Consider the following 57,357-nt stretch of genomic DNA (forward strand, 5'->3'; position numbering starts at 1 on the left):
GACATCGAGAAAGAGCAGCACCTTCACCGCGTTGTGCCGTTCCGGCCGGGTCTTGACGTCAAGATAACCGTGCTCTGCGGTCGCGCGGATCGTGCCCGCGAGGTCCAGCTCCTCCGCCGCGCCGGTGCGTGCCCAGCGGCGGAGCCGTTTCAGCGCCACCTTGATGTTGCGGGTGCCAAGCTCGACCGTGTCGTCGAGGTTCCTGAAATCGCGCCGGTCCCAGACCTTCACCGCGCGCTGGTGGCGGCTTTCCTTCTGGCCGATCCGGACGCCCTCGGGGTTGTAGCCATAGGCGCCGAAGGGCGAGGTTCCGGCGGTCCCGATCCACTTGGAGCCGCCCTGATGGCGGCCCTTCTGCTCGGCGAGCCGCTGCCGCAGCGTCTCCATCAGCTTGTCGAACCCTCCGAGGGCTTCGATATGCGCCTTCTCCTCCGCGCTCAAAGTCTTCTCGGCGAGTTTTTTCAGCCACTCCGTCGGCAGGTCGATCGCCTCCAGAACCGCTTCGGCCGGGATCGCCTCAAGACCCTTGAAGGCTTCCGAAAAGGCGCGGTCGAAGCGGTCGAGATGGCGCTCGTCCTTCACCATCGCGGTGCGGGCGAGGTAGTAGAAGCCCTCGATGTCGTAGGTGACGAGGCCCGAGGCCATGCCTTCGAGAAAGCCGAGATACTCGCGCAAGGTGACCGGGATGCCGGTCTTGCGGAGTGTCTCGAAGAAGCGAAGGAACATCGGTCTCAGGACATGCGGTGGACGGCGATGGTGACGAAGAGCCCGGCGATGGCGAAGAGGATCGCGTGAACCGCGGCATATTGCAGCTTGTCGAGCCGGTCGCCGCCGCGGCGCGACGCGCGCAGCCAGCCGACGAGTGCGCCGATAAGGGTGGCGGCGAAGAAGATCATGGGTGTCTCGCTCTCTGGACCGGGGAGAGTGCGGCGATGTTCATCAGTCGCCCCCAGACCTCGGTATCGGAAGCGAAGCCATAGCGTGCCCAGCCGAGGCTGTCGAGCCTGACCTGCCGCGCCTCGGCGCTGCGACCGAGCATGTCGAGCGCCTCCGCCTTGACCATCAGGAAATGCGCGAGAAGGGCTGCGTTCTCGGCCGACGCGACCACGGGAATGGAGGCGTCGGCGAGCGCAATGGTCGCGTTCGCCCGGCCCTGCGAGAGGGCAAAGGCGGCGAGCTGCATGTCGGCATGGGCGGCGTGCAGCGCAAGGCCCGGCTGGCTGTGATAGATCGCCGCCGACTGTCGGAACGCGAACTCAGCGACTTCCGCGTCGTAACCGAGCGACAGCCGCCCGAGCGCGAGCCAGGTGAAGCCGGCGCGCGCGTCTTGCCAGCCATTCGCGCGGGCAATGTTCAGTGCCGTGACTGCGGCCGCGCGCCGGCGCGACTCGGAGGTGCCGGGGCCGAGCGCGGTCTCGATCGCTTCGACATAGGCGCGCGGGGTGATTTCGGGGTGCCGCGGCCGCACGCCTTCGCCGCGCGGGTTGAGCCGGACGAGGAGCGCGGGCAGCCGCGCGGCCACCTCCCCGGCGGTCATTCCGTTGCGCAGTTCGGGTGCATAGTAGGCGCGCAGCATGAGCATGTCGAAGCCGGTCAGCACGGTGTGGATATTGTCGTCGTTAAAGACGGAATCCGGCAGCCGGTAGAGGTCGTTCAGCGGACCGAGCGCCTGGGCGAGTTCCTCGTGCAGGCAGTCGCGAACCTCTTGCGGGGCGGTGTCGCTGGGGATGAAGATCGCCACGCGTTCGCGCGAAGTCAGGGTGTACCAGTCGATCGTGCCGCGCCGGGCACGGCGGTATTCACGCGACGAGCCGACACGGGGTGCCACGAAACATGCGGCCTGGGGAACCATGCGTTGCATCGTGCGCATCGGCAGGAACTCGATCGAGATTTCGCTGCCGGGATCGGCCGATGCGGCGATGTCGATCCCGGCCTCGTTCCGCAGCCGGTTGATGAGCCGGCGCAGGTCTTCCGGGGCGCTTGGCGGAACCGCGCCGATCATCCGCACGCGCACCGGGCCTTCGAAACGCGTGAATACGGATAGTTGGCGCCCGCTTTCGAGCCGGAAGGTCAGGTCCATGAAATCCTGCGCCATGTCCGCATTGGCACGGCGCGGCGGCGTCACGGCGGGACCGGCAAAGCGTTGCATCGGCGGCAGATCGGGCAGCACCATGCGAGCCGTCACCGGAGCCGGCGGGACAGGAGTGCAGGCGGCTGCGGCGAGAAGCATGGCGCAAAGCAGCAGGCGCAACGCTCAGGCCCGTCTGTCTGGAGCGAGCGGGTTCGGGCCGCGGCGCGCCGACACGTCGCCGGCCATGATCGGCCGGATCGTCAGGTTGTCGGGCATGGTCACTCGCTCCTTCCGCTTCTCACCCGAAGGTTAGCCGAGCAAACGGTGCAGCGCGAGAGGGCACGGCAACTTTTCGGATCGGGTCCCGCAGCGGAACGCGGGCAACGGTTCAGCTGCGGCTGCGTGCCATGAAGGCCAGGCGCTCGAAGAGCTGCACGTCCTGCTCGTTTTTCAGGAGCGCGCCGTGGAGCTTCGGCAGGAGACTCGCGGGATCGCGCTTCAGATCCTCGGGCGAGAGATCTTCGGCCAGGATCAGTTTCAGCCAGTCGAGCACCTCGGAGGTGGATGGCTTCTTCTTCAGCCCCGGCGTCTCGCGGATCTCGTAGAACTGCGTCAGCGCGGTCGCGAGCAGGCGCTCCTTGATGCCTGGATAGTGGACCTCGACGATCTGCTTCAGCGTGACGGCCTCGGGGAAGCGGATATAGTGGAAGAAGCAGCGCCGGAGGAACGCGTCGGGCAATTCCTTCTCGTTGTTCGAGGTGATGATGATGACCGGGCGGTGCTTCGCGCGGATCGTCTCGCCGGTCTCGTAGACATGGAACTCCATCCGGTCGAGTTCCTGCAGCAGATCGTTCGGAAACTCGATGTCCGCCTTGTCGATCTCGTCGATCAGGAGCACGACCTTGGTCTCGGCCTCGAAGGCCTGCCAGAGCTTGCCCTTGCGGATGTAGTTGCGCACGTCATGGACGCGTTCGTCGCCGAGCTGGCTGTCGCGGAGCCGGCTTACCGCGTCGTATTCGTAAAGTCCCTGGGCGGCCTTGGTCGTCGACTTGACGTGCCATTCGACGATCGGCAGCCCAAGCGATAGCGCGACCTGGCGGGCAAGCTCGGTCTTGCCGGTGCCGGGCTCTCCCTTCACGAGAAGCGGGCGCTCCAGCGTCACCGAGGCGTTGACGGCGATCGTCAGGTCGGCGGTTGCGACATATTGGTCTGTGCCGGCGAATTTCACTTGATTTCCGTCAGTTTGCAGCGGGACTGGCCCGAATTTTTTCGCCACTTCGCGGTAGGTGTGGCCTTGGAGTCTTAGCGGCGCCATCAATTTGCCGCAAGGCCGGGTTAGGGCTAGTGACAACCCCCGCCGGTTGCGCTATGGGAGCGCCCGAGGAGAGCCGGATGCACATGAACAAGCCGAATTCAGATTCCGGCCGGCAGAAGGGAACAGAGATGAAACCTGAGGTCTTTCTTCCCAACGATTACCGTCCGGCCGAAGACGAACCCTTTATGAACGAGCGCCAGCTCGAATATTTCCGCCGGAAACTGCAGACCTGGAAGGAAGAGCTTCTGGAGCAGTCGGCCGAGACGCTCGAAGGTCTTCAGGACAGCGCCCGTAACGTCCCGGACATCGCCGACCGCGCCAGCGAGGAGACCGACCGGGCGCTTGAACTCAGGACCCGCGACCGCCAGCGCAAGCTCGTCACCAAGATTGATTCGGCGCTGCGGCGCATCGACAACGGCGAGTATGGCTATTGCGAGATGAGCGGAGAGCCGATCTCATTAAGGCGCCTTGATGCGCGGCCGATCGCAACGATGACGCTCGAGGCGCAGGAGAAGCACGAGCGGCGCGAGCGTGTGCATCGCGACAACTGAGCCGCTGCGCGCAGGGGCAGGGATGTCCGGCACCGTGGTCGAAAGGCTCCGGTGCCGTTCTTTTTCGGGGGTACGGTCATGCTGAAGGGTCGGAAAGTCACGGTGCTCGGGGCCGGTGTGGCCGGCCTGTCCGTCGCTCGCGCCCTGGCGCTTCGCGGGGCGGAGGTGACGGTTCTCGAACAGGCGCCGGAAATCCGCGAGGTCGGGGCGGGTCTCCAGATTTCCCCGAATGGCGCGCGGGTCATGTCTGCGCTCGGCCTGGGTTCGGCGCTCGGGCGCGAGGGGCTGCGCGCGGAGGCTGTCGAGCTTCGCGATGGCGAGAGCGGCGCGGTCGTGCTGCGGATGGACCTTGCCCGCACCGGCGGCGACTTCCTGTTCCTGCACCGGGCCGACCTGATCGACGTCCTTCTCGAGGGCGCGCGGGAGGCGGGCGCGACGATCCGGCTCCTTAAGCAGGTCGATGAGGTCCGCCTGGGCGCGCATCCGCCGCGTCTCGTGACCGCGCTCGGCGAGGAGTTGGAGGCCGAGATCCTGATCGGCGCGGACGGGTTGCATTCGAAGGTGCGGACGGCGCTCAACGGAACGGTGGCACCCTTCTTCACCCATCAGGTGGCGTGGCGCGCGACCCTGCCTGCCGAGCCCGGCATCGCGCCGGTCGCGCAGGTCTTCATGGGCCCCGGCCGGCATCTCGTGACCTATCCGCTGCGGGGCGGGCGGCTCCGGAACATCGTCGCGGTCGAGGAGCGCCGCCGCTGGGCCGAGGAGAGCTGGTCGCTGACCGACGATCCGCTGGCGCTGCGCATCGCCTTCGAGGATTTCGTGCCCGAGGTCCGGCGCTGGCTCGACCGGATCGAGCGGCCCAATCTCTGGGGATTGTTCCGCCATCCGGTGGCGCCGCGCTGGCACGGGCACGGCGCGGCGATCCTCGGCGATGCCGCGCATCCGACGCTGCCGTTCCTCGCGCAGGGCGCGAACATGGCGCTGGAGGATGCGTGGGTTCTGGCCGAAGCGCTGGACGCTGGCGCCGAGGTCGACTCGGCATTCGCGGCCTATCAGCGGTCGCGCGAGGTACGATGCCGCCGCATCGTCGATGCGGCCAATTCCAATGCGCGCAACTATCACCTTTCGGGTCTGAGGCGCGATGTCGCGCATCTGGGATTGAGGGCGCTCGGCAAGTTCGCTCCGGACCGTGTTCTCGGCAGGTTCGAATGGCTCTACGGACACGACGTGGTCGGCGGCGCAGGGAAGTGAGCGCGCGCGGCGCGTGGTAAACCTCGGTCGCCGCGCATGAAAGCGTTCGGCAGCTATGAACCTCGAAAAGCTTCGGGACGGCGTCGCTTGGACACCAAGCGAAGGTGGATCTGCGGTGCGGACGTGAGGTGGCGGGCGGAAAACTGATGCGCTGATGCAACCGCGCTACAGGGCGTTCTGAACCTGCAGTTGAACTTGTCTGGCAAGACATTCTGCCTCAAACTGCCCCAGAGACGAGCAGTAAAAAAATATGTTATCGAAAGGATAGCAAATGGCAGGCAAGCCCATGCGGGACGCTTCTTGCGTTGCGTCGGTTGCAGTGGCGTATTTGTTGTTGGCGGGTTGTTCAGTCGAGACGCCCTATCAGGCTCCAAAGTTTTTCTTTGCGTCGAACTATTCCGGGCAGGCGGATTCAGCGCCTGTACTCCTGGACAATGTCGCATGGTGGGAGGGGCTAAAGGATCCGGTCCTCAACTCGCTCGTCCAGCGCGCCTTGTCCGATAACCTCAGCCTCGCCATTGCCACCGAAAGAGTCCGGGAGGCGCAGGCCGACCTGGCGGCCGTGCCGACCCAGGTCACCGCGAATAGCAGCGTCTCGGTGGGCCGGGAGAAGGAAGTCGCCAACACCCCGGAGACCCGGAGCGAAGGAACACTCGGCCTGAACTGGCTTCTCGATCCCTTTGGCGAGCAGCGGCTGCGCAAGGAAGCCAGCCGTGCCCGCGTCGAGGTCGCCGATGCCGAGGTGGATGCGGCGCGGCTTCTGCTGGTGTTCAATCTCGCCAATTCCTATCTTGATCTTCGGTTCAACCAGCGAGCGCTTGTCGTTCGGCAGCAGGAAGTCTCCTCGCGCCTTGAGACGCTCGAGCTGACGGAGTCCCTTCTCGACAAGGATGCCGCCACCAGGCTCGATCTGGTCCGGGCCCAGGCGCGCCTCGCCGAAGCGCGCGCAACGGTCCCGGGGATACGCGCCCGCGTCCAGGTGCAGAAGAACCAGATCGCGACCTTGCTCGGTACGACGCCCGGCAGGCTCGGCATCGATCTTGAGTCCGGCGCCCGCCAGCCGATGCCGCGGATGTCGACCGGGGTCGGCATTCCGGCTGATCTGGTGCGCAACCGCCCCGATATCCGGATCGCCGAGCGTCTCTACTACGCGGCGGTGGCCGAAACCGGCGTCGCGCGCGCCGATCTCTATCCCAAGCTGTCGCTCGGCGGGGCGATCAGCCTTGCGCGGGTCGGCAGCAACACTGGGCCGGAGTACTTCTTTGGCCCCGCTATCGCGCTTCCGACCCTACCGGTGAAGACCGGGCGCGCCCGGGTCGCAGCGCAGGAATCGCGGGCACGGCAGGCGCATACCAACTGGACCTCGACGGTGATCAATGCGATCCGAGAAGTCGAGGATGCGTTGTCAGAATACGCCCAGAGCCGTTCCGCGACCGAACAGGCGCGGAGCGCCGTCGAGCTCTATGGCGAGTCCGTGGACCTCACGCGCGACATGATCGCGCTCAACGGAGCGACGCTCAATGAACTGCTCGACGCCGAGGAGAACCTTACCGACGCGGAGCTCGCGCTTGCGGCGAACCTGCGCGCGCAGGCCATAGCCTTCGTCGCGCTCAATTCCAGCCTGGGGGCAACCGTCAAGGGCAGCTCGTCAACCGTCGTCGCCGACGCGCAGTAGGTGCCTGTCTGGAAGCCCGGCGCCAACCGGAATCCGGCAGCAGGGTCGGCCAACATGCTCAGGTGCCCGGCCGGCCCGGCCGGCCTGGGAGGTCGGGACCGGATTGGTGAGGCCTATTGCTCGCGGAACGCGCGGCTCATCGAGTCGACGATGGGTTTCACGAGGTATTGGAAGAAGGTCCGCTCGGCGGTCTCGATCATGATCTCTGCGGGCATACCCGGAGTCGGCGTGAAACCGTGGACGCGCTCCAGCTCCGAGGCGGGCAGGTTCACCCGCGCCAGATAGACTTCGCGCAGGTTGTTGCTGGCGTCGACCGGCAGCGAGTCCGCAGAGACATAGTAGACCTCGCCCTTGAGGACGGGCGTCGTGCGCTGGTTCAGCGAGACGAGCCGCACGGTTGCCGTCTGGCCAAGGCGCACGTCGTCGATATCGTTGCGCGGCACCTGCGCCTCGATGATGAGCGGGGCATTCTTGGGCAGGATCTCGGCGATCGCCTTGCCGCCCTCGATGACGCCGCCGGACGTGAAATAATGCATCCGCACGACGGTTCCCGAGACCGGCGCGCTGATCACCGATCGGCGCAGCACGTCCACGGCGTTGTAGGACTGCTCGCGGACGCTGTCGAGCTCGGCCTGGATCGCCTGCATCTCGTCCAGCGCGGCCTGGCGATATTCGTTGTAGGTCACGTCGATCTGCTGCTGGTACTTCTCTTTCAGGGACAGGGTTTCGGCCAGATCGGCCGAGAGCCGGCCGAGCTGGCCCTCGGCATCGATCATCGCGCGCTCGATCGAGTTGACTTCTGTCTTTCGGATCAGCCCCTGCTCCAGAAGGCCGGATTTCGCGAGGAAGTCCTCTTCGAGGAGAACGTGTTGCCGCCGGAGCGCGTCCTCGTGCGTCGCGTAGCCGATGACTCGGCTGTCCAGCGCCGAGATGTTGGTCTTGAGCAGTATGACGTCGCTTTCAAGCTTGGTGCGCGATGTCTCGAAATTGAGGCGCTGGTTGTCCATGATCTCGATGATCTCGGGATCCTGACCCTTGTCCACCAGGAAGGAGGGGAAGGTGATCCGCTCGGCGCCGTTGAATTCGGACATCAACCGCGCATTGACCGCCTCGAGCCGGGCGCGGCGCAGCATCAGCTCGCGCTGGTTGGCAAGCGCGGCGGTCTGTTCGAGATGTATCAGGGGCTGCCCCTTGACCACGGTGTCGCCTTCGGCGACGAGGATTTCCTCGATGATCCCGCCTTCTAGATGCTGGATGATCTTGTTGTGTCCCGTCGCCACGAAACTTCCCTGCGCGATCACCGCAGCCGCGAGTGGCGCGGTGAGCGCCCAGATGCCGAAGCCGCCGATCGCGACGACCATCAGGACAATTCCGATGATCGTGTGTCGGGAGACCGAGCGCGGGACGTCGGAGTACCATTCCTCGGCGTGATAATTGGGGTTTTGCGGAACAACGAGCTGGGTGCCCATGGCCGTTGGGACTCCTTATTGGCGTTTCTGCGCGATCGTGGGGGTCGCGGGCTTGGCGTTCCGGCGCGCGGAGATCGCCTGCATGACTTCCTCGCGCGTGCCGAAGAGGTTCACGCGCCCTTCGGTCAGAAGCATCACCTTGTCCACGGACTGCAGAAGCGCGGGTTTCTGCGTCACGACCACCACGGTGATGTTGTTGCGCCGCGCATGGTCCATCGCCCGCGCCAGCGCCTTGTCGCCGGCGTTGTCGAGGTTGGAGTTGGGCTCGTCGAGAACGACGAGGCGCGGGTTGCCGAAGAACGCGCGGGCAAGCGCGATCCGCTGCTTCTGGCCGCCCGAGAGCGGAGAGCCGTCGGATGCGACGACTGTCTCGTAGCCCTGCGGGAAGGTGGCGATCATGTCATGCACATCGGCGAGCACGGCGGCCTCGTAAATCTGTTCGTCCGTCGCGTCCGAGCGCATCCGCGCGATGTTGTTCTTGATCGTGCCGGGGAAGAGCTGCACATCCTGCGGCAGGTAGCCGATGCTCTCGCCGAACTGGCGCTGGTCCCAGTTTCGCAGATCCATCAGGTCGAGCCGGACGCTGCCGGAGGTGGGCAGGATCGACCCCACCAGCATCTTGCCGAGCGTGGTCTTGCCGGCGCCCGAATTGCCTATGATCGCGAGCGAGGCGCCGGGATCGAGCGAGAAGCTGATCGAGTTCAGCACGACCCGCTTGGTGCCGCCGGGAACGTAGAGCAGCCGCTCGACATCGAGCCGGCCCTCGGGATTCGGCAGAAGCAGCCGGTCGACGTTCAGCGGCGAGGACTTGAGCAGGGCGGTGATCCGGTCGAATGCGGCGCGCGAGAGGAGGAAGCTGTTCCAGCCCTCGATCGCGCCCTCGATCGGCGCCAGAGCCCGGCCGGCGATGATCGAGGCGGCGATCACCATGCCGCCGGTGATGTGGCCCTGGATCGCGAGATAGGCGCCCCAGCCGAGCATTCCGACCTGGGTCAGCAACCGCACCGCCCGCGACATCGAGGCGGTGATGACGTTGCGGTCCTGGGCACGGACCTGCGCGGAGAGCGAGGCGGCGGTGTCCTTGCCCCAGATTTCGACCGCCTCGGGGATCATGGCAAGCGCGTTGATGATCTGCGAGTTCCGCGACATCGAGTCGAGATGCTGGTTCGCCTTGCTCTGCGCGACATTCGCCTCGGCGAAGGGGCGCGAGGTCAGGCGCTGGTTGATCAGGGCGATCACCAAGAGCACCAGCGCGGTTGTCACCACGATCGCGCCGAGATGCGGATGCACGAGAAAGATTGCAAGAATGAAGAGCGGCGCGAAGGGAATGTCGAGAAACGACAGGAGCGTGCCGGACACCAGGAAGCCGCGCAATTGCTGGAGATCGCCCAGCGTCTGGTACTCGCGCCCGGTCCCGTGCAGCGAGGCGCGGGCCGCAGCCGCCAAGATCGGCGAGCCGAGCCGCACCGCGACCTCGACGGCGGTGCGCATCAGGATGAAGCGGCGAACGGCGTCGAACACGGCCTGAAGGACGACGGCGCCGACAATGACCGCCGTCAGCATGATCAGCGTGTCGACCGAGCGGCTGGTGAGCACCCTGTCGGAGATCTGGAACAGGTAGACCGGGATCGCGAGGATCAGGAGATTGGTCATGCAGGTGAACAGCATCACCGCCGCGAGATTCCGGCGGACGGCCCATTTTCCGGCCGCGAGGCTCTTGGAGAAATCGGTCGGGCCGAGGCGCTTGTGGAACCTGTTTCCGTTCTTCCCGCCACCGCCACCGGCGTAGGTCGCCGGCTGCCCGGTGCCGTTGACCGCGCTTCCCGAACGGTCGCCACCCGCCTTGCCTTCGATTGTAGCGCCGAGACCTGACCGGCGGCTCTGGAAGTTCGGGACGTGGCCCGTGCTCTCGTCGTCCTCGCCGGGACCGTTTGGAATGTCTTTCACAATCAGATCCTTCGAAAATGACGTCAGGCTAGCATCGTCTGCATGACGTCGGCCGAGCCGGAGTCATGACCCAGGCCGTGGGAGTCGGACTTATGCAAGTCGCCGTCGTCTTGCTTGTTGTCTTCGATCATGCCATCGGCCAGGAATACGACAGCCTCGCTCGCAAGTTCGGAGTCGCCCGACATCGGGTCATCGAGCGAGATCAGTTCCGCCTGATAGAGCAGGGCGTCGGAGTAATGCTCGCCCCCGACATGGACGGTTGAATCGGTTCCGTAATCCTCTATCGACGCGAGGTTGAGCAGCGCGTTCGATCCGGTTGTCACCGTCACGCCATCTTCCCCGGCCGCGGCGAGCAAGTCGCCGGCGAGCATTTCGACCTGGTCGGCGTCGCCGAGCACGTTGGTCTGCTCGATGCTCTGGGAGTTGATCAGGTTGCCGTCGATGTAGAGCACGCTGAGCATCGAGTCGCCATTGAAGGCCTCGTTCTTCAACAGCCAGCCCGGGACACCGTTGCTTCCCTCGTCGAGCATCTTGATGAAGTGCTTCTGTTTCGGGTCCAGCGGTTCGATGGTGTCGGTACCAAGTTCGTAGATCGCCGCCTCGTTCCACAGCAGGTTGCCGCCGCTTCCGACGATGCCCCCGTGGTTGTCGAGCGTGACGGCGTCGGCGTCGAGCAGAACGTTTATCTGGTTGATCATCGCCAGGTTGATCAGATGGCCGCCGACCACGATCAGGTCATACTGGAAGCCGAGTTCCTGGAGCGACACGCTGTTGGTCGCCTGGTTGCCGCCAAATATGAAGTTCGACTCCGACCCCGCGAAGGTCATCGCGGTCACGTCGTTGTCGACGACGAAGTTGAACTGCTTGATCCAGTTCACGTTGATCACGTCGCCCTCGATCCGGGTGATCGCCCAGTGCTCCGGGAACTTCGATTCGATCGGATCGACGCTTTTCTCGCTGGGCGCGGACTCGCGCAAGATGCTGGCGACGTTCCACGCGGTCGTGAGCGCGCTGTCGCCGGCCTCGTCGGCGTTCGCCGAGAAAGAGACGTGATCATCGTTCCAAACGTTGATCTGGCTGATCATGTGAAGCGAGATGCTGTCGCCGCCGACCAGCATCACCGGCGCGTAGAGCCAGCTCGCAGACAGTGCGACCTCGTTGACGAGCAGGTTGCCGCCATGCACCGCGACATGCGTCGGGCCTTCGTCCTCGTCTTCGGCCGGGCCCGTTACCGGCGTGGTTCCTTCCGCGCTCACCGCCGGGTTGTCGTCGAGGCCCTCCTCGGCGCTCGCCTCCATGCTTTCGTCGGTGCGCTCCGCTTTCGGCGGGGCGAGATAGGCGGGCATGTAATCCTGCCAGTTGGGAAGCTCGCTCACTTCCTCGCCGTTCACATGCAGTCCGGCGGCGCTTTCGCCCTTCAGGAGCGTGATCTTTGCGCCATCAACCTTGGGCGCCTCGACCTCGTCGATGAACTTGACCAGCGAATGGGCCATGTCGGAATAGCTCACCTCGCCGTCGGGCACCACGGCCGGGCCGAGGATCGACAAAGACTTGCCTGCCGCGACCAGGGTCTCCAGCGCTGCCTCAAGGACCTCCTGGCTGACGATCGGCCCCTGGAAGGAGTCCATGTTCCACTGGTCGCTGTCGTGAAGGACGTTCGACTGTTGGACCACGACAGCGACCGAACTCGGCGCCGGAATCTTGAAGATGACCTCCAGGCTGCCGGATCCGCCGCCGCCGCCGCGACCGCCGCCGCCGCTGATGCTGACGGTTTGGCTTGATCCCGCGGGCATCGGGGGCTCGTAACCCGAGGCCGGAGGCGAGAGCCGGCCCGGCTCGAAGAACCCGGGTTCGAGGTCGGCATGGGGCATCGAGGCCCCGGTTTCCGGCGCATCCTCGCCTTTGGGCTTGTAGCGGATTCTGCCGCTGAACTCGTCAGGTTCGAAGTCGTCGACGATCTTGGGATTGATGACAGGGAGGTCTCCGGGGCCGTCATGCAGGCTCTTCAGGGCCCGGAAATCGTCGTACTCGGCCCGGAGCCGGGCTTCCTCAACGCTCAAATGAAACAAACCAATGAAATGAGAAATGATTTCGGTCGCATTGTCTGAATAGCGCATCGTCCTGGACCTCGTCTGGCGTGGTTTCCGGTCGTCGCGTTGACCTAATGTCGTGGGGCGGGCCTGCGCGGCGTAATCCGCGCAGGCCCAGGTCTGTCACACGGACGGGTCAGCCGACGTCGTCGTCGCCGATGAACGTCGAGGACAGGTTGCCACCGACCACGGTCATGTCGATCGAGTTACCCATGATGTTGGCGCCCTGGACGATGTCCATGTTGAACGCCGCGGTGTCGATGGTGGCATCGGCCGAGGCGGCCGAGGTTCCGTTGACGTAACCGTCGTCACCGTTGTTGGAACCCCACATGCCGGCATTCGCGGCGCCGCCATTGCCATTCGTGGCATAGCCGCCCATGCCGCCGTCGCCGCCATTGGCCACGGAATTGCCGACCGTCGCGGTGCCGCCACCGCCGCCGCCGCCGCCGGAGCCTTCTGCCTCTCCGTAAGCCGCCCCGAGGCCGCCTGCGAAGCCGCCCATGCCACCGTCGGCATCCGCTGCGCTCCAAGCCTCGGCCAGACCATCGGCGATCCCGCCGTCTCCGCCTTCGCCTTCGCCGTTACCGGCGCCGAGGCCAGCGCCCGAGCCGTCGCCCGCGTTGCCGCCGTCGCCGTCGGCAAACCCGAGACCGAGACCGGCGCCATCGGAGCTACCACCGTCGCCGGCTTCGCCGCTGCCCGCGCCAAGGCCCATGCCGAGCCCGTTCGCATCGCCGGTATCGCCGGACGCGCCGTCGCCGCTGCCGAGGCCCATGCCGAGCCCGTTAGCATCACCGGAATCGCCGGACGCGCCGTCGCCGCTGCCAAGGCCCATGCCGAGCCCGTTTGCATCACCGGAATCGCCGCCCGTGCCCGTTCCGGTACCCATTCCGGCGCCAAGGCCCGCGCCGTCACCGGCATCGCCGCCTTCACCGACACCCTCGGCTTCGGCGTCTTCGACCTCGCCTTCGCCGCCGGAGGCTTCGATCTCGCCTTCGCCGTCGCCGGCACCGCCGTCACCGCCGGTTCCGGTGCCCTGACCGGCACCGAGGCCCAGTCCGGCCGCGTCGCCACCCTCGGTGTTGCCGCCGAGACCGCCGCCGAGCCCGGCACCAAGGCCGGCCGCATTGCTGTCACCGGTATCGCCGCCTTCGCCGCCGCCAAGGCCGACACCAAGACCAGCTGCATTGCTGTCGCCGGTATCGCCGCCTTCGCCGCCGCCAAGGCCGAGACCCAGGCCGGTCGCATCGCCGCCGCTCGCATCGCCGCCTTCACCTTCGGCCACGACGGAGTTGTCGGCATCGCCGGTACCACCGTCACCACCGAGACCCGCGCCGAAGCCAAGACCAACGCCGAGGCCGGTACCGGCCGCGCCGTTCGCGTCACCGCCTTCGGCTTCGGCTTCGACGTCGTTGTTGGCATTCGCGTTGCCGCCGTCAGCCTGGCCGCCAGCGCCTGCAGCGAAGGAGGCGTTGCTGCCTTCGCCTTCACCGCCGTTGCCACCATTGGACTCGGCTTCACCGCCGGCCGAGAAGGCGTGGCCGCCTCCAGCGCCGTCGGCCTGCGCATTGCCGCCGCCCGCGCCGCCTTGCGGTTCGGTGCTGATGCCGTCACCAGACGAGGCGTAGCCGCCAAGCGCCATGCCGCCGGCATAGAACTCGCCTTCGTTCGAGACCTCGGCGTTGTCGAGTTCGTCGTTGTCGGTCATGTTATTCGACTGAACGAAGACGTTGGCAGAGTCATTGCCCGGGCCGCCGAGCGCACCGTTGAGGAAATGGTGGAGGGAGATGTCGCCATTGAAGGCGGCGACATCGTCGATCTCGACGGTCCCACCTTCGTTCGAGTCGGCGGAGATGTCGATCACGTCGTCATCGCTCTGTTCCCAGTCGATGGCGATATCGACGTTGTTGTCGATATCGGTCATGACGTCGGTGTCGTTCGTTGCGGCGTTGCTGGCGTAGTTGTCGCTTTTGGCTTCAGCCTCGGCGCTGTTCTGCGCGCCGGCTTCCGCAGCGGATTCTGCCTCGGCCTGGCCTTCGTTCGAAGCCTCGGCCTCGCCTTCGCCTTCTTCCTCGCCGCCTTCGGCGACGGCTTCGACCTCACCTTCGACCTCACCCTCGGCCGAGGTTTCGGCCTGCGCGTCGGCCATGTTCTCGTTTTCCGCGTCGGCCCTGGAGTCGAGATAGGATTCGTTCTCGGACTCGGAATCGACCGAGTTGTCGACGTTGTTTTCAAGCTCGAAGCCGAAAGGCCACCAGTTTCTGTTGCTCATGGCTGTATCTCCGGTTGGTGTCCGGATCACCGCCGTTCATCTATCAAGCGGTATGGTCCGGCACGGGTTCTGCTTTGGATTTTGCTCACAGGGGAACGCCACGACCGATGGTCTCGAGTTCTCCTTTCCACAATGGTCGGCTCAAATAACGTTCCTGCGAAAGATCGACCCCGGTAAGACGTTTGCCTTCCCGGGACCGGCATGCATCGGCGAAAAGTGCCGAATAATGCCCGATAATGGTCACGCGAAAACCACTTTTGGGGTAGCTGGCAAATCGGTCTAGCGGTGCCGGGATTGACGGAATGGGCGCGTTTCTAACGACTTGCGGAGCCGAGTGCGGTACCCGTCATGCAACCGGAGGTATCGAATCACCGCGCGGCCTAATGCTTGTGACGCCTGACGGTCAGGGGGGCGGTGCTGCGCAGCCCTATTGTACTATCCGGCCGAAGAGCAAAGATCGCGGCAGCCGGCAGGTACGGCCTGTAATGCGTTGAGATAAAAGGAGACGCCCAGCAGTGTGGACATATATCCTTGGAGCCAGACACATATAACGATGGTTAAGGTTTAATTCTGACCGCCAAGCGCGTATAGTCGAAACCGTTGTCAAAGATTTCCTGTGTATTTTTTGTCTGCGGATAATGTTTGCAGTATCGAGGGTATTGGTAACGTTGGGTATTTGCCCTACCGGTTGTCGTTCGTAGGGGGACAAATATGTTGATTGATCGATTTGATGCAGTCGTTTCCGGAAACGTGGAACGGGACCTTCCTAAGTCGGGCAGTGAAGCAATAACCGAACTTGCTTTTATCGGTAGCAGGCACAGCTTTTCGGAGTGTCTGGTCCGGGCGACATCGGCGGAGATTGGCGATATCGGGCTGGAGCGTTTCGAGACGCTGGCCGATTTTCTTGCGCTGCCTGCGTCTCGCAAGGCAGCGGTTTGCCTGGTCATCCTGGACGAGGCCACGATCTCCCAAGCTATCGAGGCACCTCTCAGGGAACGCGGCGCTTTTGGCGCGGCGGTCGTTGCGGTGGCCTATCGTTCCGAGGAGAACGCGCGGCACATGATCGAAACGGCGTCCAGCTTCGACTGGATCGAAAGCTATCTGCCGGTCGACATCCGGTTCGACCTCTGGATATCGGTGCTCCGGCTCCTTTTGAGCGGTGGCCGCTACATCCCCGCCGAGTTGCTGCGCTCCGAGGAGACGGCGGAACCGGTGGCGAATGGCCGGCCCGGCGCCGCGTCCGAAGCCGGTCTGACGCCGCGCGAGAAACAGGTGCTCACGCTTCTGGCCAAGGGGCTTCCCAACAAGCTGATCGCCTCCAGGCTCGATCTGTCGCAGCATACGATCAAGCTGCACATTCACCATGTGATCACCAAACTCGGGGTGCAGAACCGAACGGAGGCGGTCGCCAGGTATTTCGGTCAGCGCTGATGGCGGGGCCGCGCCAGACCGGTGCGCCGGGGCGGGAATCCGGCGCGCTCCACCTCGACGAGATCCTGCTCAGGGTCGGCAAGCTCAACTATACCTGGTCAAACACCGAGAGCCTTCTCATCCACCTCATCGCGGGGCTCGCGCGGGTCGACAAGGATACGGCGCTGATCATCTTCCTCACGCTCAACACGACGCGCGCGCGGCTTGATCTCGTCGGGCGGCTGGCCAAGATGGAGCGTACTCCGGTGGCTGAACGCAACGACGTGCTCGACGTGACCGAGCGGTTTTCCCGGATCTCGGCACTGCGCAACAAGTACAATCACTGCATCTATTCCTTCGATGCGAACGGCGGTTCGCCCAAGACCATCCTGATGCGGATTTCGGATCGCAAGGATGCGATCCGGTACGGCAAGACCGATCCGATCAACAGCGCGGAGCTGGAGACGATCGATGCCGCGATCGAGACGATCGCTGATCTCAACCGCGAGATATGGCGCCTTGCGCAGCGGCATGGCTATCCGATCTGACCCGGCTTCGGCGCGGCGGCACTTCCATCGAAACCCCGGAGCCCCGGCCGGTAACCCGGCGGTCGTACGGCCACAGCCCGTGCGGTATCGATAGCCTCTCAAGGGTGTTCAGGGCACGTGCAGAGTCCTTGCCGCCGGTTGCCGGAACGTCGCCATCGCGGCGCCCGGCGGTGACGCGTGGCGTCTGCGGAGCGCCGGAGTGGACAAACCAAGGCGCTTGATATTTATTCCTTTTCAGGCAGCTGCGCCTCGTGTGCCGCGGTCGCGCGAACAACTTCCGGAGGAGTGATGGGCCCCGACCTTCACGAACTTGCGCCGCACCACCTTCCCCCATTCATCACGCCGCCGGGGAGTTCGGATTTCCTCTTCAACGTCATCGTGATCTCCTTGGTGGTGATCGTGCTTTTCGTCGGCAACTTTTACTTCAAGCTGCACTCGTTGCCCGAAAAAATGGCTGAACACGCCAACAGCACGCAGCTTCAGCTGATCGGGGTCATGGCTCTCTTGGCGCTCTTCACGCACAACCACATCTTCTGGGTCGGAGCCCTGCTGCTGGCGGCCGTCCAGTTGCCGAACTTCTCAGAACCGCTCAATTCGATCGCGGAGTCCTTGCGCGAACTCTCGAAGGGTACGGCCAGAGGCGGCACGGAGGCCGCGGCGCCTGCCGGGCGGCCCGCGCCCGACATGCCGGACACCGGCACCGCTGCGACCGAACAGGCCTGAGGAGAGATCGGTATGCTCGAGTTTCTGCTCTGTTCGCTCGTCACGATCGTTCCCGACTACCTCTATCGCAGCCGCGTTCAGGGCAAGAGGTGGGGCAGGGAACTTACGCTCTTCTCGGTCTGGTACGAGCTGCGCCTGGGGATCACGGCCTGTGCATTTCTGACCGTGTCCCTCCTGACGATGATCTTCTACTACCACCCGACGACGACGAAAGCCGTGTCCTTCTTCCGCACGGTGACGATCCTGCCCGAGACCGCCGGCAGGGTTGCCGAAGTCTATGTCGAGAACCTGCAGGACGTCGAGGCGGGCGAACCCCTGTTCCGCCTGGACGATGAACTCGCGCGCGCATCCTACGAAACAGCGAAGGCGCAGGTGGCCGAGATCGACGCGGAGATGGTAATGGCCGAGTCCGAGCTTGCCGCCGCCGAGGGATCGGTTGCGCAAGCGCAGAGCGCGCTCACGCAAGCCACGGACGAACTGAGTCGCAATCTGGAGTTGCAGGCGCGCAACTCCTCGGTCGTGAGCGAACGCGAGATCGAGCGCCAGCAGAACGTCGTGTCCGGCCGAGAGGCGGCCCTGTCGGTCGCGCAGTCCAGCCGTGCGTCGGTTGAGACCAAGATTTCGACGCTACTGCCGGCGAAGAAGGCAACCGCGCAATCGTCGCTGGAGCAGGCGCAGGTGACGCTCGACAAGCTGGTGGTGACTGCGGGTGTGGCCGGGACCGTGGAGCAGTTCAACCTTCACGCGGGCGACTATGTCAGTGCCGTTCTGCGGCCGGCCGGGATCCTCGTGCCGAAGGATTCGGGTACGGGCCGGTTCCAGGCAGGCTTCGATCAAGTCGCGGCGCAGGTGATCAAGCCGGGTATGGTCGGTGAGATCCTGTGCTTTTCCAAGCCCTTCACGATCATCCCGGCCGTCGTGACCTCGGTGCAGGATGTCATCGCGGCGGGCCAGTTCCGGCCATCGGACCGGCTCGTGGACGCTTCGGATGTCGCGCAGCCCGGAAACCTGACGGTCGCCCTGGAGCCGCTCTATCCGGGAAGCGCCGACGACGTGCCGCCGGGCAGCAAGTGCATCGTCAATGCCTACACGAGCTTCCAGGACCGGCTGGACGAGGGCGGTCTCGGTTTCGGGACATGGGTTTTCTACCACGCGGTCGACGCGACGGCGGTTGTGCACGCAGCGGTTCTCCGGATTCAGGCGCTGATCCTGCCGGTACAGACACTGGTGTTCTCCGGTCACTGACAAGGCCGCGCCGGTCGCGCGAAGGGATCGGCAAGGCCTTGTGAGGGCCGGCACCATGATTGGCGCAAGAGGGCTGGCTGGTTGGCCGGTTTCAGGACGTGGCCGAATTCAGACCGACAAAGGCGCTGAGGAACCGTCATCCTGAGGAGGATCTGAGGCTGCGCCGGTCTTCCGCCAATCGTGCCGATGCCGTCGGCTGCCGGTCGTGTCCTTTACTGGCCGCCCTTGGCTGTTCGGGCCTCTGGCAGTGCAATCCGCGCGACCTGCTCGGCAATCGGATCGACCGCGAGGGGATGGGTCTCACCGGTATGGGCAGCCGGGTCGCCGATATCCTGCCAGCGCCCGTTCTTGTAGATCTCGAGTGCGCTGAAGCCGGCCTTGTAGCCCATCTTGCGGCTGCCGGGGACCCAGTAGCCGAGATAGACGTAAGGCAGCGCCGAGCGCCGGGCGAGTTCGACATGGTCGAGAATGATATAGGTGCCGAGGCTGTCGCCCGCCCGGTCCGGGTCGTAGAAGCTGTAGACCATGGACAGGCCGTCATCGAGCACGTCCGTCAGGCAAACCGCGGTGAGCTTGCGCCGGCCGCCCGGTTCGTCGGGCATTGCGGAATACTCCACGACACGGCTGCGGACCGGGGTTTCCTCGATCATCGCGGCGAATTCGAAGATGTCCATGTCGGCCATGCCGCCGTCGGCGTGGCGGCTGTCGAGATAGCGGCGGAAGAGGGCGTACTGATCCTCGGATGCCCAGGGGCTGGTCGCGTCGCGTTTTAGATGCGCGTTGCGGCGCAGCGTCCGGCGCTGGCTCTTGCTGGGCTGGAAATCCGCGACCCGGATCCGCGCCGAGAGGCAGGCCGTGCATTCGGCGCAGGATGGCCGATAGAGTACGTTCTGCGACCGCCGGAAGCCCTGTTTCGAAAGTGCGTCGTTCAGTCTCTCGGCATTGTCGCCTTGCAGCGCGGTGAACAGTTTCCGCTCGGACCGTCCCCCGAGGTAGGGGCAGGGTTGGGGTGCCGTCACGTAGAATTGGGGCGCGATGGGCAGCGTATGGCGCATTATCGACCCCCGCCGACGCGGGTTTGCAAGATTGCTTGACGTCAGGAAAGTAACAAGGACCGGCTTTTCCGCCAAGCCCCGAGTTCCACCTTGCCGCATGTATTCACAAGGAAGGGCGGCCCGGATTGCTCCGGGCCGCCCTCCACTTGACGCCATTGGGCTCAGTAGCGCCCGGTTTTCGGACCTTCTGCGCCGCTGCCGGACTCGCCGGCCTGGTCGCCGCCAACATCGTCGCGGGCGGTGCGGGCGCGCTCGTCGAGATACTGGTCGAACTCGGCCTTGTCCTTGCTCTCGCGCAGGCGCTTGAGGAAGGTCTCGAATTCCTCCTGCTCGCGTTCGAGCCGGTCGAGCGTATCGGCCTTGTAGGCGTCGAAGGCGGTATTGCCGGAGGAGCGGAAACCGTGCCGGCGGCACAGGCTGCGGGCCATGTGGGAATGGGCGTCGTCGCGGCTCCTGCCGCAGGCCTTGGAAAACATGCGCTTGCTCCAGATCATGTAAGCGAGAAGGGCGAGGCCGATTGGCCAGAAGAAGATGAAGCCGAGCACCATGGCGGCGATCCAGGCGCCCTTGCCGCGCTCGTCGAGCCAGGCTTCGGCCCGTCCGGGCCAGGCGGCGATGGTGGTCATAGGGTCCTCCGTCGGGTTATGTGAATTCGCTTCACATTTATCTAGATCGGAACCCGGCGGGTTCGCGTCAAGAGGTCATGTAAAAGAAATTCACATTGCTCCAGCCCGAGGCGCCGCCGGGAACCATGCGGACAGCGGTGACGGTACGGACGATCCCCGCGACATTGGAGCGCAGCCCATTGGCCCCGCCCGCGAGAGCCGGTATGCTCCGCGCCATGATCGTCGAGCTTGGCCATTTCACCCTTATACTCGCACTGATGCTGGCGGCCGTTCAGTCAGTGATTCCGCTCGTCGGGGCGCATAAGGACTGGCGCGGCTGGATGGCGCTCGCGGGGCCGGCCGCTACGGCGCAGTTCCTCTGCATCGCGATCTCGTTCGCGGCGCTGACCTGGGCTTTCGTGAGCTCGGATTTCTCGCTGAAGCTCGTCGTCGAGAACTCGCACACGCTGAAGCCGATGATCTACAAGGTGTCGGGCGTCTGGGGCAACCACGAGGGCTCCATGCTGCTCTGGGTGCTGATCCTGTCTGGCTTCGGCGCCACGGCCGCCTGGTTCGGCGGCGCGCTACCCGAGCGTCTGAAAGCACGGGTCCTGAGTGTCCAGGCGATGATCGGCGTGGCCTTCCTCGCCTTCATCATCTTCACCTCTAACCCGTTCCTGAGGTTGGCCGAGCCGCCGTTCGACGGGCAGGATCTCAACCCGCTCCTGCAGGATCCGGGTTTGGCCTTCCATCCGCCGTTCCTCTACCTCGGCTACGTCGGGCTCTCGATGGCCTTCTCCTTCGCCGTCGCGGCGCTGATCGAGGGCCGGGTCGATGCCGCCTGGGCGCGCTGGGTCCGGCCCTGGACGCTCGCGGCCTGGATGTTCCTGACCATCGGCATCGCGCTCGGCTCCTGGTGGGCTTATTACGAACTCGGCTGGGGCGGGTTCTGGTTCTGGGATCCGGTCGAGAACGCGTCCTTCATGCCCTGGCTCATCGCCGCGGCGCTCCTGCATTCCGCGATCGTGGTCGAGAAGCGCGAGGCGTTGAAGGCCTGGACTATTCTCCTCGCGATCCTCGCCTTCGGCTTCTCCCTCATCGGCACGTTCATCGTCCGCTCGGGCATCATCACGAGCGTGCATGCCTTCGCCAACGACCCCGAGCGCGGGATCTTCATCCTCGCGATCCTCGCCGTCTTCATCGGCGGTGCGCTCACGCTCTATGCTGCTCGGGCGGGCGCGATGGAGGCCAAGGGCGTCTTCGCGATGGTCAGCCGGGAATCGGCGCTGGTGATCAACAACGTGCTTCTCGCCGTCGCGGCCTTCGTGGTCTTCGTCGGCACGCTCTGGCCGCTGATCGCGGAGCTTGCCTTCGACCGCAAGCTGTCGGTCGGCGCGCCGTTCTTCAATCAGGCCTTCACGCCGTTCATGGTTGTGCTCGCGATCCTCTTGCCCATCGGGGCGATCATGCCGTGGAAGCGGGCCCGGCTCGGCCGGTCGATGCGGCCGCTCTACCCGGCGCTCGCGCTGGCCGTAGCCGTTGGCGCACTTGCCTTCGCGGTCCAGACCGAGCGCACGGCGCTTGCGCCGGTGGGGGCGGCACTCGGTGTCTGGCTGGTCGCCGGGGCGGCGGTGGAGCTCTGGCAGCGGGCGGGTCACCGGGCGGCGCGGCTTGGCCGGCTGCCGCGCGCCGACTGGGGCAAGGCCGCGGCGCATTCCGGGCTCGGCATCGTCTTCATCGGTATCGCCTGCCTGATGGCCTGGGATGTCGAGGACATCCGCGTGGCCAAGGTCGGGGAGAGCTTCGCCGTCGGCGGCTTCGACATCGTTCTCGACGGCGTCGAAAAGGTCGAGGGGCCGAACTACCTTTCGACCATGGCGACGATGGTCGTGACGCGGGAGGGGCGGCCGGTCACGGTGCTCCACCCCGAGAAGCGGGTCTATCCGGTCGCGGCGATGCCGACCACCGAAGCGGCGATTTCCAACGGCGTCTGGCGCGACATCTACCTCGTGATCGGCGACGAGCAGGCAGACGGGGGCTGGGCCGTGCGGACTTATATCAAGCCCTTCGCGAACTGGATCTGGGGCGGGGCGATCCTGATGGCGTTTGGCGGCATCCTGAGCCTCAGCGACCGCCGCTACCGGGTCGCCGCCGGCGCCCGCAGGATGCGCGGCGGCGCCGCCGCGCCGGCGGAGTAAGGCAATGCGCCGGTTCCTGCTGCTCCTCGCTCTGCTTGCCACGCCGGTCTACGCGGTCCAGCCCGACGAGATCCTCGACGACCCCGCGCTCGAAGCGCGGGCGCGCGACCTCAGCCAGGGCCTGCGCTGCCTCGTCTGTCGCAACGAGAACATCGACGAGTCGAATGCGGGGCTCGCGCGCGACCTCCGGCTTCTGGTGCGCGAGCGTCTTGCCGCCGGAGACAGCGACGACGAGGTCATCGCCTATCTGGTCGACCGTTACGGCGAATATGTGCTCCTGAAGCCCACCGCGTCGGGCGAGAACCTGATCCTCTGGATCGCCGGGCCGGCGATGCTGCTCGTCGCGCTCGGCACCGCCGTGGTCTATCTGCGCCGCCGCAAGCCCGTGGCAGAGGCGGCGGCGGATCCGCTCAGCGAGGCCGAGCAGAAGCGACTCAAGGAAATCCTCGACAAGTGACGCACCGTCGCGCTTTGCGCGGCGCGGCGGTCGGTTATGCTGCGGGCTGTTGCGGCGGCAGGAGCAGGGCGATGGGCTATCAGACGATCCGGTACACCGAGGTGGACTGCATCGCCGTTGTCACGCTCGACCGGCCTGCGGTGATGAACGCGCTCAACACGACGATGCGGGCCGAGATCACCGATGCGGTTGGCCGTGCGGCGCAGAGCGCGCGGGTGATCGTGCTGACCGGCGCGGGCCGGGCCTTCTGTTCGGGCCAGGATCTGGGCGACCGGGCATCGGGCAGTGACTTAGACCTCGAGCGGACGCTGGCCCAGGAATACGAGCCGATGCTGCGCGCGATCCTCGCCGCGCGGGTGCCGGTGATCGCGGCGGTGAACGGCGCCGCGGCGGGGGCGGGGGCCAATCTCGCGCTCGCGGCCGACGTGGTGATCGCCGCGGAAAGCGCGAGCTTCATCCAGGCCTTCACCCGGATCGGGCTCATTCCCGATGCGGGTGGCACCTTCGCGCTGCCGCGCTGCGTCGGGATGGCGCGGGCGATGGGGGCGGCGCTCTTCGCGGAAAAGGTGACGGCTCGGCAGGCGGCCGACTGGGGCATGATCTGGGAGGCGGTCCCCGACGATGCGTTCGAGGCGCGTTGGAAGGCCCGGGCCGCGGCGCTGGCGGCCGGGCCGACCGCGGCCTACGTGCGGGTGAAGCAGGCGCTCAGGGCAAGCCTCGGCAACGATCTCGACGCCCAGCTCGCGCTCGAGGCGCGGCTTCAGGGCGAATGCGGACGGACGGCGGATTTCGCCGAGGGTGTCGCGGCCTTCCTCGAAAAGCGCCCGGCGCGGTTTCAAGGGCGCTGATCCCCGGCGCCCGATTTTCGGTGTGGCGCGGGTGCGGAGCGCGTGCCGGCCGCCGGCGGGGATATTTTCGGCAAGGCGAATGGGCGGGCGCGATCCGACCTTGACCCGGCGCGTTCGGGGGCCGAGAGTTGATCCATCAGGGCGCATGGCCCGAGGGCACGGGGGCCAGTCACGGATTGCGCCCGCCTGCGTGCCGAAAGGGGATCATCATGCGCTGCATCACGGTACTTGGGCCGTCTCAATCGGGGAAAACCGAGCTTGTCCGGGCGCTTGCGGCGCTTGAGGACGGCCATCCCCGGTCCGAGGCGGCCGGTCATCTCAACCTCACTCGGTTCGCTTTCATGGGCGAGGACTGGTGCGCGCTCGACGTCGCGGGCGGGCCGGAATTCGCGCGGATGGGCGGGGCCGCGCTTCTTGCCGCCGATGCCGCGGTGCTCTGCGTCGCGCCCGATCCCGACGAGGCGGTGCTTGCCGCGCCCTGGCTCCGCGCCGTCGAGGCCGCCAATCTGCCCTGCTTTCTCTTCATCAACCGCATGGACACGCCCAAAGGCCGTGTCCGCGACATCGTCGCGGCCTTGCAGACCTATTCCGGCCATCCGATCGTGCTGCGCCAGATCCCGATCCGCGAGGGCGGCGAGATCGTCGGCGCGGTCGACCTCATCTCCGAGCGGGCATGGCGCTACCGCGAAGGGCAGAGCTCGCAGCTCGTCGAGATGCCGAAATCCGAGGCCGAGCGCGAGCATGAGGCGCGGGCCGAGCTTCTGGAGCAGATGTCGGATTACGACGACGCGCTTCTGGAGGAGCTGATCGAGGACCGTGAGCCGGCGACCGGCGCGCTGTTCGAGATCGCGCGGCGCGAGACCCAGGACCGGGCGGTGGTGCCGGCCTTCCTTGGCTCTGCGAGCCACAGGAACGGCATCCACCGGCTGATGAAGGCCCTGCGCCACGAGGTGCCGGACGTCTCGGCGCTGAAGGCCCGGCTGGGCGCGGACAAGGCGCTCGCGGTCGGCTTCCATGCGCAGATCCGCAAGCATCTTGGCAAATGCGTGATTCTGCGCGCGCTTGACGGGGGAGTCGCCGCAGGAAAGCAGCTTGGCGGCGATGGTCTCGGCGGTCTCGCCGGTCTTGGCGGCAAGGCCGGCCTCGACCATCTGGAACCCGGCGAGGTCGGTGTCTCGGTCAAGTCCGACCAGCTCGATTCCGGGCGCATCTTCACCGCCGCGGCGGCAGAGCCGGTGCCGGACTGGGCCAGGGGCTGCCCGCCGCCTCTGGCGCGGATCGTGACCCCCGCGCATGAACGCGACGAGGTGCGACTTTCGGCGGCGCTCTCGCGACTCGCCGAGGCCGATCCGATGCTCAGGCTCGCGCAGGATCCGTTGAGCGGGCATGCCCTTTTGAACCTGCAGGGCGTGATGCACGAGCGCCAGACTCTCGCCACGCTCGCGGAGGATTTCGGGATCGAGGTCGCGACCGAAGTGCCGGACCCGCAATACCTGGAAACAATATCGTCGGGTGCGGAGGAGCATTACCGCCACAGGAAACAATCAGGCGGCGCGGGCCAGTTCGCCGACGTGGCGATCACGGTACGGCCGGCGGGGCGCGGCGAGGGGTTCCAGTTCGAGGAGGTGGTGAAGGGCGGCGCGGTGCCCCGGAACTACATTCCCGCGGTCGAGGAGGGTGCCCGGGAGGCGCTCGACAAGGGGCCGCTCGGGTTCCCGGTCACAGATCTCGCGGTGACGCTGACTGATGGCAAGCATCATTCGGTCGACAGTTCGGACTTCGCCTTCCGCACAGCGGGCCGGATGGCGCTCCGCGAGGCGTTGACGAAGGCGGGGCCGGTCCTTTTGCAGCCGATCGAGCGGGTGGCGATCCATGTGCCATCGGTCTATTCCGGGGCGATGGTGTCGATGATCTCCTCGCTCAAGGGCCAGGTACTCGGCTTCGACGGCGATCCCGATTTCCGCGGCTGGGACATCTTCCGCGCGCTGCTGCCGGCCTCGGCCGAGGAGGATCTGGTGATGGCGCTCGGCTCGGCCACCCAGGGCACCGCCTGGCACGAAACCGAGTTCGACCACTACGAGGAGATCTACGGCAAGGAGGCCGAGCGGATCAGCCGCGAACACGCCACGGCCGCGGCCTGAGCGCGGGGCGGCGCCAAAATGCGCCGCCCGCACCCCGCGTCGCATTTTGACGCGATTGCTTCGAATAAGTGACTGCCGGTCCGGGCCGGTCCGGGTCTTTCTGTGGCCGGGATATTGACCACGGGGGCAAGCATGGCTGAGACCAACGATCGTAAGGCACGCGCGGGCGGACGCGGCGCGCGCAAGGCGCTGCGCTCGGCCCCGGATCTCGGGATGCTGCCGGCGCTGAAACGCGGTCTGCCGCTCTGCGAGCCGATGGACCAGGACCAGATCGAGCGGATCGACGAGGCGTCGATGGCGATCCTCGAAGAGGTCGGCGTCATCTTCCGCGACGGCATCGCACTGGAGGACTGGAAGCGCGCCGGCGCCGATGTGCGCGGCGAACGGGTGCATCTCGACCGTGGGCTGGTGCGGGAACTGATTTCCTCGATCCCCGCGGACTGGACCTACCGGGCGCGGAACCCCGAGCGCAGCCTGCCGTTCGGCGGCAAGCACTCGATCTTCGTGCCGATGACCGGGGCGCCGTTCCTGCGCGACCTCGACGATGTGCGGCGCTGGCCGACGATGGCCGACCTCAACATGTTCCACAAGCTCGCGCATATGTCGCCCGCCTTGCATTCGACCGCGCATCACATCGTCGAGCCGATGGACATGAAGGTGAGCCACCGCCACCTCCACATCACCTATTCGTCGATGAAGCATTCCGACAAGACCTTCATGGGCATGACGACCTCGGGCAAGAACGCCGAGGACGTGATGGACATGTGCGAGATCCTCTTCGGCCGCGACGTGATGGAGGAGACCGCGGTCGTCACCGGCAACTGCAACGGCAACTCGCCGCTCGTGTGGGACGAGACGATGCTCTCGGCCATGCGCGCCTTCGTGAAGCGGCGCCAGCCGGTCCTCTGCTCGCCCTTCGTCCTTGGCGGGGCGAACACGCCCGCCTCGGTCGCGCCGGCCGTCGCCCAGCTCAATGCCGAGGCGCTTTCGGCGCTCGCCTATACGCAGGTGATCCGCAAGGGCGCGCCGGCGATCTACGGGCACTACCTCTCGACGGTGTCGATGAAGTCGGGCGCCCCGATGGCCGGGACGCCGGAGATCAGCCTCATGAACTTCATGATCGGCCAGATGGCGCGGTTCTACGGTGTGCCGTGGCGGAGTTCGAACAACCTCGGTGGGGCCAAGACCTTCGACGCCCAGGCGGGCTATGAAAGTGCGATGACGATGAACGCGGTCCTTCACGCTGGCTGCAACTACATCTGGCATTCGGCGGGCTGGAACGAGGCCGGGATGCACTGCTCGGTCGCCAAGTTCGTGGTCGACGCCGAGATGTGCGCGATGGGCTACCGCATGGCCGAAGGGCCACGCTGGGACGATTTCGACGAGGCCTTGCAGGCGGTGCGCGACGTCGGTCCCGGCGGCCATTACCTCGGCCATCCGCATACGCTCGAGAACTTCGAACGCGCCTTCTTCATGCCGAAGCTCTTCGACAACAACTCGATCGAGCAGTGGCAGGCCGAGGGGTCCGTCGAGATCACCGCCCGGGCCCTCGACTACGCAAAGATGCTGCTGCGCGAATACGAGGAGCCGAACCTCGACGCCGGGATCGACGAGGCCCTGCGCGACTACATCGCCCGGCGGGAGCGCGAGATCCCGGCGGAAGATGCGCTCAACACCGAACATTGAGGCTCCCCGAATGGCCGCTGCATATGCGGCGGTCTGTTTTCGTCTGAGGTGTCGAACATGAAAACGCCCATGGAAGCTGTGCTGCTCACCGGACACGGAGGCTACGAGGCGCTGGAATATCGCACCGATGTCCCGCTGCCGCAGCCAAAGGCCGGAGAGGTGCTGATCCGCGTCGCCGCGGCCGGGGTCAACAACACCGATATCAACACAAGAACCGCCTGGTATTCCAAGGCCGTGAAGGAGGGGTCGAACGCCGGAGGAACCGCAGGCTTCGTCTCGGCCGAGGACAGTGACGGCAGCTGGTCCGGCGTACCGCTGACCTTCCCGCGCATTCAGGGCGCAGATGTTTGCGGCAGGATCGCGCAAGTGGGCGAAGGCGTAGCCGCCGACCGGATCGGCGAGCGGGTGATCGTCCGGAACATGCTGCGGACCTATGTCGATAATCGCCCCTTCGAATGCTGGACACTAGGTTCGGAATGCGACGGCGGCTTTGCACAATACACCGTCGCCCCGTCGCGCGAGACCTTCGCGGTGGATTGCGACTGGAGCGATGCCGAACTGGCCTCGATCCCCTGCGCCTTTTCCACTGCCGAAAACATGGTGCACCGGGCTGCCGTGGGCGCGGAAACGGTTCTGGTGACCGGTGCCTCGGGCGGGGTTGGATCGGCTGCGGTGCAGCTGGCCCGCCGGCGCGGCGCGACCGTCATCGCCATCGCGGCCCGGTCGAAAGCCTCCGAGGTTCTTGCCCTCGGTGCCGATCGCGTCATTGATCGCAACGCGGATCTCGTGGCCGAACTGGGTCGCGACAGTGTTGACGTTGTACTTGACCTCGTGGGCGGCCCGTCCTGGCCCGCGTTGCCGGAGCTCTTGCGCCGTGGCGGGCGTTACGCCACGTCGGGGGCCATCGCAGGACCAATCGCCGAGATCGACCTCCGGACGCTCTACCTCAAGGACCTGACATTCTACGGCTGCACGTTTCAGGACGACATCGTGTTTGAAAATCTCGTGTCTTACATCGAAGCCGGATCCATTCGCCCCGTCGTCGCCGGAACATACCCATTGAAAGACATCGTCAAGGCGCAGGAGGATTTTCTTGCGAAGAAGCACACGGGCAAGCTTGTGCTGATCCCAAGCGAGGAACACGTTGAATGAAGATCGCGGCTATTGAGGTCTATCAGGTCGATCTCCCTTACTCCGGGGGTGTTTACCTCTTGTCGGGGGGGCGCGAATACCACGGGTTCGATGCGACCATCGTGCGGGTCATTGCCGATGACGGAACCGACGGCTGGGGCGAAAGTACGCCCTTTGGCGCCACCTACATCGCGGCCCATGCCCGTGGCGTACGCGCCGGTATCGCTGAAATCGCTCCGCATCTCATCGGCCGCGATCCGCGCCAGTTTGAGCGCATTGGCGATGCCATGGATCAGGTCCTGGCTGGCCACAACCATGCCAAGACCGCAATCGACATTGCCTGCTGGGATCTTTTCGGCAAGTCCGTCAACCGTCCGGTCTGTGAACTTCTGGGCGGCGCCACCGGCCAGCGGATGCCGACCATCTCCTCGATCTATGCCGGTCCGCCCGAGGAAATGCGCGCCCGTGTCGCCGATCATCGAACACGTGGCTACCGTGGCCATTCGATCAAGATCGGTGCCGTCGAACGCGAGGGCGGCCCGTCGCTCGATGCCGAGCGCATCCGTGCCAGCCTCGCCGACCGGCAACCGGGCGAATATTTTATTGTCGATGCCAACGGCGGACTGACACCCGAAACCGCGCTGAGAATGTTGCGGCTTCTGCCCGAGGGGCTCGATTTCGTGCTTGAGGCCCCCTGTGCCACCTGGCGCGAAACATTGTCGCTTCGCCGCCGGTGCCCCGTGCCGATCATTCTCGATGAGCTTGCGCAAAGCGATGAGGATATCGCACGACTGATCGCGCTGGATGCCGCCGATGGTATCGGGCTCAAGATTTCCAAGGCCGGAGGACTGACCCCAGGCCGGCGCCATCGTGACCTCTGCCGCGCCGCGGGCCTGACTATGAGCGTGCAGGATACCGTGGGATCGACCATCGCATTCGCCGGGATTGCGCATCTGGGCGCGACTGTGCCGCCCGGATTGCTGCGCTGCATCCTCGATTGCCGGGACATGGTCACGCTTGAAACCGCCGCTTTCGAAGCCCCGGTCCGGGACGGCGGGGTTCTCGTGCCCGATGCGCCGGGCCTTGGCATTACGGTCAACCGCGACGTTCTGGGCGAGCCGGTCGCCTGCTGGAGAAACTGAATGAAGATCACCGAAATCCACGTCTACCAGCATGACCTGCCGGTCAGGAACGGCCCCTACACGATGGCCAATGCCGAGGTCTGGGCGCTCGACACGACGCTCGTGAAGCTCGTCACCGATACCGGGCTCGTCGGCTGGGGCGAGACCTGCCCGGTCGGCCCGACCTACCAGCCGCACCACGCGCTCGGCGCCCGCGCCGCGCTTGCCGAGATGGCGCCGGGCCTGATCGGGGCCGATCCCTTGACGCCCATCGCGCTCCGCCGCCGGATGGACGGGCTCTTGAACGGTCACCGCTATGCCAAGGCGGCGATCGACATCGCGGCCTACGACCTCATGGGCAAGCATTACGGCGCCCGCGTCGCCGACCTGCTCGGCGGTGCGGTGACCGAGCGGGTGCCCTCCTACTACGCGACCGGCGTCGGCGCACCCGAAGAAATCGCCCGCATCGCCGCCGAGAAGGTCGCCGAGGGCTATCCCCGGCTTCAGGTCAAGATCGGCGGCCGCCCGGTCGAGGTGGACATCGAGACCGTGCGCAAGGTCTGGGAGCGCGTCGGCGGCAAGGTCCGGCTCGCGGTCGATGGCAACCGGGGGCTGACGACGCGGGATGCGCTGAGGCTCAGCCGGGAATGCCCCGACATTCCCTTCATCATGGAACAGCCCTGCAACACGATCGAGGAGATCGCGGCGATCCGCGGCCAGCTTCACCACTCCGTCTATATCGACGAGAACGGCGAGGATCTGGCGACGGTGCTGCGCGTCGTGGGGCAGGGGCTTTGCGACGGGTTCGGGATGAAGGTGACGCGGATCGGCGGGCTGTCCGCGATGGCCACCTTCCGCGACATCTGCGAGGCGCGGTCGATGCCGCATACCTGCGACGACGCCTGGGGCGGCGACATCATCGCCGCCGCCTGCACCCACATCGGGGCGACCGTCCTGCCGCGGCTCTGCGAGGGCGTCTGGCTCGCGGCACCCTATATCGAGGGGCATTACGACCCCGAAAACGGCATCCGGATCGAGGGCGGCCATATCCGCCTGCCCGAGGCTCCGGGGCTTGGCATCACCCCCGACGAAAGCCGCTTCGGCGCGCCCGTCGCCAGCTATTCGTGAGGATGAGACATGAGATTTCACGGAAAACGCGCGCTCGTGACCGGCGCGGCCGGAGGCATCGGCGCTGCCATCGTGCGGGCGCTCCGCGCCGAGGGCGCAAAGGTCGCCGTCGCCGACCGCGACGTGTCGGCGGTCGAGGCCGAGGCGCATCTGCCGGGCGACCTCCTTGACCCGGCCTATGCCGACGCGCTGCCCGAGGCCGCGCGGGTCGCGCTCGGCGGGCTCGACATCGTGGTGAACAACGCGGGCGTCATCACCCGCGGCAGGGTGACCGAGACCACGGACGCCGACTGGACACTCTCGCTCGGCGTCAATGTGGAGGCGCCGTTCCGCATCGCCCGCGCCGCGATCCCGATCATGTCGGAAGCGGGCGGCGGCGCGATCGTCAACACCGCCTCCTGCTGGGGCTTGCGTCCGGGGCCGAACCACGCGGTCTACTGCATGACCAAGGCGGCGATCGCGTCCTTGACGCAATGCATGGGGATGGACCACGCCCACCAGGGCATCCGCATCAACGCGGTCTGCCCGAACGAGGTTAACACGCCGATGCTGCGCACCGGCTTCGCCAAGCGCGGCTTCGACCCCGACACGGCGGTCGCCGAGCTCGGCAAGACCGTGCCCCTGGGCCGCATCGCCGAGCCCGAGGACATTGCCGATGTGGTGCTGTTCCTCGCCTCGGACGCGGCGCGCTACATGTGCGGCGCGCTGGTCGAGGTCAACGGCGGGAAGGCGGTCGCATGAGGTTTCGGGGCAAGGTCGCGCTCGTCACCGGGGGGCGCAGCGGGATCGGGCAGGCCATTGCCCGGCGGTTGGCGGCCGAGGGCGCGCGGGTCTTCACCGCGCAGCGCGGGCGGGATGCGGAGTTCGACTGGACACCAGCGGACTTCGCCGATCCCGACTGCCCTGAGAGGGTCGTGACCGAGGTCGTGGACAAGGCCGGGCGGCTCGACGTTCTGGTGAACAATGCCGGCGTGATGCAGGAGGCCCGCGTCGAGGAGATGTCGCTCGCCGACTGGCAGCGAACGCTTGCCGTGAACCTGACAGCCCCCTTCCTCATGATCAAGGCGGCGCTGCCGCATCTGAGGGCGGCCGGGGGCGCCATCGTCAATATCGGCTCGATCGAGGGGCTCGGGTCGAACCCGACCCACGCCGCCTATTGCGCGTCAAAGGCGGGGCTGCACGGCCTGACCCGCGCGGTCGCGGTGGATCACGGGGCCGAGGGCATCCGCTGCAACGCTGTGGCGCCGGGCTGGATCGACACCGATCTCAACGTCGATTTCATCGAGGGTATGCCAGATCCCGCCGCCTTACGCCGCGAGATCGGCCGCATCCACCCGGTCGGCCGCACCGGGCGGCCCGAGGAGGTCGCGGCCCTCGTCGCCTGGCTCGCTTCCGCCGAGGCGGGTTTCGTCACCGGGCAGGTCTGGACCGTCGATGGCGGCCGGATGGCGAAGCTGAGCCTTCCCTGAGCGCCGCTGGCGCCAGCCCGCCAGCCGGTGTCGCTTGGAGGCGACCGCCGGCGGGTGGCGCGGTATAGAACGGGGCGGACCGGAAAACCACGCGCCGGAGCCCCCCACCCCCATCCCCTCCCCACGAGGGGGAGGGGAGGCGCTTGGACCCGGCGTGGATTCTTCCGGTCATGCCTCGGCATCCCGGTCAACCCCTTCCGCATGGAGCCATGATGGACCCGCTTCTCGAACCCTACCGGCTCCGGCATCTCACGATCCGCAACCGGATCATCTCGACGGCGCACGCGCCGAACTTCGTGGAGGGCGGCCATCCGCGCGACCGCTACCGGCTCTATCACGAGGAGAAGGCGAGGGGCGGCATCGGCATGACGATGATCGGCGGCTCGACCAATATCGCGCCCGACAGCCCCTCGGTCTTCGGTCAGCTCTATGCCGGCGACGACAGCATCGTGCCGTGGTTCCGGAGGCTGACCTCGGGCGTCAAGGCACATGGCGCCGCCGTGATGTGCCAGATCACCCATATGGGCCGGCGCACCGCCTGGGACGACGGAAACTGGCTGCCGGTCATCGGCCCCTCGGGGCGGCGCGAACGGGCGCACCGGGCCTTCCCGAAGGTGATGGAGGCCGAGGATATCGCCCGCGTCACCGGCGATTTCGCCGCCGCCGCGCGGCGCTGCAAGGACGGCGGTTTCGACGGGATCGAGATCCTGTCGCATTCGCACCTTCTCGGCCAGTTCCTCTCGCCTTTGGTCAACGACCGCGAGGACGGCTACGGCGGCCCCCTGGAAAACCGGCTACGGCTGACGCGGGAGGTGCTGGCGGCGGTCCGGGCCGAGGTCGGCCCGGAAATGATCCTCGGCCTGCGCCTGACCGGAGACGAGCTTGCCGAGGGCGGGCTATCGGCCGACGACTGCGTCGCCGTCGCGCGGATGCTGGCCGAGGCGGGTGCCGTCGATTTCATCAACGTCCTCGCGGGCGCGCCCTATGACGATCTCGGTCTCGCCGGATGGGTGCCGCCGATGGGGATGCCGTCCGCGCCGCATCTGCCGATCGCCGGGCGCATCCGCCAGGCGACCGGCCTGCCGGTCTTCCACGCGGGCGGCATCGCCGATCTTGCCACCGCCCGCCATGCCGTGGCCGAGGGTCATGTCGATCTCGTCGGTATGACGCGGGCGCACATGGCCGATCCGCATCTGGTGGCGAAGCTCGCCCGCGGCGAGGAGGAGCGGGTCCGGCCCTGCGTCGGGCTCGGATACTGCGTCGACCGAGTCAACCAGGGCAAACCCGCGGTCTGCGGCCACAATGCCGCGACCGGGCGCGAGGCGGTGATGCCGCATGTGATCGCCAGGGCCGGTGCGGAGCGCAAGGTCGTCGTGGTCGGCGGCGGCCCGAGCGGCATGGAGGCCGCCCGCGTCGCGGCCGCGCGCGGCCACGAGGTGGTGCTCTTCGAGGCTGCCGACCGGCTCGGTGGTCAGCTCGCGCTCGCCGCGAAGGGGCGCGTCAGGCGGCAGGTCTGGGGCATCGCCGACTGGCTCATCGCTGAAGTCACGCGGCTCGGCGTCGATCTGAGGTTGAACGCCTATGTCGAGGTTGCGGATGTTCTGGCCGAGGCGCCCGACGCCGTCATCGTCGCCACCGGCGGCTGGCCGGAGCCGCCGGCGATCCCCGGCGGCGACCTTACCGTGTCGAGCTGGGACGTGCTCTCGGGCGCTGTCCGCCCCACGGGCGAGGTGCTGATGACCGACGAGGCCGGCGACCATCCCGCCGCCGTCACCGCCGACCACCTCGCCGAGGCGGGTTGCAAGGTCGAATGGGTGACGCCCGACCGGACGCCGCTCCACGACCTCGGGCCGACGACCTCGGCGGTGGCGCTCCGCCAGCTTGCGCGAGATGGCGTGCGCTTCACCTGCCTCACCGAGCTTGTCGCCGTCGAGGCCGAGGGGGCGCGGCGGCGGGCGACCCTGCGCCATTTGCTGACCGGCGCCACCGAAACCCGGATCGTCGATCATGTGGTGGTGGAACAGGGCCTCGTCCCGATGGACGCGCTCTACCACGCGCTGAAGCCGGGCTCGGCCAATCTCGGCCAGCTCGATCCCGAGGCGCTGATCGCCGGAACCGACCCGTTCCGGCGCTTCAATGCCGAGGGCCGCTATCTGCTCGCGCGGATCGGCGACGCGGTGGCCGGGCGCAACATCCATGCCGCCGTCTTGGACGCGCTCCGGGTCTGCAAGGAGCTTTGAGCCTCACTCCTTCGCGGCGCGCCATTCCTTCCAGCGCAGGACCGCGTTGGCGCCGATCTCCTGGAACGGCCGGGGCGGCAGGCGTTTGGGCCTTGCCTCGGCAGTAAAGTGATCGGTGATCGCGCTCTGGTGCTCGCAGGCGAGTTCCGCCGCGCCGATGCCGGTCAGCGTGCCGCGCGCGGTGCCGAGGCCGTTCTGGACGCAGCCGGAATAGACGCCGTTGTCAATCTCTCGCATAACCGCGACCCCGTTCAGCGTCAGGCAGAGATGGCCCGCCCAGGCGTGTTCCATCCGCAGGCCGGCGAGCTGCGGGAAACGTTCGTCGAACTTCCGCCGCATGACCTTCGCCGCGCGGCTCAGGTCGGATTGGCGCGGCACCGTGTTCGGCCTGAGCGTCGCGCAGGTGCGGGTGACGATACGGTTGCCGCCCTGGCCGGTGTCGATCCGCCGCACGGTCGTGCCCATCGGGTCCGACGGCGTGACGCCCCAGCGAGGACGCCCGCCGAGCCGGTCGAGCGCCGCGCGGTCCAGTTCCGGCGTCATCACTGCGTAAAGGAAAAGCTGCATCAACCGTCCGCGCTCGACACCGAAGCTTTCGAGATGGCCGTTGACGGTCAGGATCACGCGGGCCGTGCTGATGCCGCCCTTCGCGGTCCTGACGCGCCAGCCGTCGCCCTCGGGCGTGAAGCCTGTGACCGGGCTTTCCTCGAAGACATCGACGCCCCGCGCCGAGAGCCCCGCCGCGAGGCCGCGGATATAGCCCGCCGGTTGCAGCATCACAGTGCCCGGCGTGTAGAGGCCCGAAAGGTAGTGCCGCGAGCCGGTCAGCTCGTGCATCTGGGCCGGGTCGAGCATCTCGCTCGTCTCGCCGAGCGAGGCGAGGTGGCCGGCATAGCTGCGGTTATGCGCCTCGGCGGCAGGGCTCGCTGCGCCGTTCACCTTGCCGGCGGGGTCGAAATAGTTGGGGTCGATCCCGTAATCCTCGACCGCCGCGCGGGCGAAGGCGATGGCCTGGCGGTTGAGGCCGATCATCGCCCGGTCGTCGCCCGACCCGGCATAATCGTCCGAGGCGAGGTCATGCGGCAGGTCGATCATGAAGCCGGAATTGCGCCCCGCCGCGCCTTCGGCGACCCGGCCCGCCTCGAGGATCGCGATCCGCGCGCCGGGTTGCAGCTCGGTCAGCCGTCGGGCCGCCGACAGGCCGGCAAAGCCCGCGCCGACGACCACGAAATCGGCGGTCCGGTCGCCGTCGAGCGGCCGAGGCGCGCCTTGCTGGCCGAGGATCGCGTTCCAGGCGGCCGGGCCGAGCTGGACCGGCAGCCGTTGCGCGCGGTACTGGGTCATGCCTCGCCCCTGTCGAGGCCGAGCCGGGCGCGGAAGCCGTCGAGGCCCTTGCTGAGGTCGGCATTCGCGGGTGCCATCGCCGTACGGAGCGTGGCGTTGAGCCCGCCCTCGGTCGAGAGGTTCCGCAGAGCTTCCGCGAGCATCCCGCTCTCGGGCCGCTCCGGCAGGTAGCCCCGGATCACGGAGCTTACATATTTCTCTGCCTGATCGGCATCGCCGGTGAACCCGGCAAGCCAGGTCGCGGTGGTCAACATCTGTTCGAGCAGCGGCGAGCAGAGCGCGGTCGCGCCGAAATGGGCGTTGAGCGCGGTTTCGTCACGGACCGGGAAGACCATGTTGCGCGACCCGAACAGCGCCTGAAGTGCGGGCGATGCGGGGTAGACCGGCAGCGGGCAGCCGCCGGTGGCGATCGGGGGCAGGGGGATGGTGATCGCGATCTCGGTCGCGGGCGCGCAGAGCGCCTTCAGCCGGGCGAGCGGCACGTCGACCATGACCGAGATCACCGCCTGGTCCTCGCGGAAGGGCAGGCCGGGCAGCACCGTCTCCGCGACCCGCGCGAGGAGGCACAGGAAGACGGTGTCCGATCCGGCCACGACCGCTTCGTTGGAGGCGACGCTGACGCCCGCGACCTCGACCGCGAGCCGCGCCGCCATCTCGGCATTGCGTTCGGAGACGAGGATCTCGTGCCCCTGACCGGCGAGGCCGCGCACCATCGCGGCCGCGATCTCACCGGTGCCGATAAAGCCGATGCGCGCCATCAGTCGACCGCCTCGTCCCGGTCATCGGAGAGGTCGATCCAGATCGTCTTGATCTGGGTGTACTGGTCATGCGCCTGGATGCCGTTGTCGCGCCCGCCGAAGCCGGAAGCCTTGAAGCCGCCGAAGGGGGTGGAGATATCGCCCTCGCCGAACGAGTTGACCGTGACGGTGCCCGCTCGGATCGCCCGCGCGCCCCGGAGCGCCCGCTTGATGTTCGAGGTGAAGATCGAGGCGGCGAGCCCGTATTCGGTGTCGTTCGCAAGCGCGATCGCCTCGTCGGCGCTGTCGACGGTAAGGACCGAGAGGACCGGCCCGAAGATCTCCTCGCGCACCTGGACCGCCCTGCGGTCGTCGATGTCGAGGATCGTCGGCTCGACGAAGCCGTCCTTGGCCTTGCCGCCCATCAGCACCTTCGGCCCCTTGCCGAGATAAGAGCAGACCTTGTCGAAATGCGCGGGCGAGACCAGCGCGCCGACCCGGTTCACGGGATCGAGGGGATCACCCATCGGCCATTCGCGGGCATGGGCGAGGATGCGCTTCAGAAGCGCGTCCTTCACCCCCTTCTGCACGATCAGCCGCGAGGAGGCCGAGCAGTTCTCGCCCATGTTCCAGAAGGCGCCGTTGACGACATGCGCGGCGATCCGGTCGAGGTTCTCGGCGTCGTCGAGCACCACGGCGGGGTTCTTGCCGCCCATCTCCAGCGTGACTTCCTTGAGGTTCGATTCCGCCGCGTAGCGCAGGAAGCGACGCCCGGTCTCGGTCGAGCCCGTGAAGGAGAGCGCGTCCACGTCCATGTGCCGGCCTAGCGGTTCGCCGACCTCCGGCCCGGTGCCGGTTACGACGTTGAGAACGCCCGCCGGAACGCCCGCCTCCATCGCGAGTTCCGCGATGCGGAGCGCGGTCAGCGAGGTCTCCTCGGCCGGTTTCACGATCACCGAGCAGCCTGAGGCGAGCGCGGGGCCGATCTTCCACGCGAGCATGAGAAGCGGGAAGTTCCACGGCAGGACGAGGCCGACGACGCCGACGGGCTCGCGCATCACCATCGCGATGTGGTTGTCCGAGGCGGGCGAGACCTGGTCATAGATCTTGTCGATGAGCTCGGCATGCCAGGTCAGGCAGTGGATCGTCTCGGGCACGTCCACCGTCTCGCAGTCGTAGATGGTCTTGCCGCTGTCGAGGCTTTCCATCACGGCGAGCTCGCGCGCGTTGCGCTTGATGAGCTTCGCAAGCCGGATCAGCACCGCCTTGCGCTCACCCGGATGAAGGCGCGACCAGCGCCCATCCTCGAAGGCATCGCGGGCTTTCTCGACGGCGAAATCCACATCCGCCGCATCGCAGGCGGCGATCTTGGCGAGCACAGCGCCGGTCGCGGGGTCCACGGTGTCGAAGGTCTTGCCGGATTTCGCCGGGCGGAAGCTGCCGTCGATGAAGGCCTGCGTGGGCAGGGTGAGGCCGGCGGCGATGGCCTTGTATTCCTCGGTGGTCAGAAGGTCGCTCATCGCTATTACTCCGCTTCGATCTCGGCCACGGTGCGCTTCAGGACGCGCACCACCTGTTCCAACTGCCGCTTGTCGTCCTTGTTGAGCGCCTTCAGCGGCGGGCGCGGCGGACCGGCATAGCGGCCTTCCATCTCGACCCCGTGCTTGATGCACTGGATGAATTTTCCGCCCTGCTCAAGGACGCGCATCAGCGGCATCATCGCCGACATGATCCGGCGGCCCTTGTCGAAATTGCCCTCGACCGCGCAGGCCTGCCAGAGCGCGACATGTTCGGCCGGCAGGAAGTTCGAGCCGCCGCAGACCCAGCTCCTGGCACCCCAGGCGAAGAATTCCAGCGCCTGGTCGTCCATGCCGCAGGACATCTGGATATGCGGATAGTCGCGGGCCAGAAGGTGGACCCGGTTGATGTCGCCCGAGCTTTCCTTGATCGCCACAATGTTGCGGCTGCGGCAGACGCGGTCGAGAAACTCCTCGCCCATGTTGATGCCCATGCGGCCGGGGTAGTTGTAGAGCATCACCGGCAGGTCGGCGGCGCGGTCGATGGCGAGCGTGTTCAGCGCGTTCTCGCGCTCGGTCGGCACCGAGTAGGGCGGCGAGCCCACGAGCAGCGCATCGGCACCGATCTTGGCGGCCGCCTCGGCCATGATGATCGAGTCCTCGAGCCGGATCGCCACGGTGCCGACGATCAGGGGCACCCGCTTGCCGATGACCTCCTTCGCAAAGCCCGCAAGTTCGACCCGCTCCGCCATCGACTGGGCGTAGTATTCGCCCGTGGAACCACCGTTGATCAGGCCATGAACGCCGGCGGCGATAAGGTGCTCAATCTGCGCCGCAAACGCGTCGCGGTCGATCGATCCGTCGTCACGATGCGGCGTGATGACGGGCGTATAGATGCCCTCGAACTTCATGAAGCTCCTCTTTCTGGCTCGGCGCTCGGCGCGCGGCCGAGCGGTATCTGCATCCCTGCGGGGGTGACGAAGCTTTCGATCTCCGCCCGCGACAATTCCCAATGCGCGATCGCCAGATCGGCGGAGGCATCGGCGTCGCCTGCCTCGATCAGCGCGATGAACTGGTCATGCTGGTCGGCCGCGACCGCGCGCTGCTCGGCCAGTGCCCGGTTGCGCGGGCTGTAGAAGGTCATGCCGATCCGTGTGTGGTCGATCAGCAGGCGGCGGAGGCTTGGGCTCAGGTATTCGTTGTCGGCCATCTCGCCGATGATCGCGTGGAAGCGTTCGTTCATCAGCGCGCGCGTCGCGGCGTCGCCGTCGCGAATTGCGGCGCGGAAGAGAAGCTGGGCATCCTTCAGCCGCATGATCTGCGCCGGCGTCGCGTGTTGGGCGGCAAGACGGCTCACGGCGGCATAGATCATCGGGGCGGCGACAAAGAAGTTGCGCATCGTCTTGTGGGTCATCGGCGCGACCTGGGCGCCGCGATTCTCGTGCAGCACCACATAGCCTTCGCCCGCAAGCTGGCGCAGGATCTCCCGCAGGGGCGGGCGCGAGATCTGGTAAGCCTCGGAGATCTCGGTTTCATCGAGATAGAAGCCCGGCTCCAGCGCCTGGGTCAGAATCCGCCGCCGGAGATCCTCCGCGCACATCGCCTTCTTGCTTCTCGTCTCGTCGCTCACCGTTGCCTCCTGCCTGTCCGACTCTCGATTGGCTTCGGACAGTAACCGCGTGCATCTTGTAGTCTCAAAAAATACATGTTGTCTACAATTAAAATCTGTGCTTTTTCTCCGGCCAGGGAGGAACCGCATGACCGAGACAACACGAGAAGCCGTTATCCGCTGCGACGGGATCTGGAAGATTTTCGGCGAGAAGTCGCGCCAGGCGATGGACGCTGTCCTGAAGCAGGGCCTGTCGAAGGAGGAGATTCGCGACCGCTTCGACTGCGTCGTCGGTGTGCGCGACGCTTCCTTCAGCGTCGGGCGCGGCGAGATCTTCTGCATCATGGGGCTCTCGGGCTCCGGGAAGTCGACGCTGATCCGCCATATCAACCGGCTGATCGAGCCGACCGCCGGGTCGGTCTTCATCGAGGGGCAGAACGTCAACGCGATGTCGGCCAAGGATCTGCGTGCGCTCCGTGCGCAGAAGATCGGCATGGTGTTCCAGAACATGGCGCTGATGCCGCACCGCACGGTGCGCGACAATGTCGTCTTCTCGCTCGAAGTGCGCGGCATCGACGAGGCGGAGCGCGTCAGGGTCGCCAAGCGCGCGATCGACGCTGTGGACCTCAAGGGCTGGGATCAGAAATACCCCGACGAACTCTCGGGCGGCATGCAGCAGCGCGTGGGCCTTGCCCGGGCCATCGCCGCCGACCCGACGATCCTTCTGATGGACGAGCCCTTCTCGGCGCTCGATCCGCTCATCCGCCGCCAGCTCCAGACGACCTTCATGGAGCTCTCCGCGGAACTGCACAAGACCACGGTCTTCATCACCCACGACCTCGACGAGGCGATCCGCATCGGCGACCGCATCGCGATCATGAAGGACGGGGTGCTCGTGCAGATCGGCACGCCGGAGGAGATCGTGACCGAACCCGCCGACGACTACGTCGCCGATTTCGTCGCCGGCATCTCCAAGCTCGACCTGGTGACAGCGGCGCGCGTCATGCAGCCCTTCGCCCAGTACCGGCAGGCGAACGGCGACGGTGATCCGGCGCATTGGCCGGTGGCGCGGCCCGACGACAAGCTCAACGCGCTCGTCGATCTGGCGATCGGCACCGACCATCCGATCCTCGTCAAGGCGGACGGCGCCAATGTCGGCGTCGTGACCAAGAAGGCGCTTCTGCGCGGGATTCAAGGGCGTGAAGACGCCGCGATGGAGGTGGCGTGATGGCCGAGGAAAAGACCTTCAACTGGCTCGATCCGTTCTCCTCCGTCGATCTCGATGTCGATGGCCGCACCGACGGCATCAAGCAATGGGCGATCGCGAACCGCGAGGCGATCCAGCCGATCAAGGGCTTCTTCGACGGCATGATCATCCGGATCGAGGCCGCGCTTCAGGCGGTGCCGCCGGTGATCATGCTGATCCTGCTGGTCCTGATCGCTTGGCAGGCCGCCGGGCGGCGCGTGGCGATCCTCGTCGCGGCCTGCCTCGTGGCGCTCGGCTTCCTCGATCCGGCGGCCTGGTCGCTCGCCATGACGACGCTCGCCATCGTCATCTCGTCGGTGATCCTTTGCGTCATCATCGGCCTGCCCCTCGGCATCCTCGCGGGAAAGTCCGACCGGTTCGAGGCGGCGATCCGCCCGGTGCTCGACACGATGCAGACGATCCCGGCCTTCGTCTATCTCGTGCCGGTCGTCATGCTCATCGGCATCGGCAACGTCTCGGGCGTGATCGTGACGATCATCTTCGCGCTGCCGCCCCTCGTGCGCCTCACCTCGCTTGGCATCCGGGGGGTGAACCCGAGCGTCGTGGAGGCGGCCCGCGCCTTTGGTGCCACGCCGAACCAGATCATGTTCAAGGTCGAACTGCCTCTCGCAACGCCGACGATCCTCGCCGGGCTCAACCAGACGATCATGCTGTCGCTGTCGATGGTCGTCATCGCCTCGATGATCTCGGTCAAGGGTCTTGGCAACGAGGTGCTTCGCGCCATGGGCCGGCTCGATGCCGGCAAGGCGATCGTCGGCGGCCTCGGCATCGTCATCCTCGCCATCGTGCTCGACCGCATCACGCAAGGCCTCGGCCGGTCCGGGCGCGCGCGCGGGCATCGCCACTGGTGGCAGGCCGGCCCGGTCGGGCTGGTGGTCGGCCTCGTCAAGGGGCGCGGCTGACGCGCCCGAAATCACACGTTCAACCCGGAGGAGACACATGAAACACTTCACCATCTCGACCGCCCTCGCGCTGTCGCTGCTCGCGACGCCGCTGATGGCCCAGGACAAGCCCGGCGAGGGCGTCACCGTGCGCCCGATCATGGCGCCTGCGCTGGAGGAGATCTTCCAGCACCGCATCGTCTTCCACGCGCTTCAGGACCTCGGCTACACCGTCGCCGAGCCGCAGGAGGTCGAGTACCAGACCATCCACCTCGCGCTCGGCGCCGGTGACGGCGACTTCACGGGCGTGAGCTGGAACACGCTGCACGACCCGTTCTACCAGGAAGCCGGCGGCGACGCGGTCCTCAGCAAGGTCGGCACGCTCATCGACGGCGCGCTGCAGGGCTATCTCGTGGACAAGGCCAGCTATGACGCCGGCATCACCGACATCTCGATGCTGAAGGACCCGGCGGTCGCCGCGAAGTTCGACGCCGATGGTGACGGCAAGGCCGACCTCGCCGGCTGCGTGCCGGGCTGGGGCTGCGAGCGCGTGATCGAGCACCAGCTCACCGAATACGGCCTGCGCGACACCGTCACCCACAACCAGGGCGCCTACAACGCGATCATCGCCGACACGATCGCACGGCAGGCCAATGGCGACCCGGTGCTCTACTACACCTGGACGCCCTACTGGGTCTCGGGCGCGCTGGTGCCGGGCACGGACGTCGAATGGCTCGCGGTGCCCTATACCTCGCTGCCGGACGGCGCGACAGGTGAGACCGAGTTCGAGGGAAAGAACCTCGGCTTCGCGGTCGACAGCATCCGTGTCGTGGCGCGCAACGACTTCCTTGCGGCCAACCCGGCGGCGGCGAAGCTTTTCGAACTGGCGAAGATCGGCATCAACGACATCTCGGCCCAGAACAAGCTGATCGCCGATGGCGAGGACAGCTCGGACGCGATCGACGGCCATGTCGCCGCCTGGATCGAGGCGCATCAGGCCGACTATGACGCGTGGCTCGAAGCCGCCCGCGCCGCCGCCAACTGACCTGATCTCCGGGGGGCGCCCTGCCGGGCGCCCCCCTCCTTCTCAAGGAACACGGTGATGACCCAGACCGCGCATTTCGTCTTCCTGCTCCTCGAGAACTTCTCGCATCTCGCGTTCTCCTGCGCGCTGGAACCGCTGCGCATCGCCAACCTGGTCTCCGGCAAGCCGCTCTTTCGCTGGTCGCTCGCTTCCGAGAACGGCACGTCGGCCGCCTGCTCTAACCGGGCGGTGACGCTTGTGGACCGCGGGCTGGAGCCGATGGGGCGCGACGACCGGCTGTTCCTGATCGCCGGCATCCATGTCCAAGACCACACCACGCCCGCGGTGCTGAACTATCTCCGCCGTGAGCGGGCGAGCGGATCCCAGATCGGCGCGATCTGCTCGGGCGCCTACGTGCTCGCCAAGGCCGGCTTCCTCGACGGCGTCGAAACCGCGATTCACTGGGAGTTCCACGACCTCTTCGCCGAGAAGTTCCCGGCTGTGCCGCTGGTGCGCAATGTCTTCGTCGCCAACCAGAAATTCGTCACCGCCTCGGGCGGCACCGCGGCGGCGGACCTGATGCTGCACCTCATCGCCCGCGACCACGGCACCGGGCTCGCCACTGCGGTCGCCGACCAGATGGTCTACAACGCGGTCCGCGAGGGCTCGGCCGCGCAACGCGTCTCGCTGCAGTCGCGCCACGGGATGCGCAACACGCACCTGACCCGCGCGATCCAGCTCATGGAGGACAATATCGAGGATCCGCTCGCGCCGTGCGAGATCGCCGAGGAACTCGGCATCTCGACCCGCCAGCTCGAACGTCTCTTCGGCAAGTACCTCAACACCTCGCCGAAACGCTACGTCGTGGAGATGCGGCTTCACCGGGCGCGCAACCTGATCGTGCAGACCGAGGAATCCATCGCCCAGATCGCGATGGCCTGCGGCTTCAATTCAACCTCGCATTTCTCCAAGGTGTTTCGCAGCCATTTCGGCATCTCGCCGCTTCTCCATCGCACGACGCTGGCCTGATCGGGCACCGTAGGTCGGGCGTTCTGTTGCTACCTGCGGCGGACAACGCTATGCCCGGTGTCCCGAGCGGATGAAGACGGGCATGGACTTCACCTCAGACTACAAGGACCGGACCGACGAGATCATCGCCCTCTTTGCGGCGACTTTCTCGGCGTCGGAAGGACCCGACGAAGGCCGGCTGATCGGCGAACTGGTGGCGAAGCTCATCGCGAAGACGCCCGACGACGATCTCTTCGTGTTCTCGGCGCTGGACGACGGGGCGCTTGCCGGGTGCATCCTCTTCACCCGCCTGACCTACGCTGAGGATGGCCGCACGGTCTTTCTCCTCGCGCCGGTTGCGGTCGAGACCGGCCGGCAGGGAAGGGGAATCGGGCAAAGCCTCCTGAGCTACGGTCTGGACGCGCTCAGGCGCCGCGGCGTCGACGTCGCCGTGACCTACGGCGATCCGCGATACTACGCCAGGGTCGGGTTCCTGCCGATCACGGAGGACCAGGCGCGGGCGCCGTTGAGGCTCAGCCAGCCCGAGGGCTGGCTCGCGCAATCGTTGACCGCGCGGCCGCTCGATCCGTTGAAGGGGCCGTCACGCTGCGTCGCCGCCTTTGACAACCCGGCCTATTGGTAGACGCAGACGTCGGACGACTACGGCGCGATGCGTTGCGACGCAGGACCGGGCCGGTGGGTTCGGCCGAGGGGTAGGTACTGAAACGAAAGAACCTGCCCGCTTCGCGCGGGCAGGTTCCGGTGCTCGGCTATCCCAATCGGGAACCGCCTCAGAACTCAGCGATCGTTGACCGCGACATAGTCACGTGCGGTCTGGCCGATATAAAGCTGGCGCGGCCGGCCGATCTTCTGGGTCGGATCGGCGATCATTTCCTTCCACTGCGAGATCCAGCCGACGGTGCGGCTGACCGCGAAGATCGGCGTGAACATCGAGGTCGGGAAGCCCATCGCCTCGAGGATGATGCCCGAGTAGAAGTCGACATTCGGATAGAGCTTCTTCTCGACGAAGTAGTCGTCCTCGAGCGCGATACGTTCGAGTTCCTTCGCCACCTTCAGCGTCTCGTTGTCGTGGATGCCAAGGAGGTCGAGGACCTCGTCGGCCGATTCCTTCATCACCTTCGCGCGCGGGTCGAAGTTCTTGTAGACCCGGTGGCCGAAGCCCATGAGACGGAACGGATCATTCTTGTCCTTGGCGCGGCGGATCGCCTCGGGGATGTTCTCGACCGTGCCGATCTCGCGCAGCATCTCGAGGCAGGCCTGGTTGGCGCCGCCATGCGCCGGCCCCCAGAGGCAGGCGATGCCGGCGGCGATGCAGGCGAACGGATTGGCGCCCGAGGAGCCGGCGAGCCGCACCGTCGAGGTCGAAGCGTTCTGCTCGTGATCGGCGTGCAGCATCATGATCCGGTCCATCGCCTTCGACAGGATCGGGTCGACGACGTAGTCCGCGCAGGGCACGGCGAAGCACATGTGCAGGAAGTTCGAGGCGTAATCGAGCGAGTTCTTCGGATACACGAAGGGCTGGCCCATCGAGTACTTGTAGGCCATCGCCGCGATCGTCGGGACCTTGGCGATCATCCGGATCGCCGCGACCTCGCGCTGCCAGGGATCGGAGATGTCGGTCGAGTCGTGGTAGAAGGCCGACATCGCGCCGACGACGCCGACCATGGTCGCCATCGGATGGCTGTCCCGCCGGAACCCGCGGAAGAAATAGTGCATCTGCTCATGCACCATCGTGTGGTTCGTGACCCGGTGTTCGAAGTCCTGCATCTGCAACGCGTTCGGCAGTTCCCCGTAGAGCAGCAGGTAACAGACCTCGAGGAAATGCGACTGCTCGGCGAGCTGCTCGATCGGGTAGCCGCGATACTGCAGCTCGCCCTTGTCGCCGTCGATATAGGTGATCGCGCTGTCGCAGGCCGCCGTCGAGGTAAAGCCCGGATCGTAGGTGAAGACGTCGCCCTCGGCGTAGAGCTTGCGGATGTCGATGACCTCCGGCCCGACGGTGGGCTGCAGCATCGGCAGTTCGATGCTCTTGCCGTTGAAGCTCAGCGTCGCGGTCTTGATCATCTTGTCCATCACAGCTCCCTTGCCATCATCCGCCCGGAAACGCCGGGCGGGGTCTCCCTCGCGACCGTGGCGCCAGAGGCGCGGTCAGGCCGCTGCATCCTTCAACCGGGCAATCGTCTCCTCGCGCCCGATTACAAGCATCATGTCGAAAACGCTGGGACTGACCGAGCGCCCCGACAGAGCCGCCCGTAGAGGTCCGGCGATCTTGCCGAGTCCCATGCCGTGAGCCTCGGCGACGCCGGCCACCGTGGCCTCCAGCATGTCGCGCTCCCAGCTAGCATTTTGCAGGTGCGGCGTCAATTCTTTCAGTATACCACGGGATACCGTATCCAGCGCCTTGGCCGCCTTCTCGTCCGGGGAAAACGGCCGCTCCCCCAACACAAAATACGCCTTTTCAATGAGTTCCGGGAAAGTCTTGGCGCGCTCCTTGACACAGTAGAGCGCCCGCGACAAACCGTCTTTCTGCGCCTGCGAAAGGCTCGGGGCGCCCGCGGCCTCCAGATATGCCTCAATTTCAGGCAGAAGTGCTGCGTCCGGAGTCGCGGCGATGTGCTGGCCCGAGAGATTCTCCAGTTTCTTGAAGTCGAGCCGTGCCGGTGCCCGCCCGATTCCCTTCAGGTCGAACCACTCGCGGGCCTCGGCATCGGTGAAGAACTCCGCATCCCCATGCGCCCAGCCAAGCCGGGTGAGGTAGTTGCGCATCCCCGCCGCCGGGTAGCCCATCGCCTGGTATTCCTCGAGGCCCACGGCCCCGTGGCGCTTCGACAGCTTCTTGCCGTCCGGCCCGTGGATCAGCGGGATATGCGCCCAGACCGGCTCGGCCCAGCCCATGGCGCGGTAGATCTGCACCTGCCGCGCGGCATTGTTGAGGTGGTCGTCGCCCCGGATCACATGCGTCACCCCCATGTCGTGATCGTCGACGACGACCGCCAGCATGTAGGTGGGCGTACCATCGGAGCGTAAACAAACCATGTCGTCGAGCTGGTCGTTGCCGAACGTGACGGTGCCCTGCACCGCGTCCTCGATCACCGTCTGGCCCTCGCGTGGCGCCTTGAGGCGGATGACGTAGGGCGCATCGGGATGGGTCGCCGGATCGGCGTCGCGCCAGGGGCTCTGGAACAGCGTCGAGCGGCCCTCGGCGCGGGCGGCCTCGCGGTAGGCCTCGATCTCGTCCTGGCTGCAGAAGCACTTGTAGGCCGCGCCGCGCGCCAGCATCTCGCGCGCCACCTCGGCATGGCGGTCGCGGCGCTCGAACTGACTGACCACGTCGCCATCCCAGTCGAGCCCGAGCCATGTCAGCCCTTTGAGGATCGCTGCCGTCGCCTCCGGCGTCGACCGCTCGCGGTCGGTGTCCTCGATGCGCAGAAGGAACCTGCCGCCGCGGCCGCGGGCATAGAGCCAGTTGAAGAGCGCGGTGCGGGCGCCGCCGATATGGAGGTAACCCGTGGGCGAGGGGGCGAAGCGGGTGACGATCTCGGACATGGGCGGATTAACCTTTCGGAAACCATAAGCGTTCAGTCTGGTCCGCGTTCATTAGGCAAAGCCGGAAAGGGAAACAAGGTGCGGCTGGTGGCGGCGGTCCGAGACGGGTTCGGCGTGGCGCGGGGCGGGTTGATGCCCTGGGCGCCGGTGCTGCTCTGCTGCGGCATAGGTTTCTACTTCACGCTTCCGACCGAGCCCGGCATGGTGCTCCTGGCGGCGGCGGCGGCCGTTGCGGCGGTGTTCTTGGTTGCCGGGCTGCGCGGGCCGGAATCCTGGCGGGCGCCTGCGCTGGCGCTCGCGCTGCTCGCGGCTGGTCTGGTTCTTGCCGCGGCCCGGTCGCATCTGGTTGCCGCGCCGGTGCTGTCCTTCCGCTACTACGGCCCGGTCGAGGGCCGCATCGTCGACATCGACCGCTCGTTCTCCGACCGGCCGCGGCTGACGCTCGACCGGGTGGTGCTCGAGGATGTCCCGCCCGAGCGCACGCCCGCGCGGGTCCGGGTCGCGCTTCATGGTGCGCAGGGGCAACTCGATCCGCAGCCCGGTCTCGTGGTGATCCTGACCGCGCATCTCTCGCCACCCGAGCGTCCGGCCGAGCCCGGCGGTTTCGATTTCCAGCGGCTGGCCTGGTTCTCGCAACTCGGCGCGGTCGGCTACACCCGCGCGCCGGTTCTGGCGCTGGAGGCGCCCGAGGGCGGGGTGGCCCTTCTCGCGTTCCGGATCAGGATGGCGCTTTCAGGCGCGATGCAGGCGCGGATGGAGGGGCAGGCGGGAGCCTTCGCCGCGGCGCTGCTGACCGGCGACAGGTCGGGGGTCTCGGCGGCGACGAACGATGCGCTTCGGGCGTCGAACCTGTCGCATCTTATCTCGATCTCGGGACTGCACATGGGGCTCCTGACCGGGTTCGTCTTCGCCGTCTGCCGCTACGGGCTCGCGCTGGCGCCGCCCCTGGCGTTGCGCCTGCCTTCGAAGAAGATCGCCGCGCTGGTCGCGCTCTTGGCCGCGATGTTCTACCTCATGCTTGCCGGTCCGAGTGTCGCTACCCGGCGCTCTTTCATCATGGCGGCGGTGATGCTCGTGGCCGTCCTGGCAGACCGCCGGGCGCTCTCGCTCCGCACGGTCGCGGTGGCGGCGCTGATCGTTCTGGTTCTCGAGCCCGAGAGCCTTGTCGAGCCCGGTTTCCAGATGTCCTTCGGCGCGACCGTCGCTCTGATCGTCGCCTTCCAGCCCTGGACGCGGCATCAGGGCAGGGTGCCGCAATTCCTGCGGCCGGTGGCCATGATGGTCCTGTCCTCGGCCGCGGCGGGCTTCGCAACCGCGCCAATCGCGGCGGTGCATTTCAACCGGGTCGCCGAATACGGCCTTCTCGCCAACATGCTCGCTGTGCCGCTCATGGGAATGGTGGTGATGCCCGCGGGCGTCATCGCGGCGCTGCTCGCGCCCCTTGGCCTCGCGCAGCCGGCGCTCTGGGCGATGGAGCAGGGCTGCGCGTTCATTCTTGCGGTCGCTGACTGGGTTGCCGGGCTCGATGGCGCGGTCGTGGCGGTGCCGACGCCGCCCGCCGCGACGCTGCCGCTCATCGCACTCGGTGGAATAGCGGCGCTGATCGGCCGGGCTCCTTGGCTGCGCGGAATTGGCGCGGCGCTGGTCGCGGTGGCGCTTGGGCTCTGGACTGGTGCGGAGCGGCCGGCGCTGCTCGTCTCCGGCGATGGCACCATCATCGGGTTGATGGGCGAGGCCGGTCGGGCGCTCTCGAAACCCAGGGGCGCGGGGTTTGTCGCGAAAAGCTGGCTCGAGGATGATGGCGACTTGGCGCCGCAGGAGGCGGCCTTTGCGAGGCCCGGGTTCTCGGGCGCCAAGGGCGCGCTTTCGGCGCAACTCGGCGACGTGGCTGCGCTGTACTTCACCGGCAAGGGCGCTGCAGAGCGCGCGGCCGGAGCCTGCGGGGGCGGGGCGCTCGTGATCCTGTCGGAGGACTGGACCGACGCACCCGCGACCGGCTGCCGGATCTACGACGCCGCCAGATTGCGCGAGACCGGGGCGCTCGCGATCCATGCCGGGCCGGGCGGGCTCCGCATCCTGAGTGTGCGCGAGGCGTCTGGCGACCGGCTCTGGAACCGCCGACCGGAACGGCGCATCCGCGCCGCCCGGGCTCAGTAGCTGCGGATCAATCCGACCAGCCGGCCCTGTACCTTGACGTGGTCTTCGGGCAGGACGCGGGTCTCGTAGGCCGGGTTCGCGGCTTCGAGCGCGATCATTCCGCCGCGGCGGCGGTAGCGCTTCAGCGTCGCCTCGTAGCCCTCGACCAGCGCCACGATGATGTCGCCGTTCTCGGCTGTCGACTGCTCGCGGATCACCACGATGTCGCCGTCGTTGATCCCGGCCTCGATCATCGAATCGCCCTTCACCTCGAGCGCGTAGTGCTGGCCCTTTCCCGAAAGCATCGCCCCCGGCACCGTAACGTGGTGCGAGACTTCCGAGATCGCCTCGATCGGCACACCGGCCGCGATGCGGCCCATCACCGGCAGTTCCAGCGCATGGATCTCGCTGACCGCCATTGCGCCCCTCGGCGGCTCCTTGCGGTCGCCCTCGATCACCCGGGGCGAGAAGCCAGGCTTTTCCATCGCTTCGGGCAGCTTCACGATCTCGATCGCGCGGGCACGGTGGGCGAGGCGGCGAATGAAGCCCCGTTCCTCGAGCGCGGTGATCAGGCGGTGGATGCCGGATTTCGACCGCAGGTCGAGCGCGTCCTTCATTTCGTCGAACGAGGGCGGTACGCCGTCGCGCGCCATGCGCTTCTGGATGAAGTCGAGTAGTTCCAGCTGCTTGCGGGTCAGCATGTTGCGATCATCCCCTTGTCGATGTCGGTGCTGTTCAAGGGATGTTCTACGCGCGTTCTCCTTTTGTGTCAATCCGCCCGTGGCTGGCCGCGCCAATCAGATCGCGATGAATTCCGCAGCCGCGCCAGCCGGTTGCGGCCCATCCCCGATCGGCCGGATCAGGAGCGCATTGGCCGCGGCGAGGACCGAGAGCAGCGCGCTGTCCTGCTGATCGAACGGGTGGATCAGGGCTGCGCCCTCGTGCTGCTCGATCCGTGCGCGCATGTAATGTGCCCGCGGTCCGTTGGCCTCGACGGGTGCTGCGAGCACGCCGCGCTTGATCGGTGCGGGCGCAGCCGGCAGGCCCTGCATCGCGCGCAGCATCGGCAACATAAAGATATGGCCGCAAACCACGGAAGAAACTGGGTTCCCCGGCAATCCAAGCAGCACGGAACCGGCCAGGCGCCCGGCCATCAGCGGCTTTCCGGGCCGCATCGCGATCTTGTAGAACGACCGCTCCATCCCGAGATCTGCAGTGACCTTGCCGACGAGGTCGTGATCGCCGACCGAGGCGCCGCCGATGGTCACGATCAGGTCCGCGCCCTCGGCCAGCCCCAGCGTATGGCGCAGGGACGACTCGCTGTCGCGCGCGATCGGCAGCATCCGAACCTCGGCGCCTTCCGCCTCGGCCATCGCGGCGAGCGCGTAGCCGTTCGAAGCGATGATCTGGTCTGGTCCCGGCTCCTCGCCCGGCATCACCAACTCGTTGCCGGTCGCCATGATCGCCACGACGGGCCGTCGCGCCACCCGTATCCCGGCCACGTTCATGGCCGCGATCAGTGCGAGATCGGTCGCCGACAACCGGCGCGGCGCCTCGATCCGATCGCCCTTTCTGAAATCCTGCCCAGCGGCGCGGATATTGGCGCCGTGCTCGAGCGGCCCGGAGAGGATGATCCGATCGCCCTCGCGGGTCACGTCTTCCTGCAGCACGACCCGGTCCGTGCCATCGGGAACCGGCGCGCCGGTGAAGATCCTCACCGCTTCCCCATTGGCCACCGCTCCGGAAAATCCAAGACCAGCAGCAGCTTCTCCGATGATGTTAAGTTCGACTCCGGGGCAGTGGTCGGCTTCCCGGATCGCGTAGCCATCCATCGCCGAGGCGGCGAAGGGCGGCTGATCAAGCCGCGCCACGACCGGTTCCACAAGCACCCGTCCCGCGCCGGTGCGAAGCGGCACGGTTTCCGCGCCAAGCGGCGCCGAGAGCGCGAAGAGCCGCGCGAGAGCCTCGTCGACGGAAATCATGCGCAGCCTCCGATCTTCCTCAGGACGCCTCGTAACGCCCCGATTTTCCGCCATCTTTCAGGATCACCCTGAGCCCGTCGACGACCATCGACTTCTCGGCGGCCTTGAGCATGTCATAGACCGTGAGTGCGGCGACGGAGGCCGCCGTCAGCGCTTCCATCTCGACCCCGGTCTGGCCGGTCGTCTTGACGGTCGCTTCGATCCGCACGCCCGGCAGCGCCGGGTCGGGGCTGAGCTCGATCGCCACCTTCGTGATCGGTAAGGGATGACAGAGCGGGATCAGATCGGCGGTGCGTTTGGCTGCCATGATCCCCGCGAGCCGCGCAACGCCGAGCACGTCACCCTTCTTCGCCCGCCCCTCGGTAACGAGCGCCAGCGTCTCCGGCTTCATCAGGACGCGCGCCTCGGCCACCGCCACGCGGTCGGTCACCTCCTTGTCCGAGACGTCGACCATATGCGCGCGGCCCTCGCTGTCGAAATGCGTCAGCGCCATGGTCAGAGCTCCGCCTGCGCCGGATCGGCGAGGATCGCGCGCGTCGCCGCGGCGACGTCCTCCTGCCGCATCAGGCTTTCGCCGATGAGGAAGCTCCGGGCGCCGCAGGCAGCCATTTCGGCAAGATCGGCGGGTGTGAATAGCCCGCTTTCGCAGACCAGGTGCCGGTCGGTCGGGAGCCGCGGCGCGAGCCTCCGCGTCGTCTCAAGAGTGACCTCGAAAGTCTTGAGATTGCGGTTGTTCACGCCGACGAGTGGCGACTTCAGCGCAAGCGCACGGTCGAGCTCGGCCTCGTCGTGGACTTCGAGAAGCACGTCCATGCCCCAGCCAAAGGCCGCGTCTTCGAGCTCTGCCGCCTGCGCGTCGGAGACCGAGGCGAGGATTATCAGGATGCAGTCAGCGCCGAGCGCGCGGGCCTCCGCGACCTGGTATGTGTCATACATGAAGTCCTTGCGCAGGGCCGGAAGCGTCACCGCGGCCCGCGCGGCGGTGAGAAAACCGGGCGCGCCCTGAAACGAGGGCCGGTCGGTCAGCACGGAAAGACAGGTGGCGCCGCCCGCCTCGTAGGCCCGAGCGAGCGCCGGGGGATCGAAGTCGGGCCGGATCAGCCCCTTCGACGGGCTCGCCTTCTTTATTTCCGCGATGAGCCCGTAGCCCCTTCTTGCGGCGGAGGTGAGTGCGGCGGCGAAACCACGCGGCGCGCTCGCGGCATGGGCTTCGGCCTCGATCTCGGCGAGGGAACGCGCCGCCTTGGCGGCGGCGATCTCTTCGAGCTTGTAGGCCTTGATCTTGTCGAGAATGTCCATGCTTTCTCTTACCCTCCGCTTGCAGGCCGGAAAAGCCCTCGAACCCGCGCCGCGCCGAAATAACATGCTCGAGGCCGTCGGTGCGACTCTCCGCCACGATGTCCTAGCCGGCCCAGTCGATCGGGGGCGCCCCCCGCGTGGCAAGCCAGTCGTTGACCCGGCTGAAGGGATGCGAGCCGAAAAAGCCGCGCCTGGCAGAGAGCGGCGAGGGGTGGGCGCTTTCGAGGATCAGGTGGTCTCCGGGGCGGATCTGCGGCTTCAGCTTCTGTGCATGCGCGCCCCAGAGCAGGAAGGCGCGCGGTGTGCCGGAGATTTCGGCGAGGACCTCCTCGGCGAGGCCATGCCAGCCGAGCCTAGCATGGCCTCCGGCGGTGCCGGCGGGAACGCTGAGGCTGGTGTTCAGCAGGAGCACGCCCTGCCGTGCCCAGTGGTGCAGGTCGCCGGTCGCTGGGCAGACATCAAGGTCGTCGCGCAACTCCTTGAAGATGTTTGTTAAGGATCGGGGCAGGGGAGTCACCTCCGGTGCCACTGAAAACGCGAGCCCGTGGGCATGGCCTGGCGTCGGATAGGGATCCTGGCCGAGTATCACCACACGCACGGCCTCGGGGCGGACAAGGTCGAGCGCAGCGAACCGTTGCGTGGCGGGGGGCAGGATCTCGCGCGGATCGGCGGCGAGGGCGGCCTCGATCGCGGGCCAGTCGCGCGTGAAGAAGGGCAGATGCGCCCAGGCGGTTGGGATCATGCCGCCTGGGTGGCCGCTGCCAGCGCCTCGATCTTCGCCTTCGCGCGGCCGCTGTCGATGCTTTCGGCGGCGATCGCGACGCCCTCCTTCAGCTCCGCCGCCTTGCCCGCAACCACGAGCGCGGCGGCCGCGTTCAAGAGCACGGCGTCGCGGTAGGCGCTTCTTTCGCCTGCGAGCAGCGCGCGGAAGGCCGCGGCGTTGTCCTCGGGACTGCCGCCCGTGATCGCCTCGAACGGATGCACCGGCAGGCCGGCCTCCTCGGGGTGCAGTTCGAATTCGTGGACGTTACCGTCTTCAAGCGCGGCCACCCAGCTTTTCCCGGCGATCGACAACTCGTCGGTCCCGTCCGATCCGTGCACCAGCCAGGCGCGCTCGGAACCGAGTGCCGCCAGCGTCTCGGCCATCGGCCGGATCCAAGCGCGCGAGAAGGCGCCGGTGAGCTGGCGTTTCACGCCGGCGGGGTTGGTCAGTGGTCCGAGCAGGTTGAACACGGTGCGGGTGCCAAGCTCGGCGCGGGTCGGCATCACATGGCGGATTGCCGGGTGGTGCATCGGCGCCATCATGAAGGCGATACCGCACCTTTCCAGAACCGATTCAACGGCTTCCGCGCCGATCATCACGTTGACGCCCATCTGGGTCAGCGCATCCGCCGCCCCGGACTTCGAGCTCAGGTTGCGGTTGCCGTGCTTCGCGACCACCACACCCGCGCCCGCCACCACGAAGGCCGTCGCGGTCGAGATGTTGAGCGTTCCCTTGCCGTCGCCGCCGGTGCCGACGATGTCGATCGCGCCCTCGGGCGCGCGAACCTTGTGGCATTTCGCCCGCATTACCCGCGCCGCCGCGGCGATCTCCTCGACGGTCTCGCCGCGGGTGCGGAGCGCCATCAGGAGGCCGCCCATCTGGCTCGGGGTCGCGGCCCCCTCAAAGAGCGCCTCGAAGGCTGCCTCGGCCTCGGCGCGCGTCAGCGGACGGTCGGCGGCAAGGCCGATCAGCGGGCGGATATCCTCGGTCATGCCGGCTCCTTCAGCGGCACGCCCGCGTTGTCGAGGAAGGTCTTCAGCATCTGGTGGCCGTGTTCGGAGGCAATCGATTCGGGGTGGAACTGCACGCCCTCGATCGGCAACTCGCGGTGGCGCAGCCCCATGATCGTGCCGTCCTCGAGCCAGGCGGTGACTTCCAGACAATCCGGCAGGCTCGCCCGCTCGACCACGAGCGAGTGGTAGCGCGTCGCCTGGAAGGGCGATGGCAGGCCCGCGAATACGCCCTTTCCGGCATGGTGCATCGCGCCCATCTTGCCGTGCACGATCTCGTGGCAGCGCACGACCTTGCCACCGAAGGCCTGGCCGATGGTCTGATGCCCGAGGCAGACGCCGAGCAGCGGCGTCCGGGTTTCGGCCGCGGCCGCGGTCAGCGCGAGGCAGATGCCGGCCTGATCGGGATCGCAGGGACCGGGCGACAGCACGATCGCCTGCGGCTTCAGTGCCATAGCTTCCTGAACGTTCAGCGCATCGTTGCGGTGGACCGACACCTCCGCGCCAAGCTCGCCGAAATAGTGGACGAGATTGTAGGTGAAGCTGTCGTAGTTATCGATCAGGAGCAACATCGGCGGACCTTCGTGCGTGCCGGGCGCGATCAGGGGGTGAACGTGCCCTCGGGACGGGCTATACATGGGCCGAGCCGCAATGCCTGGTCAAGGCAAGAAGCGGTCAAAGACGGCATACATGCGTCGGAGGCAGGCGTGGGCAGAGGATATCTTTTCGGTTTGCTTTACGGGGCGGTCGCTTCGGTCGCAAGTCTCGCGGTGATTTCGCTTATGGCGCCGCCCGCCAAGGCGCCGGCACCCGACATTGCCGCCCTTGAACCGGCGTCCGAGCCGGAGCCCGCCCCGGCCGAGCTGGCCAAGCCCGAAGCTGCGGCGGAGCCGGCGCCTGCGGTTGAGCCCGCGCCAGAATCGGATGCGGTCGCGGCGATGCCCGACGCGGCGCCGGAGCCGATGGCCCAGCCCGAGCCGCAGACCGATCCGATGCAGGCCGAGCCCGCGAGCGAGCCTGCGCCCGTCGAGGTCGCCGTCGCGGAGGAGGAAAACGCCGTCCCGGAAACACCGGTGGTCGAAGTTCCCGCCGGGTCCGAATTCGCGCGGCCGAAGCCGGAAGAGGACCCGGTCCTGCCCGGCACGGAACCCGCGCCGGCCGAGGCGGACACGCCGGTCGTGACGGCTCCCGAATCCGAACCCGTCCTCGCGCTGGCCGATCGCAGCTCGGCCGGTGTTCCGGAAGGCCAGTCGGCGGCACCGACCGCGCTGGGGATTCCCGAACCGATACTCGTGGCGACCGAGGCCGAGGCGCCCGCGCCGGAAACCGCGATTCCGGTCCCACCGCCTGGCGAGACCGAGGCGCCGCACCTCGCAATCGCCGTGGCAGGGGAAGCGCCGGTGGTGCTGCCGCCGCCAGGCGCCAGCCTCGCCGTCGAGGAAGATTCCGCTGCCGAGGCCGAGCCGGCCGGTGCCCCGGAGGGCGACGCCGCAGGGACTGAGCTGGCGCAAGCCGAATCCGGCAGCGAATCCGGCACAGGCGCCTTCAAACCGGCGCCCTCCTTCGGCGGCGCCGCCGCGCGTCAGCCCGCGACCGGCGAGGAAGCCTCCGGCGTGACGGTCAATCGCCCGGCGACAAGCGAAGACCCGGCGAGCGAAGCGCTGCCGGAAGAGGCCGTCGCGGCCCCCGCGGAGACCGAGATCACGCTAGCCGCGTTCGCGGCACCGTTTTTCAACCCCGAAAAAAAGCCACTCATGGCGGTGGTTCTGCTCGACCGCGGCGAGGCTGCGGGCGGGCTCGATGCCGCGGCGCTTGCAACAATTGGCATGAAGGTCACGATCGCCATCGACCCAACGCTGCCCGATGCCCCGCGGCGGGCCGAACTCTACCGTCTCGCCGGTCACGAGATCGCGATCCTCTCGCCCGAACTTCCCGCGGGCGCGACGGCCAGCGACCTCGAGGTCAGCTATCAGAGCGAGGTCCAGGCGTTGCCGGAGGCCGTCGCGCTGATCGGTGATGGCGATGCGGTCTTTCAGCACGACCGCGGGGTCGCCGAACACCTGGCGGCGCTGCTCGGGGAAGAGGGGCGAGGTCTGATCACCTATGATCGCGGGCTCAATCCGGCGCGCCAGGCCGCGATCACTGCGAACGTCCCGCATGTCGAGGTCTTTCGCGCGCTCGATGCCCAGGGCGAGAGCGGCTCGATGATCGAACGCAGCCTCGACCGGGCCGGGTTCGAGGCGTCCCGGACCGGAGCCGTTACCGTTGTCGCGAGCACCGCGCCGGAAACGCTGGAGGCGCTCAGGACATGGATCGACGCGGGCGCGAAGGGCACCGCCATCGCTCCGGTCTCGGCGATCATGCTGGCCAAGAAGTAGGCGCCGCAACGCGGCGCCCCGCACCTGGACGCGGTATCAGGAGTTTCCGCGCCTGACGAACAGCCCGGCATCCTCGGCCGCGCGCCGCAGCGCCTTGGACTTGTTCACGGTTTCCTGGAACTCGGCCTCGGGGTCACTGTCGTAGACGACGCCGCCGCCGGCCTGGATGTAGAGCTTCTCGTCCTTGAC

Annotated in this window: 50 protein-coding genes (2 of these 50 running past the window's edge); 25 read left to right on the forward strand and 25 right to left on the reverse strand. The window is 66.9% G+C overall.

Annotated elements, in window-relative coordinates:
* The 4 genes from R5H32_RS05975 to R5H32_RS05990 form a co-directional block, all read right to left on the reverse strand.
* Positions 1-726, reverse strand: the 5' portion of a protein-coding gene (locus R5H32_RS05975) for a VWA domain-containing protein (protein ID WP_318337762.1). The gene continues 456 nt to the left of window position 1, outside the view; the window shows 726 of its 1,182 coding nt (coding positions 1-726); its start codon is at positions 724-726; the stop codon falls past the left edge of the window.
* A 5-nt stretch (positions 727-731) separates the two neighbouring features.
* Positions 732-896: a hypothetical protein gene (locus tag R5H32_RS05980; protein WP_318337763.1), complete on the reverse strand. Its 165-nt coding sequence runs from the start codon at positions 894-896 to the stop codon at positions 732-734.
* The gene (locus R5H32_RS05985) at positions 893-2,251 is read right to left on the reverse strand and encodes a DUF2927 domain-containing protein (protein ID WP_412098994.1); all 1,359 of its coding nucleotides are present in this window, start codon (positions 2,249-2,251) and stop codon (positions 893-895) included. The genes R5H32_RS05980 and R5H32_RS05985 overlap by 4 nt, the downstream gene beginning before the upstream one ends.
* A gap of 208 nt (positions 2,252-2,459) precedes the next feature.
* Positions 2,460-3,299 carry a MoxR family ATPase gene (locus R5H32_RS05990; protein WP_318337765.1) on the reverse strand — a complete coding sequence of 280 codons (840 nt, stop codon included), beginning with the start codon at positions 3,297-3,299 and terminating at the stop codon, positions 2,460-2,462.
* A gap of 215 nt (positions 3,300-3,514) precedes the next feature.
* Here R5H32_RS05990 and dksA point away from each other — a divergent pair, with 215 nt between their 5' ends.
* From dksA to R5H32_RS06005, 3 genes are all read left to right on the forward strand, one after another.
* Positions 3,515-3,937 carry an RNA polymerase-binding protein DksA gene (gene dksA / locus R5H32_RS05995; protein WP_318337766.1) on the forward strand — a complete coding sequence of 141 codons (423 nt, stop codon included), beginning with the start codon at positions 3,515-3,517 and terminating at the stop codon, positions 3,935-3,937.
* Between the two features lie 78 nt (positions 3,938-4,015).
* On the forward strand, positions 4,016-5,188 hold the full coding sequence (locus tag R5H32_RS06000) for an FAD-dependent oxidoreductase (protein ID WP_318337767.1): 1,173 nt from the start codon (positions 4,016-4,018) through the stop codon (positions 5,186-5,188).
* 271 nt (positions 5,189-5,459) lie between these two features.
* A complete protein-coding gene (locus R5H32_RS06005; protein WP_318337768.1) occupies positions 5,460-6,863 on the forward strand; it encodes an efflux transporter outer membrane subunit in 1,404 nt (467 codons plus the stop codon).
* A gap of 113 nt (positions 6,864-6,976) precedes the next feature.
* Here the strand turns inward: R5H32_RS06005 and R5H32_RS06010 are convergent, their stop codons facing one another.
* From R5H32_RS06010 to R5H32_RS06025, 4 genes are all read right to left on the reverse strand, one after another.
* Positions 6,977-8,332 carry an HlyD family type I secretion periplasmic adaptor subunit gene (locus R5H32_RS06010; RefSeq protein WP_318337769.1) on the reverse strand — a complete coding sequence of 452 codons (1,356 nt, stop codon included), beginning with the start codon at positions 8,330-8,332 and terminating at the stop codon, positions 6,977-6,979.
* A gap of 15 nt (positions 8,333-8,347) precedes the next feature.
* A complete protein-coding gene (locus R5H32_RS06015; RefSeq protein WP_318337770.1) occupies positions 8,348-10,279 on the reverse strand; it encodes a type I secretion system permease/ATPase in 1,932 nt (643 codons plus the stop codon).
* A 23-nt stretch (positions 10,280-10,302) separates the two neighbouring features.
* Positions 10,303-12,339, reverse strand: coding sequence for a hypothetical protein (locus tag R5H32_RS06020; protein WP_318337771.1), 2,037 nt, complete (start codon positions 12,337-12,339; stop codon positions 10,303-10,305).
* Between the two features lie 166 nt (positions 12,340-12,505).
* The gene (locus R5H32_RS06025; protein ID WP_318337772.1) at positions 12,506-14,518 is read right to left on the reverse strand and encodes a hypothetical protein; all 2,013 of its coding nucleotides are present in this window, start codon (positions 14,516-14,518) and stop codon (positions 12,506-12,508) included.
* An 834-nt stretch (positions 14,519-15,352) separates the two neighbouring features.
* Between R5H32_RS06025 and R5H32_RS06030 the strand changes: the two genes are divergently transcribed.
* The 4 genes from R5H32_RS06030 (at position 15,353) to R5H32_RS06045 (ending at position 18,567) form a co-directional block, all read left to right on the forward strand.
* Complete coding sequence (locus R5H32_RS06030) at positions 15,353-16,072, forward strand: response regulator transcription factor (RefSeq protein WP_318337773.1); 720 nt, start codon at positions 15,353-15,355, stop codon at positions 16,070-16,072.
* Complete coding sequence (locus R5H32_RS06035) at positions 16,072-16,599, forward strand: hypothetical protein (RefSeq protein ID WP_318337774.1); 528 nt, start codon at positions 16,072-16,074, stop codon at positions 16,597-16,599. The genes R5H32_RS06030 and R5H32_RS06035 overlap by 1 nt, the downstream gene beginning before the upstream one ends.
* A 288-nt stretch (positions 16,600-16,887) precedes the next feature.
* Entirely contained in the window at positions 16,888-17,322 is a 435-nt protein-coding gene (locus tag R5H32_RS06040; protein WP_318337775.1) for a hypothetical protein, read from the forward strand.
* Positions 17,323-17,334: 12 nt separating this feature from the next.
* On the forward strand, positions 17,335-18,567 hold the full coding sequence (locus tag R5H32_RS06045; protein WP_318337776.1) for an HlyD family secretion protein: 1,233 nt from the start codon (positions 17,335-17,337) through the stop codon (positions 18,565-18,567).
* Between the two features lie 212 nt (positions 18,568-18,779).
* Here the strand turns inward: R5H32_RS06045 and R5H32_RS06050 are convergent, their stop codons facing one another.
* Both R5H32_RS06050 and R5H32_RS06055 read right to left on the reverse strand, forming a co-directional pair.
* The gene (locus R5H32_RS06050) at positions 18,780-19,622 is read right to left on the reverse strand and encodes an arginyltransferase (RefSeq protein WP_318337777.1); all 843 of its coding nucleotides are present in this window, start codon (positions 19,620-19,622) and stop codon (positions 18,780-18,782) included.
* 161 nt (positions 19,623-19,783) lie between these two features.
* The gene (locus tag R5H32_RS06055) at positions 19,784-20,248 is read right to left on the reverse strand and encodes a DUF2852 domain-containing protein (protein ID WP_318337778.1); all 465 of its coding nucleotides are present in this window, start codon (positions 20,246-20,248) and stop codon (positions 19,784-19,786) included.
* Between the two features lie 215 nt (positions 20,249-20,463).
* On the opposite strand from R5H32_RS06055, the gene R5H32_RS06060 reads away from it, so the two are divergent.
* The 11 genes from R5H32_RS06060 to R5H32_RS06110 all read left to right on the forward strand — a co-directional run bounded on the left by R5H32_RS06060 (position 20,464) and on the right by R5H32_RS06110 (position 34,646).
* A complete protein-coding gene (locus tag R5H32_RS06060; protein ID WP_318337865.1) occupies positions 20,464-22,425 on the forward strand; it encodes a heme lyase CcmF/NrfE family subunit in 1,962 nt (653 codons plus the stop codon).
* Between the two features lie 4 nt (positions 22,426-22,429).
* The gene (locus R5H32_RS06065) at positions 22,430-22,882 is read left to right on the forward strand and encodes a cytochrome c-type biogenesis protein (protein WP_318337779.1); all 453 of its coding nucleotides are present in this window, start codon (positions 22,430-22,432) and stop codon (positions 22,880-22,882) included.
* A gap of 71 nt (positions 22,883-22,953) precedes the next feature.
* Positions 22,954-23,730 carry an enoyl-CoA hydratase-related protein gene (locus R5H32_RS06070; RefSeq protein WP_318337780.1) on the forward strand — a complete coding sequence of 259 codons (777 nt, stop codon included), beginning with the start codon at positions 22,954-22,956 and terminating at the stop codon, positions 23,728-23,730.
* Between the two features lie 209 nt (positions 23,731-23,939).
* Entirely contained in the window at positions 23,940-25,871 is a 1,932-nt protein-coding gene (locus R5H32_RS06075; RefSeq protein ID WP_318337781.1) for an elongation factor G, read from the forward strand.
* A 132-nt stretch (positions 25,872-26,003) separates the two neighbouring features.
* Complete coding sequence (locus R5H32_RS06080) at positions 26,004-27,557, forward strand: trimethylamine methyltransferase family protein (protein WP_318337782.1); 1,554 nt, start codon at positions 26,004-26,006, stop codon at positions 27,555-27,557.
* Positions 27,558-27,614: 57 nt separating this feature from the next.
* Positions 27,615-28,709 (forward strand): alcohol dehydrogenase family protein, encoded by a 1,095-nt coding sequence (locus tag R5H32_RS06085; RefSeq protein WP_318337783.1) that lies wholly within the window; start codon positions 27,615-27,617, stop codon positions 28,707-28,709.
* On the forward strand, positions 28,706-29,830 hold the full coding sequence (locus tag R5H32_RS06090; protein WP_318337784.1) for a mandelate racemase/muconate lactonizing enzyme family protein: 1,125 nt from the start codon (positions 28,706-28,708) through the stop codon (positions 29,828-29,830). The genes R5H32_RS06085 and R5H32_RS06090 overlap by 4 nt, the downstream gene beginning before the upstream one ends.
* Positions 29,831-30,937, forward strand: coding sequence for a mandelate racemase/muconate lactonizing enzyme family protein (locus tag R5H32_RS06095; protein ID WP_318337785.1), 1,107 nt, complete (start codon positions 29,831-29,833; stop codon positions 30,935-30,937).
* Between the two features lie 9 nt (positions 30,938-30,946).
* Positions 30,947-31,678 (forward strand): SDR family oxidoreductase, encoded by a 732-nt coding sequence (locus R5H32_RS06100; RefSeq protein WP_318337786.1) that lies wholly within the window; start codon positions 30,947-30,949, stop codon positions 31,676-31,678.
* Positions 31,675-32,406 carry an SDR family NAD(P)-dependent oxidoreductase gene (locus R5H32_RS06105; RefSeq protein ID WP_318337787.1) on the forward strand — a complete coding sequence of 244 codons (732 nt, stop codon included), beginning with the start codon at positions 31,675-31,677 and terminating at the stop codon, positions 32,404-32,406. Before R5H32_RS06100 ends, R5H32_RS06105 begins: the two co-directional genes overlap by 4 nt.
* Positions 32,407-32,618: 212 nt before the next feature.
* On the forward strand, positions 32,619-34,646 hold the full coding sequence (locus tag R5H32_RS06110) for an NADH:flavin oxidoreductase (RefSeq protein WP_318337788.1): 2,028 nt from the start codon (positions 32,619-32,621) through the stop codon (positions 34,644-34,646).
* Positions 34,647-34,649: 3 nt separating this feature from the next.
* Here the strand turns inward: R5H32_RS06110 and R5H32_RS06115 are convergent, their stop codons facing one another.
* The 5 genes from R5H32_RS06115 to R5H32_RS06135 are packed head-to-tail and all read right to left on the reverse strand — an operon-like array spanning position 34,650 to position 39,874.
* Positions 34,650-35,990 (reverse strand): FAD-binding oxidoreductase, encoded by a 1,341-nt coding sequence (locus R5H32_RS06115; protein WP_318337789.1) that lies wholly within the window; start codon positions 35,988-35,990, stop codon positions 34,650-34,652.
* Positions 35,987-36,748, reverse strand: a complete 762-nt coding sequence (locus R5H32_RS06120) for an NAD(P)-binding domain-containing protein (protein ID WP_318337790.1) — start codon at positions 36,746-36,748, stop codon at positions 35,987-35,989. Before R5H32_RS06120 ends, R5H32_RS06115 begins: the two co-directional genes overlap by 4 nt.
* Positions 36,748-38,247, reverse strand: a complete 1,500-nt coding sequence (locus tag R5H32_RS06125; RefSeq protein ID WP_318337791.1) for an aldehyde dehydrogenase — start codon at positions 38,245-38,247, stop codon at positions 36,748-36,750. Before R5H32_RS06125 ends, R5H32_RS06120 begins: the two co-directional genes overlap by 1 nt.
* Positions 38,248-38,252: 5 nt before the next feature.
* The gene (locus R5H32_RS06130) at positions 38,253-39,155 is read right to left on the reverse strand and encodes a dihydrodipicolinate synthase family protein (protein WP_318337792.1); all 903 of its coding nucleotides are present in this window, start codon (positions 39,153-39,155) and stop codon (positions 38,253-38,255) included.
* Complete coding sequence (locus tag R5H32_RS06135; protein WP_318337793.1) at positions 39,152-39,874, reverse strand: GntR family transcriptional regulator; 723 nt, start codon at positions 39,872-39,874, stop codon at positions 39,152-39,154. The genes R5H32_RS06130 and R5H32_RS06135 overlap by 4 nt, the downstream gene beginning before the upstream one ends.
* Before the next feature lie 127 nt (positions 39,875-40,001).
* Between R5H32_RS06135 and R5H32_RS06140 the strand changes: the two genes are divergently transcribed.
* The 5 genes from R5H32_RS06140 (at position 40,002) to R5H32_RS06160 (ending at position 44,676) form a co-directional block, all read left to right on the forward strand.
* Positions 40,002-41,081, forward strand: a complete 1,080-nt coding sequence (locus tag R5H32_RS06140; protein ID WP_318337794.1) for a glycine betaine/L-proline ABC transporter ATP-binding protein — start codon at positions 40,002-40,004, stop codon at positions 41,079-41,081.
* Complete coding sequence (locus tag R5H32_RS06145; RefSeq protein ID WP_318337795.1) at positions 41,081-42,022, forward strand: ABC transporter permease; 942 nt, start codon at positions 41,081-41,083, stop codon at positions 42,020-42,022. Before R5H32_RS06140 ends, R5H32_RS06145 begins: the two co-directional genes overlap by 1 nt.
* A gap of 37 nt (positions 42,023-42,059) precedes the next feature.
* Positions 42,060-43,046 (forward strand): glycine betaine/L-proline ABC transporter substrate-binding protein ProX, encoded by a 987-nt coding sequence (gene proX / locus R5H32_RS06150; RefSeq protein ID WP_318337796.1) that lies wholly within the window; start codon positions 42,060-42,062, stop codon positions 43,044-43,046.
* 57 nt (positions 43,047-43,103) lie between these two features.
* Positions 43,104-44,054: a GlxA family transcriptional regulator gene (locus R5H32_RS06155; RefSeq protein WP_318337797.1), complete on the forward strand. Its 951-nt coding sequence runs from the start codon at positions 43,104-43,106 to the stop codon at positions 44,052-44,054.
* Positions 44,055-44,136: 82 nt separating this feature from the next.
* Positions 44,137-44,676 (forward strand): N-acetyltransferase, encoded by a 540-nt coding sequence (locus R5H32_RS06160; protein WP_318337798.1) that lies wholly within the window; start codon positions 44,137-44,139, stop codon positions 44,674-44,676.
* 155 nt (positions 44,677-44,831) lie between these two features.
* Here the strand turns inward: R5H32_RS06160 and R5H32_RS06165 are convergent, their stop codons facing one another.
* Positions 44,832-46,127, reverse strand: a complete 1,296-nt coding sequence (locus tag R5H32_RS06165) for a citrate synthase (RefSeq protein WP_412098995.1) — start codon at positions 46,125-46,127, stop codon at positions 44,832-44,834.
* Between the two features lie 75 nt (positions 46,128-46,202).
* Positions 46,203-47,600, reverse strand: a complete 1,398-nt coding sequence (gene gltX, locus R5H32_RS06170) for a glutamate--tRNA ligase (RefSeq protein WP_318337799.1) — start codon at positions 47,598-47,600, stop codon at positions 46,203-46,205.
* A gap of 87 nt (positions 47,601-47,687) precedes the next feature.
* Between gltX and R5H32_RS06175 the strand changes: the two genes are divergently transcribed.
* Entirely contained in the window at positions 47,688-49,757 is a 2,070-nt protein-coding gene (locus R5H32_RS06175) for a ComEC/Rec2 family competence protein (RefSeq protein WP_318337800.1), read from the forward strand.
* Here the strand turns inward: R5H32_RS06175 and lexA are convergent.
* The 7 genes from lexA to R5H32_RS06210 all read right to left on the reverse strand — a co-directional run bounded on the left by lexA (position 49,751) and on the right by R5H32_RS06210 (position 55,362).
* The gene (gene lexA, locus R5H32_RS06180) at positions 49,751-50,437 is read right to left on the reverse strand and encodes a transcriptional repressor LexA (RefSeq protein ID WP_318337801.1); all 687 of its coding nucleotides are present in this window, start codon (positions 50,435-50,437) and stop codon (positions 49,751-49,753) included. The genes R5H32_RS06175 and lexA overlap by 7 nt on opposite strands.
* Positions 50,438-50,533: 96 nt before the next feature.
* Positions 50,534-51,718: a gephyrin-like molybdotransferase Glp gene (gene glp / locus R5H32_RS06185; RefSeq protein ID WP_318337802.1), complete on the reverse strand. Its 1,185-nt coding sequence runs from the start codon at positions 51,716-51,718 to the stop codon at positions 50,534-50,536.
* 19 nt (positions 51,719-51,737) lie between these two features.
* Positions 51,738-52,211 carry a cyclic pyranopterin monophosphate synthase MoaC gene (gene moaC, locus R5H32_RS06190; RefSeq protein ID WP_318337803.1) on the reverse strand — a complete coding sequence of 158 codons (474 nt, stop codon included), beginning with the start codon at positions 52,209-52,211 and terminating at the stop codon, positions 51,738-51,740.
* Positions 52,212-52,213: 2 nt separating this feature from the next.
* Positions 52,214-53,017 carry an indole-3-glycerol phosphate synthase TrpC gene (trpC, locus tag R5H32_RS06195; RefSeq protein WP_318337804.1) on the reverse strand — a complete coding sequence of 268 codons (804 nt, stop codon included), beginning with the start codon at positions 53,015-53,017 and terminating at the stop codon, positions 52,214-52,216.
* A gap of 103 nt (positions 53,018-53,120) precedes the next feature.
* The gene (locus R5H32_RS06200) at positions 53,121-53,759 is read right to left on the reverse strand and encodes a uracil-DNA glycosylase (RefSeq protein ID WP_318337805.1); all 639 of its coding nucleotides are present in this window, start codon (positions 53,757-53,759) and stop codon (positions 53,121-53,123) included.
* Complete coding sequence (gene trpD / locus R5H32_RS06205; RefSeq protein ID WP_318337806.1) at positions 53,756-54,772, reverse strand: anthranilate phosphoribosyltransferase; 1,017 nt, start codon at positions 54,770-54,772, stop codon at positions 53,756-53,758. Before trpD ends, R5H32_RS06200 begins: the two co-directional genes overlap by 4 nt.
* On the reverse strand, positions 54,769-55,362 hold the full coding sequence (locus tag R5H32_RS06210; protein ID WP_318337807.1) for an aminodeoxychorismate/anthranilate synthase component II: 594 nt from the start codon (positions 55,360-55,362) through the stop codon (positions 54,769-54,771). The genes trpD and R5H32_RS06210 overlap by 4 nt, the downstream gene beginning before the upstream one ends.
* 198 nt (positions 55,363-55,560) lie before the next feature.
* Between R5H32_RS06210 and R5H32_RS06215 the strand changes: the two genes are divergently transcribed.
* Positions 55,561-57,168: a divergent polysaccharide deacetylase family protein gene (locus tag R5H32_RS06215; RefSeq protein ID WP_318337808.1), complete on the forward strand. Its 1,608-nt coding sequence runs from the start codon at positions 55,561-55,563 to the stop codon at positions 57,166-57,168.
* 36 nt (positions 57,169-57,204) lie between these two features.
* On the opposite strand, the gene trpE is transcribed toward R5H32_RS06215, so the two are convergent.
* Positions 57,205-57,357: the end of an anthranilate synthase component I gene (gene trpE, locus R5H32_RS06220; RefSeq protein WP_318337809.1), read on the reverse strand. The gene runs 1,359 nt beyond the window's last position; only the last 153 of its 1,512 coding nucleotides appear in the window; the start codon falls outside the window, past its right edge — the gene reads right to left on this strand; the stop codon is at positions 57,205-57,207.

It is taken from the genome of Defluviimonas sp. D31, from assembly GCF_033436765.1.
GTDB lineage: Bacteria > Pseudomonadota > Alphaproteobacteria > Rhodobacterales > Rhodobacteraceae > Albidovulum.

Coding starts and splice junctions, on each gene's coding strand:
- R5H32_RS05980 (WP_318337763.1), bottom strand. CDS start 896: ATGATCTTCTTCGCCGCCACCCTTATCGGCGCACTCGTCGGCTGGCTG.
- dksA (WP_318337766.1), top strand. CDS start 3,515: ATGAAACCTGAGGTCTTTCTTCCCAACGATTACCGTCCGGCCGAAGAC.
- R5H32_RS06000 (WP_318337767.1), top strand. CDS start 4,016: ATGCTGAAGGGTCGGAAAGTCACGGTGCTCGGGGCCGGTGTGGCCGGC.
- R5H32_RS06005 (WP_318337768.1), top strand. CDS start 5,460: ATGGCAGGCAAGCCCATGCGGGACGCTTCTTGCGTTGCGTCGGTTGCA.
- R5H32_RS06010 (WP_318337769.1), bottom strand. CDS start 8,332: ATGGGCACCCAGCTCGTTGTTCCGCAAAACCCCAATTATCACGCCGAG.
- R5H32_RS06025 (WP_318337772.1), bottom strand. CDS start 14,518: ATGGCCGACGCGCAGGCCGAAACCTCGGCCGAGGGTGAGGTCGAAGGT.
- R5H32_RS06030 (WP_318337773.1), top strand. CDS start 15,353: ATGTTGATTGATCGATTTGATGCAGTCGTTTCCGGAAACGTGGAACGG.
- R5H32_RS06035 (WP_318337774.1), top strand. CDS start 16,072: ATGGCGGGGCCGCGCCAGACCGGTGCGCCGGGGCGGGAATCCGGCGCG.
- R5H32_RS06040 (WP_318337775.1), top strand. CDS start 16,888: ATGGGCCCCGACCTTCACGAACTTGCGCCGCACCACCTTCCCCCATTC.
- R5H32_RS06045 (WP_318337776.1), top strand. CDS start 17,335: ATGCTCGAGTTTCTGCTCTGTTCGCTCGTCACGATCGTTCCCGACTAC.
- R5H32_RS06050 (WP_318337777.1), bottom strand. CDS start 19,622: ATGCGCCATACGCTGCCCATCGCGCCCCAATTCTACGTGACGGCACCC.
- R5H32_RS06055 (WP_318337778.1), bottom strand. CDS start 20,248: ATGACCACCATCGCCGCCTGGCCCGGACGGGCCGAAGCCTGGCTCGAC.
- R5H32_RS06060 (WP_318337865.1), top strand. CDS start 20,464: ATGATCGTCGAGCTTGGCCATTTCACCCTTATACTCGCACTGATGCTG.
- R5H32_RS06065 (WP_318337779.1), top strand. CDS start 22,430: ATGCGCCGGTTCCTGCTGCTCCTCGCTCTGCTTGCCACGCCGGTCTAC.
- R5H32_RS06070 (WP_318337780.1), top strand. CDS start 22,954: ATGGGCTATCAGACGATCCGGTACACCGAGGTGGACTGCATCGCCGTT.
- R5H32_RS06075 (WP_318337781.1), top strand. CDS start 23,940: ATGCGCTGCATCACGGTACTTGGGCCGTCTCAATCGGGGAAAACCGAG.
- R5H32_RS06080 (WP_318337782.1), top strand. CDS start 26,004: ATGGCTGAGACCAACGATCGTAAGGCACGCGCGGGCGGACGCGGCGCG.
- R5H32_RS06085 (WP_318337783.1), top strand. CDS start 27,615: ATGAAAACGCCCATGGAAGCTGTGCTGCTCACCGGACACGGAGGCTAC.
- R5H32_RS06090 (WP_318337784.1), top strand. CDS start 28,706: ATGAAGATCGCGGCTATTGAGGTCTATCAGGTCGATCTCCCTTACTCC.
- R5H32_RS06095 (WP_318337785.1), top strand. CDS start 29,831: ATGAAGATCACCGAAATCCACGTCTACCAGCATGACCTGCCGGTCAGG.
- R5H32_RS06100 (WP_318337786.1), top strand. CDS start 30,947: ATGAGATTTCACGGAAAACGCGCGCTCGTGACCGGCGCGGCCGGAGGC.
- R5H32_RS06105 (WP_318337787.1), top strand. CDS start 31,675: ATGAGGTTTCGGGGCAAGGTCGCGCTCGTCACCGGGGGGCGCAGCGGG.
- R5H32_RS06110 (WP_318337788.1), top strand. CDS start 32,619: ATGGACCCGCTTCTCGAACCCTACCGGCTCCGGCATCTCACGATCCGC.
- R5H32_RS06115 (WP_318337789.1), bottom strand. CDS start 35,990: ATGACCCAGTACCGCGCGCAACGGCTGCCGGTCCAGCTCGGCCCGGCC.
- R5H32_RS06120 (WP_318337790.1), bottom strand. CDS start 36,748: ATGGCGCGCATCGGCTTTATCGGCACCGGTGAGATCGCGGCCGCGATG.
- R5H32_RS06125 (WP_318337791.1), bottom strand. CDS start 38,247: ATGAGCGACCTTCTGACCACCGAGGAATACAAGGCCATCGCCGCCGGC.
- R5H32_RS06130 (WP_318337792.1), bottom strand. CDS start 39,155: ATGAAGTTCGAGGGCATCTATACGCCCGTCATCACGCCGCATCGTGAC.
- R5H32_RS06140 (WP_318337794.1), top strand. CDS start 40,002: ATGACCGAGACAACACGAGAAGCCGTTATCCGCTGCGACGGGATCTGG.
- R5H32_RS06145 (WP_318337795.1), top strand. CDS start 41,081: ATGGCCGAGGAAAAGACCTTCAACTGGCTCGATCCGTTCTCCTCCGTC.
- proX (WP_318337796.1), top strand. CDS start 42,060: ATGAAACACTTCACCATCTCGACCGCCCTCGCGCTGTCGCTGCTCGCG.
- R5H32_RS06155 (WP_318337797.1), top strand. CDS start 43,104: ATGACCCAGACCGCGCATTTCGTCTTCCTGCTCCTCGAGAACTTCTCG.
- R5H32_RS06160 (WP_318337798.1), top strand. CDS start 44,137: ATGGACTTCACCTCAGACTACAAGGACCGGACCGACGAGATCATCGCC.
- R5H32_RS06165 (WP_412098995.1), bottom strand. CDS start 46,127: ATGGACAAGATGATCAAGACCGCGACGCTGAGCTTCAACGGCAAGAGC.
- gltX (WP_318337799.1), bottom strand. CDS start 47,600: ATGTCCGAGATCGTCACCCGCTTCGCCCCCTCGCCCACGGGTTACCTC.
- lexA (WP_318337801.1), bottom strand. CDS start 50,437: ATGCTGACCCGCAAGCAGCTGGAACTACTCGACTTCATCCAGAAGCGC.
- glp (WP_318337802.1), bottom strand. CDS start 51,718: ATGATTTCCGTCGACGAGGCTCTCGCGCGGCTCTTCGCGCTCTCGGCG.
- moaC (WP_318337803.1), bottom strand. CDS start 52,211: ATGGCGCTGACGCATTTCGACAGCGAGGGCCGCGCGCATATGGTCGAC.
- trpC (WP_318337804.1), bottom strand. CDS start 53,017: ATGGACATTCTCGACAAGATCAAGGCCTACAAGCTCGAAGAGATCGCC.
- R5H32_RS06200 (WP_318337805.1), bottom strand. CDS start 53,759: ATGATCCCAACCGCCTGGGCGCATCTGCCCTTCTTCACGCGCGACTGG.
- trpD (WP_318337806.1), bottom strand. CDS start 54,772: ATGACCGAGGATATCCGCCCGCTGATCGGCCTTGCCGCCGACCGTCCG.
- R5H32_RS06210 (WP_318337807.1), bottom strand. CDS start 55,362: ATGTTGCTCCTGATCGATAACTACGACAGCTTCACCTACAATCTCGTC.